We start from the raw sequence: 57,671 nt of genomic DNA, 5'->3' as shown, positions 1-57,671 counted from the left end.
GCATCTTGTTGCCCATATCCGCCAGCGTCGGCGCCAATGCGTAGAGCGCAATACCGATGATGAAGAAGCAGTAATAGGTGTTCTTGCGGCCGATTCTGTCCGAAAGCGACGCCCAGAAGAAACGTCCGCCGATGTTGAAGAGGGACAGCAAGCCGGTGAAGCCTGCGGCGATCGCCGCGATAGACGCCTTCTGACCGGCATCGAGCTGTGCGAAGCCGACGTCCGGCAGACCGATCAGCGAACCAGCGAAGATCTCCTGCAGCATCGGCGAAGCCATGCCGAGAACGCCGATGCCTGCCGAGACGTTCAGGCACAGCACCGCCCAGATAAGCCAGAACTGCTTCGTCTTGTGGGCATCGCGCAGGTGAACGTGCTTGTGGGTGATCATCGTGCTCTTGGCGACGGGCGGCGTCCAGCCTTCAGGACGCCAGCCGGCCGGCGGGATGCGGTAACCGAAGGCTCCGCCCATCATGAAGACGAAGTAGATGACGGCCATGACGATGAAGGTCTGCCAGACGCCGACGGACGTATCCGTCTTGAAGTGGGTCATGAGCAGGTTTGCAAGAGGAGCGCCGATCATGGCGCCGCCGCCGAAGCCCATGATCGCCATGCCGGTCGCCATGCCGCGCCGGTCCGGAAACCATTTGATCAGCGTCGAAACCGGCGAAATATAGCCGAGGCCGAGCCCGATGCCGCCGATGACGCCGGCGCCGACCCACATGATCCAGAGCTGATGCGTGATCACGCCAAGTGCGGCGATGATGATGCCACCGCACCAGCAGCAGGCGGAAACGACACCGGCCTTGCGTGGACCGACACGCTCCAGCCAGCCGCCCCAGATGGCGGCGGAGGAGCCGAGCAAAACGAAGAACAGCGTGTAGATGAAGACGAGATCGGAGACGAGCCAGTCGCAGTTCGTCGTGAAGAGCCTCGAGAACAAGGTGAGGTCCGGACAGGACGTCGCGGCCGTGATTCCGAGCGACTTCGACAGCGGCAACCAGAAGACGCTGAAGCCGTAGGCCATGCCGATACAGAGATGGATGGCGAGTGCAGCCGGCGGGACAAGCCAGCGATTGAAGCCGGGTTTCGCAATGATGCGCTCCCGGTCGAGAATTCCCGCTCCTCCGATACCGGCAAGCGTTTCTGTTGTTGCGGACATATAATTTCTCCTCCGTTCCGTCCGATTGGACGGGCAAGTCATCGATGCGCGCAACTGGTGCCGGTGGCGGCCGCCGGTCCCCCTCTTCGGCCAGGGCCATTCGATAGGCCGTGGCGCATTTCTGGATTCCTTACCGGTGCGCGAGCCACTTGCGTTTGCGCAAGAAACGGTAAGCAACCGCCGTGCCAAAAAGTAAGCTATTGAATTTTAAATGCTTAAGGATGCGTACAGCGCCAGTTCCGGACATTTTGTCCAGAGGGCCGGACAAAATGTCTCAACGCCCTGTCAGGCTGCTTCCGGCAACCAGATGGAGAAGATCGTGCCCTTTCCCACCCGGCTTTCGACGGAAATCCTGCCGCCTTGCCGCGTCACCAACGTCTGGCTGATCGAGAGACCGAGGCCGGTTCCTTCCTGGCGCTTGGTGGTGAAGAAAGGATCGAATATGCGCTGGATCAGCTCAGGCGGAATACCAACGCCCGTATCACCGACCTCGATGACAATCCCTGGCTTGCCTTCGAGGTCGCGATCGCAATCGCGCAATGTCAGCATGCCGCCCTCGGGCATGGCGTGTAGGGCGTTGACGATGAGATTGACCAGCACCTGCTGCAACTCGGTCCGATTCATCAGCACAAGGCGTGTGGCGGCATGGACCGTAACGAGCTTGATCTTTGCGTTGTTCAGCAGGTGCTGGACCAGCGGAACACAATCGGAGATCACGTCTTTTGCGAGATGGCGTTCGATATAGCCGGCATATTCCTCTGGTCGGGCGAACTGAAGCAGCTTGGTGACGATCTGGCTGATGCGATGGATCTGCTCGTCGATAAGCCGGAATTCGGTCTTTGCAAGTGCCGCCTGTTCGCCGAGAACACTGCGGACGACTTCCAGATTGCCTTGCATGACCGCGATCGGATTGTTGATCTCATGGGCAACCCCAGCCGTGATTTCGCCGATTGCCGCAAGTTTTTCGGACATGATCAGTTGGCGCGTCGTTGCTTCGAGTTGGCGATTTGCCGTTTCGAGATCGCGGGTTCTCTCTTCCACACGCTTGTTGAGCTCCTCGTTCCAGCTCCTGAGTTCCCGGTCACGCTGCTGCAATTGTTCAAGGAGGCCATCGAGATGCATCGCCACGCGACCGATTTCGTCCCGCGTATCTGTCAGGCCGGTTCGGGCACCGAGATCGCCGGTTTCGACTTTCGCGATCGTTCCGGTCATGCGTTCGAGCGGCCTGAAGATTGCCTGGGCCCATCTGAGGAAGATCGGCACGCTCGCCGCCGCAACGGCAAGAAACGCAAAAGCCACGGCCAACAGCGTCTGATATTTCGCCCGGGAAAATGGCGCCTCCAGAAAGCCGACATAGAGCATGCCGACACGTTTGCCGAAGCTGTCCGTAATCGGCTCGTAGGCGGACACGTACCAGTCGTTGACGACAAAGGCGCTGTCCCGCCATATCCGCCCCTCACCCAGAACGGCTTCACGCACGGCGCTTGAGACACGCGTACCGAGCGCCCGCCGGTTTTCGAACAGCCGGACATTGGTGCTGATGCGCACGTCATCGAGGAAAAGCGTCGCCGTCCCCTGGCTGCCTTCCGGCAGGCTCGCCTCGCGATAGACGAGATCATTGATGGTATCGATGAAGACGAGATTCTGGTTGAGCAATATGCCCCCTGCGAGGACCGCCTTGCGACCGTCGGGCAGGATCACCGGGCTTGCGGAATGAACGACCATACCCCGGCTCTCCTCCGTCCGGTCAGTAGGCACGGCATTGGGCGTCGAAACGAGTTCGATCCTCGCACGTTGCGCGAGTTCCGGTGATAGTTCTCCGAGCTCCGCATTGGAAAATATATCGATCTCGGTCAGGGCAGTACCATTGAAGGCACTTCTTATAACCGGCCAATCCGTACGGGCTCCATCACCCGGACCATCGGTCGCGGACGCAATGATATTGCCGTGATCATCGAGCAGATACAGGAAATCGAGCCCAAGCTTCGATCGGCGCACCGCCAACAAATCGCGGATGCCGGAGCCATCCATCGCGTCGCGGAAGGCAGCGGAAAGCGCCAGGGCTTGGATATGCTCTCCGGTATTTTCCAGGATGCGGGAAAGATACTGATGCGCGATCGTCAGGTCGCCGCTGACCTTGGACACCAGCAGCGCATCGAACTTGCTGTTCCAGCGCACCATGGTGGCGCCGAGCAGCAGCGGCAGGACGACCAGCGTCGGCAGGAGCGCGATAGCCAGCAGCCGAAACCGAATCGACCGGGAGGGCGGCTCACGCTGCGAACGCTGGGGCTCAGACATTCCAGAAGGCGCACTTGCGGTCGATCGTCTTGCGGGAGATGCCGAGGCGACGGGCCGCTTCATCGCGATTGCCCCCGGCCTCCTCGAGAATAGCGAGAATATGCCGCCGCTCCACCTCCTCGAGAGTACCCGCAGCCGAGCCGAGCGAACTGCGCTGATCACGCAAATCATCCGGGAACCTGCCCAGTATCAGGGAGCGTTCGATCAGATTGCGCAGCTCGCGCACGTTGCCCGGCCAGGAATAGCGCGCAAGAGCGGCGCGGATCGTGCTGTCGATCGGCACCGGCGGCATGCCGAGCTGTTGCGACAGTTTATTCATGAAAAGAGATGCCAATTCCTGGACGTCGTCACCGCGCTCCTTCAAAGGCGGCAGATAGAGCTGCATGACGTTGATGCGGTAGAAGAGATCGGCGCGAAAGCGCCCCCTTTCGACGTCCTTGCGAAGGTCGGCGTTGGTGGCGAAGATGAAGCGGAGATCGATGGAGACTTCGCGCTCCGCGCCGAGCGGGCGAACGCGCCGGTCTTCGATGACGCGCAGGAGCTTGCTCTGGGTTGCAAGCGGCATCTCGCCGATTTCGTCAAGAAACAGGGTGCCGCCGCGGGCGTGCATGAAGAGACCTTCCCGCCCATTTTCAGCACTGGTGAAGGCGCCTTTGACATGGCCGAACAGTTCGCTCTCGATCATATCCGGAGGAATTGCGGCGCAATTGACCGGCACGAAAGGCTTTCCCGCCCTGTCCGACAGCGAATGCAGCGAACGGGCCGCAACCTCCTTGCCTGTCCCGGACTCGCCCATCAAAAGCACTGAAGTGGGCAATGGCGCCACACGGGCGATCGTTTCCCTCACCTGCCGGATCGCCGCCGACTCGCCGAGCAGCTTTTCCCTGAGCAGGATATGGTCGGACGTGGATCGAAGCTCGTAGCGCAGGACGAAGTTTTCCCGCTGAAGGCGGATCCGATCGAGGCAGCGCGACACAGCATTGAGGATCTGGTTCGAACGGAACGGCTTCAGGACGAAATCAACCGCACCGGCCCTGAGCGCCTGGATTGCGGTTTCGAGATCGGCATAGGCCGTGATCAGGATCGTATCGGCGAAGAAGCCGATCGCTCTCTGTTCGGCAAGCCAATCGACCCCGTTCTTGCCGGGCATGATGTTGTCGAGAATGACCACGTCGAAATGCTGGGAATCGAGCTTGCGCGAAGCCTCATCGGTGCTATCAGCTTCTTCGATGCGCTTGCAGCGCGGCCCAAGCGTGCGGACCAGGAAATTCCGCATCCCGGGTTCGTCGTCTACCACAAGGATCGATGCCTGTGCCAGCCAGGGGCCGAATTCGGCGTCGCGTCCTGTCTCTGCCGGTTTGCGCGTCGCTTCGGCTTGCACCATCTTTTTTCGCGGCCCTTTGTCTCAATCGCGGCTCAATCAATAACAGAGGCGGCGGCGAAAGCAAAAATAGTCAGCCGGCCGCCTTGAGTGGCTCCGGTCTCTTGATCTTGGCGGAAGCTTCGATGACGAGCGGATCCAGGCCTTCGCCACCGCTGTCGAGATGGGCGAAAAGCTGCCGGCGCATCCTGGGCTCCCAGAACTTGTTGATGTGGGTTGCCACGCCCTGCGCCGCTTCGCTTTGCGGCTGGGTCTTGAAGAAGGTGGCGATCTGGTTGGCCATGTAGATCAGTTTGCGTTGCGTCTGCTCATGCGACATCGGTGATCTTTCCCGGATGAATGCGGTCTGGATGCGTGAAGATTTCGAAATCCTCGTCCCTCACCAATGCGATCAGCGTCATGCCTGCCTCCTCGGCCGTGCGAATGGCAAGCGCGGTCGGCGCGGAGATGGCTATAAGGACGGGACTGCCGAGGATTGCCGCCTTCTGCACCATTTCCACCGAGAGGCGGCTGGTGACGGCGACGGCACCCTCGCGGCCATGGAGACCGGACCGGACAACCGCGCCGCACAGCTTGTCGAGCGCATTGTGCCGGCCGACGTCCTCGCGTACAGCGACAATGCCGTGATCAGGTCCATTGCCGGGAATATAAAACCCGGCACCGTGAACGGCGCGGGTTTCGCGATGGAGCGGCTGCGATCCGTTCAGCAGTGAAACGGCGCGAACGACATCTTCATGCGAGAGTGTCAGCTTCACTCGCGAGACGTCCGGCACCTTGCGTACGGCCTGTTCGATGGATTCGATACCGCAAAGGCCGCAGCCGACGGGCCCGGCCATATGCCGCCGGCGAAGGCGCAATGCCTCGGCCGCGTCATCGACAAGGGTGACCTGGATGTCGATACCCTGCTCGTCTTCAATGATTTCGACCGCAACTATTTCGTCGGCGTCCGAGATGATGCCTTCGGTCAAGCTGAAGCCAAATGCAAAATCCTTGAGATCGGCCGGCGTCCCCATCATCACCGCATGCGCTGAACCGCCATAGGAAAAGGCGATCGGCACCTCCTCGGGTACGATGCGTTCGCCGGGGACGACGACACCGCCCTTTCTGGCGATGCGTTTGACAGCGATGCGCGTCGGCCGTTCCGGCATTATTCCGCCGCCTCGAGCTTGCTGGCGATCCGGCGGGATTGCCGCGCCTGCTCGTCATATTCGATCTGCCATTCCGTCGGTCCGTTGGAAGGTGACACCTGAACCGCCGTCACCTTGTATTCCGGGCAATTGGTCGCCCAGTCAGAGAAGTCGGTGGTGATGACGTTTGCCTGCGTGTTCGGATGATGGAACGTCGTGTAGACGACGCCGGGCGCGACGCGATCGGTGATCAGTGCTCTCAACGTCGTGTCGCCGGAGCGGCTGGCGAGCTTGATCCAGTCGCCGTCGCGGATGCCACGCTGTTCGGCGTCATGCGGGTGAATCTCCAGCCGGTCTTCCGCGTGCCAGACGACGTTATCGGTACGCCGCGTCTGCGCGCCGACATTGTACTGGCTGAGGATACGGCCGGTCGTCAGAAGCAGTGGGAAGCGCGGCCCTGTGCGTTCGTCGGTCGCCACATATTCGGTGCGGATGAACTTGCCTTTGCCGCGGACGAAGCCGTTGACGTGCATGATCGGCGAGCCTTCCGGGAACTTCTCGTTGCAGGGCCACTGCACCGAACCCATCTTCTCCAGATAATCATAGGACACCAGCGCGAAACTTGGAGTCGTTGCGGCGATTTCGTCCATGATTTCGGATGGATGCTGATAGTTCCAGTTCATGCCCATGGCCTGGGCGAGCTTCTGGGTGATCTCCCAGTCGGCGTAACCGTTGCGCGGGGTCATGACCTTGCGGACGCGATTGATGCGCCGCTCGGCATTGGTGAAGGTGCCGTCCTTTTCAAGGAAGGTCGAACCCGGCAGGAAGACATGCGCATAGTTGGCGGTCTCGTTCAGGAAGAGATCCTGGACGACCACGCATTCCATCGCCGCAAGGCCGGCTGCGACATGCTTCGTGTCCGGATCTGACTGCAGGATGTCCTCTCCCTGAATGTAGAGGCCCTTGAACGTGCCCTCGACGGCGGCATCCAGCATATTCGGGATACGCAGACCAGGTTCCTCGTTGAGCTTAACACCCCAAAGCTTCTCGAAGATGTCGCGGGTCGCGTCATCCGAGATGTGCCGATATCCCGGCAGCTCGTGCGGGAAGGAACCCATGTCGCAGGAGCCCTGCACATTGTTCTGGCCGCGCAGCGGATTTACGCCGACGCCGGGGCGGCCGATATTTCCGGTCACCATGGCGAGATTGGCGATGGCCATGACGGTGGTCGAGCCCTGGCTGTGCTCAGTGACCCCGAGGCCGTAGTAGATGGCGCCATTGCCACCAGTGGCATAGAGCCGGGCGGCGCCACGCACCAGATCGGCCGGAACGCCGGTAAATTTCTCCGTTTCCTCCGGGCTATGCTGCGGTTCGGAGACGAAGGCCGCCCAGTCCTCAAATTCCGACCAGTCGCAGCGCTCACGGATGAAGGCCTCGTCGAACAAGCCCTCAGTGACGATCACGTGCGCCAGAGCCGTCAGTATGGCCACATTCGTGCCGGGCTTCAGCGGCAGATGGTAGGAGGCTTCGACATGCGGCGTGCGCACGAGGTCGATCCGGCGCGGATCGATGACGATCAGCTTGGCGCCCTGGCGCAACCGCTTCTTCAGTCGCGAACCGAAGACAGGATGCCCGTCCGTGGGGTTGGCGCCGATCACGATGACGACGTCGGAGTGCTCGACGCTGTCAAAATCCTGGGTGCCGGCCGAGGTCCCGAAGGCCTGGCCGAGGCCATAGCCGGTCGGCGAATGGCAGACGCGGGCGCAGGTATCGACATTGTTGTTGCCGAAGCCGGCGCGCACCAGCTTTTGGACCAGGAAGGTTTCTTCGTTGGTGCAGCGCGACGAGGTGATGCCACCGACAGAGTCACGACCATACTGGTATTGAATGCGCCGGAACTCGGAAGCGACATGTGCGTAAGCTTCTTCCCAGGTCACTTCACGCCAGGGGTCGGTGACCTTTTCGCGGATCATGGGGTTGAGGATACGATCCTTGTGCGTCGAATAGCCGTAGGCGAAACGACCCTTGACGCAGGAATGGCCGCGGTTTGCCTGCCCGTCCTTGTAGGGCACCATCCGCACCAGTTCCTCGCCGCGCATTTCCGCCTTGAAGGAACAGCCGACGCCGCAATAGGCGCAGGTCGTCACGACAGAATGTTCCGGCTGGCCGATCTGGATTACCGATTTTTCCGTCAGCGTCGCCGTCGGGCAGGCCTGCACGCAGGCGCCGCAGGAGACGCATTCGCTATCGATGAAATCTTCGTGCATGCCCGACGAGACACGCGAGTCGAAGCCGCGTCCCTCGATCGTCAGCGCGAAGGTTCCCTGCACTTCCTCGCAGGCACGAACGCAGCGCGAGCAGACGATGCACTTCGAAGGGTCATAGGTGAAATAGGGGTTCGACTCGTCCTTCGGCATCCATTTAAGATTGATGTCGCCGTTGTTGCGAGCCTTGACGTGGTTGTCGCCATCATAGCCGTAACGCACGTCACGCAATCCGACCGCGCCGGCCATGTCCTGCAATTCGCAATCGCCATTGGCCGCGCAAGTGAGGCAGTCGAGGGGATGGTCGGAAATATAGAGCTCCATCACGCCGCGCCGGATATCTTTCAGCCGGTTCGTCTGGGTATGGACGACCAAGCCTGGCGCCACCGGCGTCGTGCAGGAGGCCGGCGTGCCGTTGCGACCGTCGATCTCGACGAGACAGAGCCGGCAGGAGCCGAAGGCGTCCATCATATCGGTGGCGCAGAGCTTCGGCACCTCGATGCCGGCCTCCATCGAGGCGCGCATGATCGATGTGCCCTCGGGCACAGTGACCTGCCGGCCGTCGATGGTGAGGGTCACCATGGTTTCGGATCTGGCGGCGGGCGTTCCGTAATCGATTTCTGGGACGAGAGGCATGGTCTTACTCCGCCGCTTCGATAAGGGGTGTCGGGACAAAATCTTCGGGGAAGTGCGTCATGGCGCTGACGACGGGATAGGGCGTGAAGCCGCCGAGCGCACAGAGCGAACCGAACTTCATCGTGTTGCAAAGATCGGCAAGCAGCGCCCGGTTCTTCTCCGGCTCGATGCCCTGCGCGATCTTGTCGGCCGTTTCCACGCCGCGGATCGAACCGATGCGGCAGGGCGTGCATTTGCCGCAGCTTTCGATCCCGCAGAATTCCATGGCAAAGCGCGCCTGCTTCAGCATGTCGACGGTGTCGTCGAAGACCACGATACCGGCATGGCCGATGAGGCCGTCCTTGGCGGCAAAGGATTCATAGTCGAAAGGCGTGTCGAACAGGGCGCGCGGGAAATAGGCTCCGAGCGGCCCGCCGACCTGCACTGCTCTCACCGGCCGGCCCGTTGCCGTGCCGCCGGCGATCCCGTCGACGATCTCGCCCAGGGAAAGTCCGAAAGCCGTTTCGAACAGGCCGCCATGCCTGACGTTGCCGGCGATCTGGAGGGGGATCGTGCCACGCGACCGACCCATGCCGAAATCGCGATAGAACGCGGCGCCTCTCTCCAGGATGACCGGCACTGAGGCAAGCGAAATGACATTGTTGATGACCGTCGGACAGTCGAAGAGCCCCTTGTGCGCGGGCAGCGGCGGCTTGGCGCGCACGATGCCGCGCTTGCCCTCCAGGCTGTTGAGCAGAGCCGTCTCCTCACCGCAGACATAGGCGCCGGCGCCCATACGCACCTCGATGTCGAACGCCTTGCCGGAGCCGAGCACCGATGGACCGAGAATGCCTGCATCGCGCGCGATCTCGATCGCCTCGGTCATGACGCGGATCGCATGCGGATATTCTGAACGCGTATAGATGAAGCCCTTGATCGCGCCGGTCGCAAGCCCCGCGATCGCCATGCCTTCGATGAGCACGAAGGGATCGCCTTCCATGATCATCCGGTCGGCAAAGGTGCCGCTATCGCCTTCATCGGCGTTGCAGACGATGTATTTTCGCGGGCCGACCGCATCGGCCACGGTCTTCCATTTGATGCCAGTCGGAAAGCCCGCCCCGCCGCGGCCGCGCAGACCCGAATCAGTCACTTCCTTGACGATATCGGCGCCAGCCATGGCTACGGCCTTCTGAAGACCGGCAAGGCCCTGATGCGCGCGATAATCATCGAGCGACAGAGGATCGGTGATACCGCAGCGGGCAAACGTCAGGCGGGTCTGCCGCTTGAGAAAATCGATCTCTTCGGTCGCGCCAAGACAGAGGGGATGCGGCGCACCTTCGAGAAGACCTGCATCGAAAAGACCGGCGACATCGCCCGGCTTTACCGGACCATAGGCGATACGCCCCTCAGCCGTTTCGACTTCGACCAGCGGCTCCAGCCAGAACATGCCGCGTGAGCCGTTGCGCACGACCTTCGCGTCGAGACCGCGCGCCGCGATCTCCTGCGAGATCGCCTTGGCGACCCGTTCAGCCCCGAGTGCAAGAGCCGCGGCGTCGCGCGGAACGAATATCGTCACCGTCATCGACGCACCTCCGCAACTAGCTCGGCCGCGATAGTATCGTCCACGCGGCCATAGACCTCGCCGTCCAGCATGGCGGTCGGCGCACAGGCGCAGAGCCCCAGACAGTAGACCGGCTCCAGCGTCACGCTGCCGTCAAGCGACGTCTGGTGAAAATCGATGCCAAGAAGCTGTTTGACGCGCTCAGCAAGCTGGTCGCCACCCATGGATTGACAGGCTTCCGCACGACAGAGCTTCAGGACATGGCGCCCGGCCGGATGGTCGCGATAGTCGTGATAGAAGGTCACGACGCCGTGAACCTCGGCTCGCGAAAGATTGAGCTCGCTTGCGATCACCGGCAGTGCCTCCTGCGGCACGTAGCCGAACTCGTCCTGGATCTGGTGCAGGATCGGCAGCAATGGTCCTTCGAGAGATTTCAGATTACCTATAATGGCGCGGGCGCGCTCGGCGATATCGCCTTGGGCGATATGAACATTCATCAGCAGCCCTCCCATAGGCCTGCAATGTTATGCATTGACTAGCCTCAACAGGCTCTCCCCCGGAACCGGTTGCAGACACACACATTTCGATCCCGTAACTGTCTCAGCGACGGGCCTTCGGATCAATAACGTTGTTCCGTGGATTGATAGGAAATTTCTATCAGATTTTCCTCGTCCTTTGCGAGCAATCTCGCCTCATGCAACAATGCCGACACGAGCGGTGTGAATGGCTCCCGGTGGGTCGCAACCAGTCCCACCAAATGGTGGGCTTCCGGCTCGACGATCGGAATCATGCGGATTTCAGCGGGAAATCCGAAGGACTTGGCGATATTTTGCGGCATGATACTGGCCCAGCGCCCCGTTCGAACATGCGAGAATAGGACGATCATCGAGTTTGACTCGAGTGTCGGTTTCGCTGTCGCGCCTGCTTCCTCCAGGTGCCGGTTGATAATGCGGCGGTTCTGCATGTCCGCCGTCAATAGACAAAGCCGAAGATTGCCCACTTCGTTCCAGGTAACCTGCTCGCGGTCGGAGAGCGGGCTGCCGGCTGCTGTAATCAGGGTATAGCGTTCGGCATAGAGGGGAACGGCAGTGACCCGCCCGAGAGGCTCGTTTTCCAGATAGGTGATGCCCGCATCGATCTCCAGATTTTCGAGCATGCTCAGCACCTGCAGCGAATTCCGCGACACGATGGAGAAGGTCACGTCCGGATGCCGCTCCTGGAAGGGCGTAGTGATCCTCGGCAGCATGGCAAGAGCGGTCGGAATGGCAGCCAGGCGCATATGGCCGGAAAGCCCCTTGCGGGCAGTGCGCATCTCCTCGCGCATCGTGCGGGCATCGCCGACGATTCGCCGCGCCCATTCAAGAACCCGCTGCCCTTCTGGCGTCAGGCCCTGGTAGCGTGAGCCGCGCTGGACGAGCATGACCCCTAACTGGTCTTCGAGCTGACGGATCGCCGCAGAAAGCGTCGGCTGCGATATGCCGCATTCCTCCGCAGCCCGTCCGAAATGCTTCTCATTGGCAAGCGCTATGAAGAATTCCAGCTTGTCGATCATCCATTTCCCTGCCCTTCTGTCCTCGGTTGCGGCTATCGGCGCGTTTGCGACCTTGTGCGTCTTATTAATGCATGTCGCGCAAAAGTGTGCAGCGGTTTTGCGGCGACGACATGCATGAAAACAACAAGCTAAAGCCTGTCGCGTGAGCCTACCTTCACGCGACAGGCTTTAGACGCACGGCGCTGCAGCCCTGCCTAAGCATTCCCACTTTCGTGGCGTTTGGCAAATTCATGATCCGTGAGGGAATATCAGCCTTCGCCTGGCTGAAACATGCCGAAGAGCGACGCCACGAGGGCCGTCACGTGGGCATTGGCGATGCTGTAATAGACGAGGCGGCCATTCCGTCGCGTGCTGACCAACCGCTCCATCCTGAGGCGGGCAAGCTGCTGCGATACCATGGCTTGCTGGATGTTCAGGATCGTCTCCATCTCACCCACGGTCTTTTCCCCATCTGCCAGAATGCAGAGTATGAGAAGGCGGGTCTGGTGGGACAGTACTTTCAAAAGGGCTCCGGCGCGGCGCGCCTCGGCGGTGATTTTCTGCAACTCTTCACCGGTCATTCCCGGTTTCAGTCTGGGCAAAGACATTCCGTAGTCTCTGTCGGAAAGAAAAATAAGGGAATTTGGTTAATAGCATATTTATAACCCAAAACTGGGGTAAATTATTGAATACCAAAAAAAGTCCAAACAAATCAGCAGATAAGCTGTCCGCCGTTAATTTCGATAGTCTGTCCTGTAATATAACCGGACAGTAGAGGCGAGGCGAGGAAAAGATAAGCCGGCGCGCAATCCTCCGGTGTTCCGAGCCGCTGCAGCGGAATACTCTTCCGGGTCTGCTCCAGCTTTTCTTTGGAAGAATAACGCTCGTGGAAATTCGTGGATATGGTTCCGGGAGAAACGCAATTGACGCGAATGCCATCAGGAGCGAGTTCGCGCGCCAGTGCTTTCGAATAGGTTGCGACGAAAGCCTTCGAGGCGGAGTAGATGGCCGACCCAGGACTGCCTCCGGTCAACGCCGAGATCGAAACCGTGTTGACGATCGCAGCTGAGCCCGAGGCTCGCAGAAGCGGAAGCAGAGCGCGTGTCAGCTTGACCACCGAAGTCTGATTGAGCCGAACGATGGTTTCATATTGCGCGTCCGTGAGTTCGTCCGCCGGAAAACGGCCCACCATCGTGCCCGCATTATTGACGAGGACATCCACGCGGTCGAAAAGATCTGCGGCCGCGGTGGCGAAAGCCGTGACCCCATCTTCCGCCACGAAATTACCTGACAACAGAAATGCGCGTCGTTCGCTTTCGGCCATTAGCAGGAAGTCCGGCAGCTCGCGCTCTCGCTCTCGTCCCGTGTGGACGATCACCCGTGCGCCGCAATCGAGAAATTGCCGTGCAACTTCAAGGCCGATACCACTGCCTGCCCCGGTCACGACAACATTGCGATTGTCGAAAAGCTTGGGATGGAACACCAGGTCCTCCTCTTCGTAACGCGTCGCAAAGACCGCGCCGCCTCGCTTTAACATATGACGCCGGAATGCAAAAGAAAGCGGTCTTGCGTGACCTGTTTTGACGGAAATCCGCGCTTGGCCTGATTGATCGCGACGAGCTTCCGCGCCGGGGGGCTCCTGAAGGGAAACAAAAATGGCCGCCATGGGGGGTACATGGCGGCCACGTTCTGAAACGGAACCTTCCCGACGTTTTATCGACTGCATAACCGGTATGATGCGATCGCGGGAATTTGTGGCCGTCCAGCGAGGAACTCCGGAGCAAAGATCGCCGACACGACCAAAGACGGCGATTGGGTTCGAGTAAGCCTCATGCAAATCGAGGCTTTAGCTATTCTTATGTAATGACTATTGCCGCGGGTAACAGGCGGCGTGCTGAAGATGGTCCGCGGGTTTCTTATCCGAGACTATCGGTTGACAGTATTTTCTCACTCGTCGGCGCCAAGAAAGGCAGACAGTGAAACCTGGAGCGCCGAGGCGATCCTTCTCAGTTTCGCGGGATCGCTATCACGTCCCTCTTCGATGTCTGATATTTCGGAGTTGGTCAGGCCACATGTGACCGCCAGGTCTTCGATGCTGTAGCCGACGGACTCCCGTAATGCTCTGACCTTAACTCCTACCGCGTCCATGTTAACCGCGGTGGAACCGGAATGGTCCAATTTATTGAGTGAAATGGACATGGAAGACTCCTTCTCTGCATGTTTCAGCAAAATGTCGTTTTAATTTTCTCCAGAGTTGGTGGTTTCGCATCGGTTAAGATGCCGGTAACCTTCTATTGCTGCGCTGCGGCAAGGACAAGTTAATTTTGCTGCAACCGCACAACACCTAAGTTGGTACTGCGATCACAGAGTTCAAGGTATCCGGCGCTTCGCCGGATGACACGCTTGCACACGATTCGGGGAGGGGCGATTCAAGACCTTTCTTTGCCCGCCGACACTATTATCGAGATTGGAAGCCAGGACAACACACTCAAGGCTGTACTATCAATCGTCGAGCCTAGTTGGAACCGCTCTCTGTGGCATCCAATATTGCATCCAGTTGCCGCGCGAGCTCGCCGCCCTCGTCGGCATCCTTGGCCATCCTGGCGAAGACATCCGCCATGCCGCGAAAAATCCGGGCCGCAGGGTCATCGTCTCCCAGGAAATCACCGATCTCATGCATTTCGGCCACCCATCGGTAGGCCTTTGGGTACATATCCGGTACAGATTTCGTAAGTTTGCGTTCAAGCTCCGGAAGACTTTCCGATAGCTCCATCCTCAGGCCTTCGGCTGCACCCGAACGGGAAGCGGCAAGCAGCATTGCGGTGCCGAGGCCGATAAACCCTTTGTTGATGCCCGCATAGCACATCTTCAGGGCCGAGGCCGCGCCCAGCGGACCATCACAGTGGCGAACATGCAGCCCGTAATCTGCGAGGAGTTTCGTTCGATCCGCGGTGTCACCGCTCACATAGATGGTTGGACCAATCTTGCCTGGCAGAGGTGGGCCGCCAATGATAGCGCCATCCAGCACTTCCATGCCGCTGCCCTGAAACCGCGCGGCCACCTGCTGCATCGTCTTGGGCGCGATCGCATTGCAATCCATAAATGGCGGAGCCGCCGGCAGATATGATGACGCGCCTGCGATCAGTTCGGCGACCGTAATAGCCTCGGCCGGGGGTACAATCGACATGATCAGTTCGGACTTCACGAGATCCTGTCGACCGACCGGCACCATGCCCGCAGCCTTCGCCCTCGCGATCGTCCGCTCGCTTCTGCCTTCGAGATAGGTGAGAACCGTGCCGCCGTGATCGATCAGCCGTTTGGCAATGGCGCTTCCCATTGCCCCTGCTCCAATGATTGTAAAGCTGGGCATGTCTACCTCGAGAGTTGCTACGCGCAATCAATCTAGAGCTATTCCCAATCTCGGGAAGCCGTCAATCAGGATATACGGCAATCGCCGCGGTCAGCGCCGCATGCGGAGGGCCTATTGATGCTCCTCCCGCCCTGCTGTCAGCATTATCGCCCGCGACGTGTGGAGCGGCGATGCCGATGTCCGGTAAAGACGCCCGGTTCATGATTCTGTCTGCCGTTATCAGCTCGCGGCATGGCTCTAACGGGCCATATGAGTGGGAGACCAAGCGCTTCAGGAACGCACCAATAGCGGACATTCCTCCGGGTTAACTGAGTTTCCCAAAACACCGTGCACGAGCAAACTCAAATTCATGATTGTGAAACTCCTCTTTTTTTACTAAGCGTGCGCCGGAACGAGTTGGAGGTCTAACAATGAATCTGTCTACACGCTTGTTGGCGATGAGCCTTGGGCTTTCCACGATCCTGATGGCCGGGGCTGCCCCGGCGGAGGATGCCAAGATCGTGACTATCACTGACGATCGCGGCGTCGCCGTCCAGGTCCCGGCCCAACCGAAGCGGATCGCTTCGATCTCCTATTTCGCCGATGACGTCGCTTTGGCGCTGGGGGTAAAACCTGTCGCCTCAACCTATATGACCGCCGGGCGTCAGCCCGACTTCCTCCTCGGATTGACCTCGCAGATGAAGCAGATTGGTCAGCGCGCCAAGCCCAACCTGGAGCTTCTGTCCGAAGCAAAGCCTGACCTTATCATCGCTATTCGCCGCTATACGATCGGAAATGCTGCGCAGCTTCAAAACATCGCGCCGTATGTCGCCTATAACATGGAGCTCCTCGACGAGAGCGACCGCGAGATCGCCGAGATTTCAAAGCTTCTTGGAAAGCCTGAACGCGGAATGCAATTGAACGCCGATTTCCGCAAGCATCTGGCCGACTACGCAGCCCAGGCACCCAAGGATATACATCCCCGCTTCGCAATCATGTGGGGTGGTGCAACACCGTTCGCATTCCATACGGAAAACACCGCAGCCTCGATCGTGACCGCGCTTGGAGGCGACAATATCGCCGGTGCAAAGAAACCTGGCGGTCCCTTCGGCATGGATCTCAGCCTCGAGACCATGCTGGAGAAGGACCCGGAAGTACTTTTTATCTACGATTCCGGTCCGGATCGTCCGCATGAGAGCAATCCCATCTGGTCGCAGTTGACGGCTGTGAAGAACAAGCGGGTCTTCTACGTTGGCGATCAGTGGGTGGAAACGAACGGCCCGATCGCACGCGAGATCGTGCTACGGCAAGCTGCCCACTACCTCTATCCCGACAAATTCCCGACGGTCGACGTCCGCACGGAAGCGGCCAAGATCATTCCCGCTGAAGTTCAGAAGTAATTTGCGGATAAATGCGATGAGTCCTCGGCAAACGTCCTTGGCCATAGGGCTCATCCTCACCTTGTCGGTGATGGCCTTGGTCGTTGGCCTCCTTATCGGTGCAAGGCCATTGTCGATCGAGACCGCAGTCAGGGTTCTGTTTTCTCCCGACGACAAGATCGAGTCCATCCTCGTCTGGACATTGCGATTACCCCGCAGTCTTACGGCGGCGGCAGCCGGAGCCGGGCTTGCCGTTTCCGGTTACGTCCTTCAGACCCTGACCCGCAATCCGCTCGCCGATCCCGGCATCACCGGGGTCACTGCCGGTGCCGTCACGCCAATCGTCTGCTGTTTCGTTTTCCTGCCTTGGCTCTCGTCGCTCTACTATCCCTTTATTGGGCTCGCGGGTGGACTGGCCGCCGCCTCGGTGACGTTCTGGGTATCACGTGGAGGACAGGGCCAGCCGCTTCAACTGGCGCTCGGCGGCGTAAGTGTTTCCCTCTTCCTGAGCGCAGTCACCACTTATGCGCTGCTTTTGACAGGGCCGCAGTCCGCGTCGCTTCTGTTTTGGCTGGCTGGCGGCTTTCAGGGCCGCACGTGGTCGCATCTGGCCTATATGTTGCCCTGGGTGGCGATAGGCATATTGTCCGCGGTGGCTCTTAGACGGGTTATCAGCATGCTGATGCTGAGCGACCATGCGGCCGCAGGAATGGGACTGCGGCTTGCGCTGTGGAAGCCGCTCCTGCTCGTTCTGGCCGTAATTCCAGTGGCAGGCGTCGCCCCCGTAGCAGGGCCGGTCGCCTTTGTCGGCTTGGCGTCGCCCCACATTGCCCGCCTGCTCAAGCCAAAAGGCACCGGGTGGGAAATAGGATTATGCGCGGCGATCGGGGCATGGATCGTGATCACAGCGGACGTTATTGCGCGCAGCGCAGCAATCCCCCGTGAGCTGCCCGTCGGCATCATCACCGCCATGCTGGGCGGGCCGATCTTCATCTATCTCGTCCAGAAAGGTCGACTGGACCTCGGAGGTCAGTCCGCATGATGTCGACTGCTTTGAGACGCACCGCAGAGGAGCGCGGATGGCTCGTTCCCGCTATCCTTGCCCTAACGTTTCTTTCTCTCGCCACCGCGACGTTTCTCGGGGTCGCAGACATACCCCTGTGGGATGTCGCAGCGGTTCTGACGGGTGACGGCTCGACCGAGGCGCGCTCCGTCATCCTTGACATCCGGCTGCCCCGTATCATTACCGGCATTCTCGCCGGTATTCATTTTGCGCTGGCAGGCTATACGCTCCAGACGATCACCAGAAATCCGCTGGCCGATCCATCGCTGATGGGGGTCTCCCAAGGCGCCACGCTGTCGGTTACCCTCTTCTTGCTGTTCACAGTCTACATCTTCCATCCTGGTGGCAATACGCTCGCCCAACTGCCCATAGCTTGGCTGCCTGCCGCGGGAATGGTCGGCGGCATGCTGGCCGGAGGGGTGATCTATATCCTGGCATTCCGGCTTGGACTCAGTGCGCTGAGGATAACACTGTGTGGCGTTGCAATCGGCGCGGTTCTACACGCCGCCGCCATCGGACTGATCGCCGGCTGGGGATCGGAGCGCATAGAGATCATCCTCGAATGGTTGTCCGGCAGCCTTTACGCCCGGACGTGGGACCATGCTTTGTTTCTCCTCCCGTTCACGATCACCGGTCTCGCCCTTCTTCCAGTCATCTACCGTCCGCTTGAACTCCTTCAGTTCGACGCGACCGTCGCGCAATCGTTCGGCCTCTCCTATCGCCGTCAGTTCTCGATCGCGCTGCTGGTGTCCTGCGCGCTGGCGGCAAGCGCGGTTGGAGCCGTCGGGCCGATCGTCTTCGTCGGCCTGATTGTTCCGCATCTGGCGCGCTTCATCGCCGGCCGAAACTTCAGGCTGTCACTTGCCTTGACGATCATGCTCGGGGCGATCGTCGTCATGTTGTGCGATCTCGTCGGCCGCATCCTTGGTCAGGCGGAGGAAATACCGATCGGCGTGGTTACTGCCGTCTGCGGCGTACCGCTCCTGCTCGCCTTGCTGCGCAGAACCACGTGAGACCAAAATGATACTCTCCTGTTTCCATCTCTCGGTCACCTACGGCACGCGCAAGGCTCTCATAGATTTCAGTCTTTCACTTGAGAAAGGCGAAATCCGAGCGCTGATCGGCCCGAACGGCTCGGGCAAGAGCACGGCGCTCCATGCGCTGGCGGGATTAATCAAGCCTGCGTCAGGCGGTGCGACAATTGCTGGAGTTCCGGTCGGATCGATGTCACGCAGGTCGCTCGCCAAAAAACTCGCCTTCCTTCCGCAGCAGCCGACGGCCCCCGACGAGATGACTGTGGCCCAATTGGTGAGGCAGGGCCGCTTTCCACATGTCGGGCTGTTTCGCTCCTACGGACCGGATGACGAAAGGGCGATCGAATGGGCGCTGGAGAGCACAGGACTTGCTAAATTGGCAGATCGGCCGCTTCAAGAATTGTCCGGCGGCGAACGCCAGCGGGCCTGGATATCCGCGGCTCTTGCACAGGAGGCCGGCATTCTCCTCCTGGACGAACCGACATCCTTCCTCGACATCGGCTACCAGGTCGAGATCCTCGACTTGGTGCACCGGCTGAGCCGCGAAAGAGGTGTGACGATCGTCATGGCGATCCATGACATAAACCAGGCGATCGCTGTCAGCGATCGTATCTCACTGCTCGAAAAAGGGCTGCTGCGCTTCGACGGCCAGCCAGAGCGGCTTGCCGACAGCGGCCTGGTGCAGGAAATCTTCCGCATCAAAGGCCGTTTCGTGCGAGTCAGCCCCGAAAGCCCACCACATCTCGACGTCGAGCTGACGAAGGTGCCGCGGACTAGCTCTTGATCAGCCTGAAGACGATCTTCGTCTGCGTATAATAGTCAAGGGCGTCGGCGAAGTTCGGCGTCCATCCGTCGGCAACGAACGGAATGAAGCCGTTATATTCAAGCTTGCGGCCGGAGACCTTGAAACCGGCATCCTGAAAAGCACGCCCGTAGTCCGAGATCGACCTGTCCTGCACAACCGTGTTCGTCCGCTTCGCGACGAGCTCGCGCCATTTTGGCCAGAGCGGATTGTCCGTGTGGCAACCGGTTACTGCGTAGTAGACGCCGCCAGGCCTCAATGCCCGCCAGATGTCGGCTGCATGGGCCGCAATATCGGGAACGAGATAGATCACCTCGTGACTGATGGCGAGATCGAACTGCTCGTCCCAACCGCTGAGGCTGCCACCAACTTCGTGCTGAATCGGAAGATTGCCTTTCAGGGCCTCCGCCTTGGCGACTGACGTTTCGGCAATATCGATCCCTAAAGCCTTCCGGAAGGGACGCATTGCATAGAGGTGCCGCAGCAGCCCGCCCTGGTTGCAGCCGAAATCCAGAACGCTTTTGCCCGTAAGGTCTCGCTCGACGATAAGATCGATGAGGTGACGCCAGATCGGAGCATGCCCGTCCGCCATCTTGTCCTCGGCATCGGGATCTATGTACCAGGTGCTGATCTTGCTCTGCTCGCGGTCTGCCATTTTGCTTCCTGTTCCTGCGGATCAAAATCAGAGGTCATAGGGCGATCAGAAGCATTTGGCTAGCAGCCGTCGACACATCCTGCTGGTTCTCGCCTATCGGGCAAGTCCAGCGTGAGGGTTCATAGCTGACCGAGAAATCCGTGAACTAGGCGGAACAACTGTCGTGATCACAGGCAGTCGGCGGGCCAATTTGCCGGCTGCGGGACGAAGTTGTCGCGATTCCGCGAACTGAAGTCAGAAATACGACGCTCCACCGCTTCATTTTACGCACGTTGGAGAGCATCGTCACCGGGTCCAGCGAGCTACAGGATTTCCGCACCACCCTCCATTCTGAACGGCGAAGATAGCAATGAGTGCCGATCTCAACCGGCTCGTGTCCGAGGAGAGCTGCGAGCGCACCAGAACGTGTTTCCCCGCTTGTGAGCAGCGGCGCCGCCAGCCCGGTCAAGACATCCGGAATCGCTTTGCACTCTTTTCACAAAAGCCGCGGGTCTTCTTGGAACAGAGGGGCGTCAGAGATGTTTGGTGCAAATCTCGGATAGTGAAGCCATTGGACCCGTATGCCGCGCCGACCTCAAAGCGGAAAGGGAAGTGTTACCGGAGATAGCACAGATCTCCTGGCGATGAGCAGTCTTCCGCAATGGGTCGTTCGTTCCCTGGCCGCGAATGGCGTTCTGCGGTTGAGCGAGGCCTCCGCGATGAGTGATGCGCAACTGCTGAAACTCAGAGGCGTAGGTCAGCAATCAATCAAACTCATACGGTCCGCTGTCAGAAAGGCCAAACGCCGCCGCAAAATGCAGCTTGAGCGCTGATTCACTGGCCGACGTCCTCGGGCTCGATCCCACAGCTGCACGGCGCTAAAGCCTGTCGCGTGAAGGTAGGCTCACGCGACAGGCTTTAGCTTATTGTTTTCATGCATGTCATTGCCGCAAAACCGCTGCACACTTTTGCGCGACATGCATCAGGCATCGAGCAGCTGATGCAAGTGGTCCAGATAGCGCTTCACCAACCTTCCGATGCGCTCTTTCTCGGATCCTGTAACAGTTGCTCTGGCGCCTGACCATAGGCCTATCTGGAACCCTAGATAGCAAGCTTCAAACACCGTGAGCACGTCCTTGCGCAAATCACAATCGGCCTCACGCGCGACGATTTCGGCCAGGCGATCGCGTTCGGGCGTGGAAAGATCAAACTCCACGCACGCACCGGCGACATCCCAGGCCACATCCTGGCAACCGACCAGATCATGTGCGGCATTGTGGTCGCGCGCATCGGTCTTCACCAGGCGTCCGTCTCCGGTTATCAGCCATTCCCATGTCTGAAGTCGATTGTCCGTATCGATGCGGCGCAGCCGGCGGCTTATGTTTTTCGGGCGGCCGATCAAGCGCCCGAGTCTTTCGGCGGCGTCCGCCCCGAGCGCTTCTCCAACGTTATGTATGGCCATGCGGCAAAGGTCCTGAACCGAGGCGCCGCCATTCGGAGCAGGAAGATGGCGGGCGCGAAAGCCGAGATATTGGCCGAGATGATCCACCACTTGCTGCGAAGGCAGGCCCGCGGCATTGGCGGGCATGCCTTCAAGCCATTTCTCGATGCTGAAGCCATAACAAGTGCCTGCAATTTTCGGCGTGAATCCCGCCTCGCTCAGCAATGAACCCCTTCGAGCCTTCTCCATACCCGTCCTTCCAAGGCCCGCGAATTTGACGAGCCAGGTTTCGCCGTCCGCCTGCACCAGAAATTTCCGCTTCTCCATCTGCATATGGCTTGGCGGCCACGATTCGAGATCCTTATAACGGACGGCGCGCCAGCCACCGCCCGACACGTCCCGCCAGGAATGCCCGGAGGCACCGACGAGATCATCCACCCATGTTTGCAGCCGATGCGCCGGCTCCGGTGACTTGAGGATGAGATCAACGACATCGACGACGTGCCGTGGGCGTTCCGCCCAGCGTGTACGATGAGACGCGCTCGCATGCGGACCTAAATCTCCCCGGTGGCTCGGAAAGAAATGAAGCCGGGACGCGGCCACGCCATTTTCCTGCAACCAGTCGGCAACACTTCCAAATGAGCTGCCGGATAGTCCGGGCCCCTCATCCACGATCGCGAAGTCGGCTTCGGTGTCTGCAAGGATACGCTTCGAAAGTGCGGCACTGACTTGGACATGGCGCTCGAATGGATGTCCTGTCGGGCGAAGCGAATAGGCCGGCCCGGATCCAAGTGCGGCGGAAACCAGAGCCGCCAGCGTGATACCGATGCTTCGAATACCGATCACAACCGTCTTTGGCGTCAACGTCGATCTTGAAGCTGCTTCCAGGTAGCTCTCCGGATAGAGCGCATAGAGGGCATAGCCCTCCGCCCGCCGCATCCGCACTGGTTCAGGACTGTGGAGACGCTCCAGCAGGCCTCCCCAGGGCGCCGGAAGCGATGGTCCTCCAGAAAACCCGCTTCGCCACGACTGCATGATTGCTCGAGCCTGGAAGAGCAGGAGCGTCGCGCCGGCTTGCTGGATTTCGGACACATCATCGGCAGCCTTGATTTCGAACTCCTGATCGGCCAATCCCTGAACGAGTTCTCCCGTCGTGAGAAAGGCCTGCACCAGCAGCTCATGGCGGCGCCGCCCCGGCGGCGATCGTGCCCAGCCATCGATTTTCTCTCCGATCTCGGCACGTGCCGAAGCGGGAAATCCAACATGTTCCACGTCGCCATAGACCAGCATGGCCGTTTCTCCGCCTCCAGCCTATCGAACGCTTGCAGGGCTCCAGCGATCCATGCGTCAGAAAAAAGAGTTTTCATGGAACACTTTGCGCTCCCGCCTGTTCGGCAAATAGCTTTGTAGATGCTGGAGGCGAGGATGCGCTCTAAGGCTATACGCGTCGGCTTGGTCGGAGTCGGCAACTGTGCATCGTCCCTGGTTCAGGGACTGACCTACTATCGCGACGTCGACGGCAATGAACCCGTCCCGGGTCTCATGCACGTTGAACTCGGCGGATATCACGTGCGCGACGTGGAAATATCAGCCGCATTCGATGTTGCAAGCTCTAAGGTAGGGCGCGATGTCGCGGACGCAATCTATGCCAAACCGAACAACACGAAGCGCTTCGCGGACGTCATGCCGATCGGCGTCGAAGTGCATCGCGGCAGAACGTTTGATGGAATTGGTAAATATCTCCGGAGCGAAATCGAAGAATCGGCCGAACCCGCCGCCGATGTCATGGACATCCTGAAGCGCACCAGGACGGATGTGCTCGTATCTTACCTCCCGGTTGGCTCCGAGGAAGCGACGAAATGGTATGCCGAACAGGCGCTGGCCGCTGGCTGCGCATTCATCAATTGCATTCCGGTGTTCATCGCTTCCAAACCGGAATGGCAAAAGAGGTTCGCCGAACGTGGCCTGCCGATCATCGGAGATGACATCAAGAGCCAGGTCGGTGCGACAATCATCCACCGGATGCTGGTGAATCTCTTTCGTGACCGTGGGGTCCAGATTGAACGAACTTACCAGCTGAATTTCGGCGGAAACACGGATTTCTTGAACATGCTGGAACGCGAACGACTGGAATCGAAGAAGATTTCGAAGACGCAATCCGTTACCAGCCAGCTGGATATTCCGCTTCCCGCCGGCGACGTTCATGTCGGCCCAAGTGATCATGTGCCTTGGCTGACCGACAGGAAATGGGCTTATATCAGGCTCGAGGGCACCACCTTCGGCGGCGTACCGCTCAATGCAGAACTCAAGCTCGAAGTGTGGGACTCTCCCAATTCTGCGGGCGTGGTGATCGATGCGATACGGTGCGCCAGATTGGCGCTGGATCGCGGCATCGGCGGGGTTCTTACAGGACCGTCGAGCTATTTCATGAAGTCTCCGCCCCAACAGTTCAACGATCATGAAGCGCGGCGGCGCACGCAAGATTTCATCAACGGCCACGAGGATGTTCTGCGCGGGGCGGCAGAATGACGGCAACGTTCTTTCTCGTACGTCATGCAGCCCACGACAATGTCGGCGCCTTCCTTGCAGGTCGAGCCGAAGGCATTTCGCTGGGATCCGCTGGTCAAGCTCAAGCCCGGCGCCTTGCGCAGCGGATGAAGCGTGAGGAACTCGCCGAAATTCATACCAGTCCCCGCGAGCGCACACGAGAGACAGCTGCTGCCATCGCCTCGGCCTGCAGCCTTGGACCGCCGCAGCTTGCGGAAGCGCTCGACGAGGTAAATTTCGGCGATTGGTCCGGGAAAACATTTGAAGCTCTCGATGCCGATCCGCTGTGGCACAGGTGGAACACCGTTCGAACCTTCGCACGGACGCCGGCCGGTGAAACGATGCTCGACGTACAGAGCCGGATCGTCGGCCTGATCGAAGCTTTGTCGATGCGCAATAGCGGCAGGAAACTTGTCCTGGTTTCGCATGCTGACGTCATCAAGGCGGCCGTCTGTCACGTGCTGGGGCTGCCCGCCGACGCCTGGCCAAGGTTCGATGTCGCACCTGCTTCCGTTACCACGGTGGTCGTTGGTCATTGGGGTGCCAAGGTGGTGACGCTCAACGAAATCGTCTCATAGAACGCCCAACGTTGGGGAAGGAACATGATCGAAGCAACCATGATCTGGAATGAACCGAACAACAAATCGCATTGGGATCCGGAAATCGATCCCGACTGGAGTCGCTTCGCGCGCATGGCTGTTCTCGCCGCCGATGCGATCGCCGCGAGAAATCCGGAGCTCGTCAAAGTGCTTGGTGGAATCTCCCCGATCGATTCGGGCTTCATGACCCTCATGAAGGAATATGGCGTGCTCGATCATGTCGATGCCGTGGCCGTTCATGGCTTTCCGCTCGATTGGAACCTGTGGCAGATCCATGAATGGCCCGACAAGGTAGACGAGATACGCGCAGTCACCGACCTGCCGGTCTGGATCAGCGAGGTCGGGGTTTCGACCTTCGGTGCGGAGGAAGTTCAATTGTGGGGTCTGAAGCGCACCGCCGAGTTGTTGAAAGGCAAGGTGGAGCGGTGCCAATGGTATAGTCTCTATGATCTTCCGCGATCATGGGAAGCAACCACCCGTCATCGCGAAGCTGAAGGCTCTTCCTACTATCGGCATTTCTACATGGGTATTTTGCGGGAGGACGGCAGCCCGAAACCGGCGCTTGAGGAATTTGCCAAGCACACGCCGGAATTCGGGATCGTCCAATGGTTCCATTTCGAAGATCCAAGGCTCGATGACGCGGTCGCCTGGATGAAACGGCTGGGCGTGAAATCCCTGCGCACCGGCCTGTCCTGGGCGGACAGGTTCCGTCCCAATGCGCTCGACTGGTTCGATCGGCAGATGCGTGCTCTCGAGGACTTTGACGTGACCGCAACATTCTGCTTCACGCCGGAACACAGGGGCATTGCGCCTCACCATACCAGCCCGCCGCTTGTCCCGGAGGAGTTCGCCGAGTTCTGCGATGAAATGGTCGCACGTTACGCACCGCGACAGGAAAGTCGCTACATGTCGCGCACTGTGCATTCAGCCGCTCGGCTTCTCAAGCTTAATTCACTCGCGACCTTCGGCACCAGATGAGGTCAGCCGATCCAGGATGCCGCCCAGCTTTCCGCGAGAATAGGCCAGGCCCTGGTAGCAAGCGAGAGCTGCGCGGGCCCAGGTCAGATAGAGCGCAGGAAGCCGCAACAGGCGCGCGGCCCAGAAGACCCGATGACTCCAAAGACTGATGCCGTAGCGCATAAGGTAAATCGCCGTGCGCCGGGCCGGCAGTCTCTGATTGCCGACCTGAACCCGCTTTCGAGTTCGTACGCCCAGACGGGGCCAGCTAAGGCGGAATGAAAGACCTTCGCGGCGTTGGCGAAACCCGGCCGCCTGAGTGGCAATCACGAAATCGGCATCCACCGGGGATAGCGCGATGCGCTTCGTGTCCATTGCCGCACGAATGAGGTCCAAAAGCCTCGGCGAGCGTACGATAACCACATTCGTCCCCCTGCCATCTGAGGAATAGGGTTCCTTCCAAGCATCGCCAAAAGCAATATCGGCCGTTTCGGCAACCACGTCGTCACAGAAATTGCAGGCGGAGTTCTGAAAGAAGCCGGCACCCCAATCGCCGTCGGCCAGATGCCACCAGTCGCGACTGCAGATGCGTCCATCCCTGAGCGTCAATTGCGCCCGATACCAATTCGCCGGACGATCCGGGCTCTTCACACGATAATCGAGCCGCGTAACATCGCTTATATCCTCATGCATCTGCCAGGCGAAGCTTTCGGCTAGCCGGGCGCTCTTCATGTGACCGCAAAACAAGCCAAGAGTAAAAGCGATCCGGGTGTTCAATACCGCATCGTTCGCACAGGCCAGCCGGACAGCCTTGATGAAGCACGGAATGCCGACGATGGCATATCGACCGGGGACCCTTCGTATCGTATCGAGCACGCCCGAAATCTCGACCGGATAATATCGCGACTTTGCGCCGGCGCGGAGTGCCTCCAGGTTTCGCGATATTCCATAGCGGAACAGACGATCGTCGTCTCCGGAACGGTCGGTCGCCGTCACATGCGCCACACCATCGACCAGACCCCGCCGCAGGAGCTCTGCCGCAACCCAGGTAACCATCCCCCCGGAACTGCCTTCGGCCCGATAATTTTCTTCCTCGACATAGCCAACATAGGCAGCCTCGAACCGACCGATGTGGCCATCGCGTTTGGCGGCCGATGGAAACAGGACGCCAGCCAATTCATCCTCGTTCCTGGCGGCTGGGGAAAACGGACAAATGTACGGAAATTGCGCATGTCGACTGCGCAACCACTCCGTCGACGCGATGGGCTTCATCTGCCCATATCGGTCGAAATCCATTCGGACGCCGGATCGTCCTGCTTGTGCCGCACAGACGCCGCAGCCGATGCAGAGGCCGGAACGGAGGATATCCTGTGGCGTCACCTGTTCGGCGCCTTGCTGTCGATGGGAAAGCTTATTGAAGGACATGGCGGAGATAGTCGCCGGAGTTGCGGCGCAGTTCAGCGATGCGACGGGAGATAGCGGGATCCAGTGGCTCACTCAGCACAGCGTCATACCGCCGCTCAGTGCTTGCCTCATGCATGACATGCCGTATGGCTCCGACCGTCATTGCCAGGTCAGTCACCTTGTTGCCTCGATAGTCGGACAGGGCGCAGGCGAAGGGCTTGCCGTTTACCAATGAAAAGACACATCCATGAAAGAAGTTCGTCACCACGGCTTTTGCTCCCGCAATGAAGCCGGCAAAATCCTCAGGCCCGGCATCGATCCACTGCTTGTCAGCCCAGTCATTCCGATAGCCGATGCTGACAAGGGTGTATTGCCTTCGGTGGGACCATCGCCTGACAATATGCTGGAACCAGTCAGGAAAACTATGCCCATAGACGGCAACATATGGCGGCGCCTCTTCCTCTCGTACAGCGGGCCGGATCACCTGCGGGAATTGTAGGCAGGGATCCAAAACGAGCTCGGGGCTGAAACCCAACGCATCTTGAATCAGCCGCTTCGAATTAAGGTCACGAACCGATATGTTCGAAAAACGGTTCAGCTTTTCGGACCAGTAGCCCTTCAAACCTTCGGAGGAAGCCAAATTGCCGAAGGTCGCCGCATAAGAAACGATGCGCCTGGATCGCAGGCCTTCCCCATAAAACAGCGAGTATCCTCCGTACCAGGGATGCTTGAGGTTCCACACTTCGTCGCTGCCGACGATAACCAGGCGAAACTCCTCCACATCAACCGGATTCTCCAGTAGGAATGGCGATGAAAGGGGGAGCGCTGCAAATGCGTCGAAGAACTTGCGCATCTTTCTTTTGTAACGGGGATAGTCTTCTTTCGGTGTTATGACAGGAAGCAGCGGCTGCAGCGCGCATCGCCATTCTGCGCGGTCGACGCGCCCTCCTCTGTGTTCAAGAAGAACGGCATCGACGGTCATGTCAGCAAGTCCCTCGACCAGACAGCGTGCCTGCCAATACGAACCGTAGTTTATGCAACGGTGAAACGTCAGGATGCCGACTCGATCACGCTCTTGATTTTGCGTCGTCGCATTAGTTTGAGATCTTCTGACCTTTGCGGACATTCCGATCTCCTCCCACCCATCCTCTTGGCAAATGCGACGGCAATAATTGCGCGCCGCCCAAGGCCATTACGGTGCTATTACGGACGGCGCGCTTTCCTTTCTCGAACCATATGTTCCCGATAATGTTCCCGAGCGCTTTTGCCACCTGCGTTGGAGCCGACTTTTTCATCGACGTTCGGAACATAGTTTCCGCACGTCGGTTCGGGATGTGAGACGGGGGCCAACATCCTCCCGAGACTTGCCGCCCCGACCCAAGCTCCCGTCTCAACCGGCAGACATGCCGAATTGGTTCAGCTTGTCTCTGGACGAGCAATTGCAGCGGTGTCCGGCTGAGCCGGCGGCACGCCAGGTCCTCGCGGATTCCCTTCGATGCTTTTACGCCATCGTTACGGCCAGAACGGCAGCACAATCTCCCGACTTGATGAGCCCCGGAAAATGGCGAGCGGCGAGGATGCCATCCATCTTCGCCACAATGTTCATGGGCGACGCACCGGTGCGGGATACGGGATAAATACGCGCGATCACTGTGCCCTGTTCGACGCGATCGCCGAGATCAGCGAGAAATTCGACAAGCCCGCCATCCTCTGCGAAGCAGAAGCAGTCTCCATCCGGCATATCGAGCCATTCGGTCGGCAGGCTTTCCACGTCACCGCTGAGGATACTCGCATAGGTCAACATGTTGATAACGCCGCGCTTGGCAATGCCGGCGCTTTTCGCCGTCGCCGTGCCGCCACCGCCGAGCTCGGTGGTGATGAAGATCTTTCCCATCTCCTCGGCGGCCGTGTCGTACATGCCGACCGCATCGATTTCGAGCATCTTCATCGAATAGGGCGCACCGAAAGCCCTGACGAGTTCGAACGCCTTGGCCTCCTGGACCTTGTCCGGCAGGATATGTGCCGCGCAGAAGGGCAGGAAGTCGAGCGTCTTGCCGCCGGAATGGAAATCGAGAACGATATCGGCCAACGGCAACAGGGTTCGTTGAAAGTAGTCCGCAATCTTCTGCGTCACCGTTCCGTCCGGCTTTCCCGGAAAACTGCGGTTCATGTTGCCTTTGTCGATCGGCGAGGTTCGCGTGCCGCTAAGAAAAGCCGGATAGTTCATCGCCGGCACGATGATGATTCTACCCTTTACCTCTTCCGCTTTCAGCGTCAGAGCGAGGTCAAAAAGCGCTATCGGCCCCTCATATTCGTCGCCGTGATTGCCGCCGGTCAAAAGCGCCGTCGGGCCATCGCCGTTGCGGATGACGGTGATCGGGATCATCACCGAACCCCAGGCGGAATCATCGCGGCTATATGGCAATCGCAGAAAACCATGCTGAATGCCGTCGGCATTAAAATCCACCGTCGCGCTGATCGGCGACGATCGCAAATCCGTCTCGGTCATTACCATCTCAATCCTTGACCATCAGCTTGCGCGGCACGTTGGCCATGCATTCGACGCCGGTTTCGGTGATGAGGATGCTCTCGGTCGTCTCGAAACCCATATCCTCGAGCCAGAGGCCGGTCATGAAATGGAAGGTCATCCCCGGCTTCAGCTCCGTCTTGTCGCCAGGACGCAGGCTCATGGTGCGTTCGCCCCAATCCGGCGGATAGGAGAGGCCAATCGGATAGCCGGTGCGGTTATCCTTGACGATGCCGTATTTCTTCAGGACCGCGAAGAAGGCATTGGCAATATCCTCGCAGCGGTTGCCGGGCTTTGCGACCGCAAGGCCCGCCTCCATGCCTTCCAGCGTGGCCTTCTCTGCATCGAGGAACGCCTGCGTCGGTTTGCCGAGGAATACCGTGCGCGACAGCGGAACGTGATAGCGGTTGTAGCAGCCGGCGATCTCGAAGAAAGTGCCCTCGCCCTTTTTCATTGGCCGGTCGTCCCAGGTCAGGTGCGGCGCGGATGCCTCGACGCCCGACGGCAGCAGCGGCACGATTGCCGGATAGTCACCACCGATGCCGTCGACGCCCCGCGTGCCGGCATCGTAGATCTCGGCGACCAGATCGCACTTGCGCATACCCACTTCGATCTTGTCGAAGATGCGCGCGTGCATGGCTTCGACGATGCGGGCGGCGTTGCGCATGTATTTGATTTCCGTTTCGCTCTTGATGGCGCGCTGCCAGTTGACAAGTGCCGTTGCGTCGACGAAGCGCGCATTCGGCAGATGCTTCTGCAGAGAGGCGAAGGCTGCAGCGGAGAACCAGTAATTGTCCATCTCGACGCCGATCGTCAGCTTACTGAGGCCGCGGTCCGACAGGATGCCGGAGAGATAGTCCATCGGGTGGCGCTCGGTCGATTGTACGTAATGGTCGGGATAGCCGATGATGTTGTCATGCCTCAGGTAGGCGGTCAGCTTGGCACCGTTGGCGTCCTGGCCCCGGCCGAACCAGATCGGCTCACCGGACGGCGGCACGATTACGGCCTGGTGCACGTAGAAGGACCAGCCGTCATAGCCCGTCAACCAGGCCATATTTGACGGATCACTGACGATCAGCAGCTCGATGCCTTTGGCCTCCATGGCATGCCGTGTCTTTTCCAACCGAGCGGCATATTCGCCTGGCGAGAATTTGAGATTGGGCTGGGTCATGTCTCTTCCCTTCTTTTTCGGCGTCGTGCCATCAGCTTTCGAATATTGTTCCGGCGTTTGCCGCGCGCGCCCTGTCAAGGGCGAGCGTGGCTATGGCGGTGTCCTGGATGCCGGTGCCCGTCAGGTCCGCAATGGTGATCTGCTCATTGCTGGTTCGCCCCGGCTTTCGGCCGGCGACGATCTCTCCCAACTCGGAGAATTGCGCGTCGGCTGCTACGAGCCCTGCGGCGATCGCATGGTGTAATTCGCCGAGGCGGCGCGTCTGTTTCAAGCTGTCTGCGACGTAGAGACTGGCTCTGGCGATCGCTGGCGGATCGATTTCGTTCTTGTGCTCCGCATCCGAACCCATGGCCGTCAGATGTTGCCCCGGTTCCAGCCACTCGGATTTGAGAATGGGCGTTCCGGAGGGCGTGGTGGTCACGATGACATCTGCGCCGGTAACCGCGTTTCGAGGATCTGAAATCGCGGTGACGACAAAGCCGAGCCGCTTGGTCAGGTCAGTAGCCACACTTTGCGCTTTCGCAGCATCGCGCGTCCATATCCGCGCTTCGCGGATCGGCCGCACCAATGCCAGAGCCTCAAGCTGCAGCCGCGCCTGCATGCCCGCGCCGAGGATCGCGGCAACGGCGGAATTCTGCCGCGACAGATGTTTTGCCGCGACGGCGCCGGCGGCGGCCGTGCGTACATCGGTCAGATAACCGTTGTCGAGCAGCAGCGCCTGCACCAGCCCGGTACGGCTCGATAGCAGCACCATCATGCCGTTCGTGCTCGCCAGGCCGATCTTCGGATTGTCGAAGAAGCCGGGGCTGATCTTGATCGCAAAACCTTCAATGCCGGGCACATAGGCCGTCTTCACGTCGACTTCGCCGCGATGTTCCGGGATGTCGAGCCGCAGGATCGGTGGCATGGCAACCGCCCGGGTCGCCAAGGCCAGGAACGCGCCCTCGACGCAGTCGACAGCGTCCCGGTCAAGCCTGACGATTTTCCTTAGTTCCGCTTCCGTCAGTATGATCATCCGGCTCATGCCCCGTTCTCCCTGAAAAGCGCCGTCTCGCCGTTGATCACCCGCCGGTGTTGCTCCATGTCGACATTCCGCCCGGAGAGGATCGCCACGATAGGGCCGCCGGCTTCGATCTTTCCTGCCAGGAGCGCCGCTATACCGACCGCTCCTGCCCCCTCGACGATTTCGCGCTCGGCGGCATAGGCATGGCGCATGCCTGCGGCGATCTCCTCCTCGGTCAGCAGGATGACGTCGTCGAGCAGCGCGCGGCACATGGCGAAGGTCACCTGGTTGTCCAAGCCGATGCCGCCACCGAGCGAGTCAGCAAGGCTCGGCAGTTCCTCTACCTGCACCGGCTGGCCGGCATCGAGGCTCGCCTTCATCGCGGCGCCGCGCTCCATCGTCAGACCGATCACCCTGGTCTTCGGATTCACGCCTTTGACGGCAGCGGCAACACCTGCCGCAAGGCCGCCGCCCGAAAGCGGCACCAGCACCGTAGCCGCATCCGGCAGCTCCTCGATTATTTCGAGGCCAAGGCTGCCCTGCCCCGCCACGACGGCTGGATGGTCGAAGGGCGGCACCATTACCAGCCCCTCTTCGCGCACCAGCCGCTCGACCTCTTCCTGCGCCTCGTCCTGGGATCGTCCGACGATGCGGACATTGGCGCCGAGGCGCCGGATTTCCGCAAGCTTGTTTTCTGGCACAAGCCGCGACATGCAGATCGTGGCGATGGCGCCTTCGGCGATTGCCGCATAGGCAAGCGCGCGGCCATGATTACCGGTCGAAGCAGCGACGACCCCGCGGGCACGCTGCTCCTGGGAAAGCGACAGGACCGCATTGCTTGCGCCGCGCAGCTTGAAACTGCCCGTTGTCTGATGATGTTCGAGCTTTAGATGAACCGGCCACCCACCGATTTCGCTGAGCGAGGTCGATTGTACCATTGGGGTCCGCCGCACACGGCCGGCGATCCGGCGAGCTGCGGCGTGAATATCAACGAGCGAAACGGGCAGTGAAGTCATGATGGCCTCAGCTTTCCGGATAAGGCTTCGTCATCAGGCTGCCGAGCTCGGGCCGGGAAGCGCCGTCGCCGCAAAGCCGAAGGCAAGCCCAGGCAGTAGCGAGATTGCTGCTGACCACTGGCTTGCCGATCTCGACCTCGATACGGGCCGCCACCTGTGCAGCGCGCACGGCGGTGCAGGAGATGAACAGCGCATCGGATTGCGGCGCCGTCGCCTGGTGCGCGAAGGAGACGATCTCGTCCGGCGCGATCCGCGCCATCTCCCGGTCGTCGGTCAGACCGAGGCAGGTGAAGCGGTCGATCTCGAAGCCGAGACCGGCAAAATAATCCGCCATCGGCCGGCTGGTTTCGATCGTATAGGGCGTCAGGATCGAGATCCGCTTCGCGCCGACAGCCTTCAGTCCTTTCACTGCCACCGCCGTTGGCGTCGCCACAGGGACGCCTGGCTTTGCAGCGCGGATCGCTTCCTCGATGCTTCGATCACCGATGACGACCGAGGCTGACGTGCAGGAATACATGATCGCATCCAACGGCTCGTCCGGCAGGATCAGCGCCGCACCCGCTGTCAAGGAGGGCTGCATCTTCAGCAGATTTTCGGGCGTCGTCGGGTTGGCGTAGTGAATGCGGCTGACATAGACGCCGATCCGCTCACTGGCGACCATGCGCTGGAAGTCGACCTCGGTCGTATGGTCGGTTGCGAGGATGACGAGTCCGATGCGCTTTTCGAGCGGCCGGTCGTCCAGCCGCGGCAAGCGGCCTGCAAGGGTAATCTCAACTGTCATGATCAATCATCCATCCGGGCGTAGCGTTCCTCGAGCCAGCGCAGCCCAAGAACTGAAATCAGGCTGATAACCAGGAAGAAGACGCCGACCAGCGTCATTGGCTCGATATAACGGTAGTTGCTGTTGGCGATGCTCTTGGCCTGGTTCATGAGTTCGAGCACCGTGATCGCCGAAAGCAGCGGCGTCTCCTTGAACATGGCGATGAAATAATTGGCGAGTGCCGGGATCATAGGCGGGATCGCCTGTGGCAGAATCACGTGGATCCATGCCTGGCGCGTCGTCAGGTTCGCTGCCTTCGCCGCCTCCCATTGGCCGCGCGGTACGTTCTCGATGCCGGCGCGATAGACCTCGGCGGTATAGGTCGCATAGTGGAGGCCGATGCCGATCACACCGGCGACGAGCGGGGTCAGGCGAATGCCGATATCCGGCAGCACGTAGAAGATAAAGTAGAGCTGCACCAGAAGCGGCGTGCCACGGATGAATTCGGAGACGAAGCCGACGCTGCGCGAGACTGCGGCGATCGGGGAACGACGTGCAACGGCCAAAATCAACCCGAGGACCATGGCAACGGCCGCGCCGAGAACGGTGGCAAGAATGGTGATCTTGAACCCTTCGAGCAGGGTCGGCATGATCTGCCAGACGAAATCCCAATCCCATTCCATATGATCAGGTCCTTATGCCGTCGAGGCCGCGTGTCATCCGCCGCTCGAGCCAGCGCATCGCCGTGGAAATCGCGAGCGCCATGATGAAGTAGAGGACGAGGATCGTCGCAAAGGGCACGAGCGTGTTGCCCGTCTGTGCCCGTACCACCTGCGCCTGAAACGTCAGGTCCGTCAGCGAGATCAGCGACACGACCGCAGTGCCCTTCAGGAGCTCGATCGCATTGTTGCAGAAGGTAGGAAGCATCAGCGGCAGCGCCTGCGGCAGAATGATGTAGCGCATACGCTGGAAACGCGTGAGATTGAGCGCGACGCAGGCTTCGGTCTGTTCGCGCCCGACCGCCTTGACGGCGCCGCGCACGACCTCGGCGGCATAGGCGCCGACGTTCAACCCGAGCGCCAGCACGCCCGCCTGCAGCGGTGTCAGCGTCAATCCTGCAAAGGGTAACACGAAATAGACCCAGAAGAGCTGGACGAAAATCGACGTTCCCCGGAAGAATTCGATATAGGCCGTCGCCAGGGCGCGGATGATGAAGAACCGCGAGAGGCGCCCCAGGCCGGCGATGAAGGCCATCACCAGCGCTAGCGCCGAGCCCATGACCGTCAGTTCGAGCGTCACCAGGGCGCCCTCAAGGATCAGTGTCAGATAGCCGGACCAGACCGACATCGGCAATTCGCTTCTCTAGTGCAATTCCAGGAAAACGTGCGAAGCGATTTTCCATTCGGAATTGCGTGAAACAAAAGGTCAGAAGCGGTTCTGCGATTCCATGAAGATCCAGGACCGCTCTTTAGACCATTCGAAGAGACCGGCCACGCAGAGGGCATGGCCGGTTGCTTTATCCGCCGCTATTTCGCAGCTGCGCAGAGCTTGTCGCGGCTGGTCGACATTGCGGCCTTTGCCGAGAAGCCGTAAGGCTCGATGATTTTGGCAAATTCGCCCGACTCCTTAAGCTTCTTCAGCTCGACGTCGAAAGCATCGCGCAGCGCGACGTCCTGCTTGCGGAAGGCCGCGCCATCGCAATAGACCGGGGCATTGACGACCGGAGCGACGGTTTCGAGGTTCGGGTCGTTGGCCTTGGTCATCAGGTCGTGGATGGAGAGAACCGGCAGTGAATAGACGTCGATTCGGCCGTCCTGCAGCATTTTGATGCCGCTCTGGCCGTCTGGGACGACGATGACGCGGTCGCGCGGCACGCCCGCTTCAAGCGCGAGCTTCTCTTCCGTGCCGCCACCCGGAGCGCCGATCTTGGCGTCCGGATTGTTGGCGATGTCCTTGTAGCTCGTCAGCTTCAGCGGGTTCCCCTTCTTGACGGCGAAAGCTTCGGCGTCGCAGAGGATCGGCTCTGAGTAGGCAACCGCTGCGCAACGCTCCGGCTTCATGAAGAGGCCCGCGGTGATGGCATCGTGGCGGCGGGCCTGCAGGCCGGGGATCATTGCTCCATATTCCGAGATCGAGGCGACCACTTCCTTGACGCCGAGCCGTTCGAAGATCACCCGTGCGACGTCGGGTGCCGCGCCCGAGACCTTGCCGTCGGCGCCGACGGCGGTGAATGGTGGCTCGTTGGCGATCGCAATGCGGACGAAGCCCTGTTCCTTCAGCTGCTCAAGCTTGTCGTCATCGGCAGCTACGGGGCTGGCGAAAGCCGTCATGACGAGCACCGACAGACTGGCGGCCGTCAACAGATATCTTGATTTCATCGTTCCCATCTCCTCTGGTTTTCTTTTGAGCATTCTCTTGCGGGCAAATGTCAGCCGCCGGACGGTCAGACGCGGTGCCCCGCCGCAATGATCTTGCGCAGGAAGGTTTGCGTCCGCTCCTGCTTCGGATTGCGAAAAATATCTTCCGGCCTGCCTTCCTCGACGATCTTGCCGCGATCGAAGAACAGGACACGGTCGGCAAAATCATGGGCGAAACCCATTTCATGGGTGACGAGAAGCATCGTCATGTCGGTCTCGGACGCGAGACGTCTCATGACGTTCAGCACCTCCTCGACCAGCTCCGGATCGAGGGCTGAGGTCACCTCGTCAAACAGCATGATCTTCGGCGAAAGCGCCAGTGCCCGGGCGATGGCGACGCGCTGCTTCTGGCCGCCGGAGAGCTGCGCCGGCACGCTCTTGGCCTTGTCGGCCATGCCGACCATGTCGAGAAGCTGCATGGCGCGCTTCTCCGCATCCGGACGCTTGATGCCCTTCGTCAGCATCGGCGCCAACGTCACATTGTCGAGCACGCATTTGTGCGGAAACAGATTGAAGTGCTGGAAGACCATGCCGATCTTCTCACGCATGTGATGCAGGTGGCGTTCATCGGCGGGCACCAGCTTGTCGCCGTTCGGCATATGATAAAGCTGTTCGCCATCGACCTCGATGTGACCGCCACTGATGCTTTCAAGTGTCATCAGGATGCGCAGGATCGTGGTCTTGCCCGAGCCTGACGGCCCGATCAGCGCCAGTTTCTCGCCCGGCATGACATTCATCGACAAGCCGTCGAGCACGGTCAGCGGACCGTATTTCTTGACGATGCTGTCGATGCGAATGATAGGCGAAGGCATTCATGTCTCTCCCTGTTGAGACAAGCAATGTCCTAACGATGACGGCCCATTTAAATCATGTCAATTCGCAAAATAATATCATGACAATTATTCTGCGCATGCCCAATCGAAGGGCAGGAGCATCAAATTGCAAGCAGCAGCGCTTCCGGATCTCCCTGCGCCAGGGAAGCAACAATTCCAAGGCCGGTGCGCAATTCGCTCTCCGTCGTCGAGCCGAGGGAGATGCGCACCGCCGGTGTCCAGCCCTGGTCGGCGGTGCGGAACGAGGTGCCCGGTGCGATCGCGACGCCCCTCAGCCTCGCCTGCGATACAAAAGAATCCTCGGTATGGGCGCCCGATAGCGGCAGCCAGACGTGCAGGCTTTGCGGATGGGTCCGGTAGGAAAGGCCGGTCAGCATTTCCGCCGCGATGGCGTGACGGCTAAGAAGCGCACGGCGCTGCCAGTCGACGAGTTCCAGCGCCGTACCGTCGCTCACCCAGCGCGTTGCGATCTCGGCCATTGCCGGCGTTGCCATCCAGTTCGAAACGAGATGTCGGTTGGCGACGGCGGCAACGTAACGGTCCGGCGCGTAGAGATATCCTATTCTGAGGCCCGGGACGGTGATTTTGGTGAAGCTCGTGACATAGAGCGTTCGCTCCGGCGCAAATGCTGCAATCGGCGGCGCGCGGTCCTCCACCATCGGCCCGAGAATGTCGTTTTCGATGATCGCGACATCATGCTTTGCAGCCACCGCTGCCAATGCCTTCCGGCGTTCGGCACTCATCAGTGCCGCCATTGGATTGATCACTGAGGGCTGCAGGAAAACCGCCCTGATCGGCCCCTTTCGGCAGGCCTCATCCAGCGCAGCGGGGATCATTCCCTCCTCGTCGATCGCCAGACCTTCCAGATGCAGGCCGAGATAGGTGGCGAGTGGCACTAGCGTATGATGGCTGACCGCTTCGGTGGCAATCGTTGTACCGGGCGGCGCGACGCTCATCAGCGCCACCGTCATGCCTGACGTCGCACCGTTCGTCAGACTGATGTTCAGCGGTGAAACCTCCAGACCGCAACGCGCCAGCCATTCCGTGGCCACAGCGCGATGGCGCGGGAACACCATGTTCGGCCGGAACGACAATGCCGAGCTCGATGGCAGGTTCTCGGAAAGCCAGGCGAAAGCCTGCCGCATCCTTTCGAGATGGATCTGTTCGCAGACCGGTTTCAGGATCGACAGGTCGATCACCTCTCCTAACCGTTCCGGCAGATAGGGCGGCTCCGGTTCGCGCGGCCGCTTCTGGACAAAACTGCCGCGTCCGATCTCCCCCGAAATCAATCCGCGACGGATGAGTTCGTCATAGGCCCGGCTGACCGTCTGCACTGAGAGATGCAGGTCGTCCGCCATCTTGCGATGTGGCGGCAGCTGGGTGCCATCGGCAAGTTTGCCGTCCGTGATGGCGATCGCGATCTGCTCGGCAAGCGAGAGATAGGCTGGTCGGCGGAGTTGTGAGGGATCAGGGCGCCACTTTGTCATGATTTTTACAGTGCTGAAAATCAGTTCAATTGACAATGCCAAAATGCGCTTCCATTGTCTTTTCCTTACGTTTGAAATGATTTCCTTCAAAGAAAGTCTCATGAAGCTCGACGCCATCGACCTGCGCATTCTCGATGCCATCCAGCGTGACGGCCGCATCACCAAGCTCGCGCTGGCCGAACAAGCCGGATTGTCACCCACTCCCTGCTGGATGCGGTTGCGGAAGCTGGAAAAGGCGGGGATCATCACCGGCTACCATGCCCGCATCGCGCCGCGCCGCATCGCGCCAATTGCCAGCGTCATGATGGAAGTGACGCTGGCAAACCATCGCCAGGCGGATTTCGAGCGCTTCGAGCGCGCCATCATTGCCATTCCAGAGATCGTCGCCTGCTGGTCCGTCGGCGGCGGTGTCGATTACATTCTCAAGATCATGGCGCCCGACATCGACGCCTATCAGCGGCTGGTCGATGGGCTTCTTGACCGCGAACTCGGCATTGACCGCTATTTCACCTATATCGTTACCAAGACGGTGAAGGAGGAAACGGTCCTTCCGGTCTCTTGCTTCCTGTCCGCCAATGACGAGACGACGTCCTGACGTATAACGTTCGAGAGACGGAATCGCTTTCCCAGAGGATTACGCGCAGGCGATGGAGCGTCTCCAACGGGGCTGCGAAGCGCACTGGACAATCTCTCCGCCAATCCCTCCCTCTTTAGACCATCTCTCTCTTTTTGCCCGCACCAACAGACAATCTCTCATTCGTCCCGTGGAAGACTAGCTCCATCCGCAACGAGGAGATCGGCCATGACTGCCATTTTCGCCCGCCCCAGCTATCACGAGGCGCTGTCGCAATTGAGCGACCGCCATCTCCTGCGTGACCTTGCCTATGTCGGTGGACGCTGGATCGCGGGAAACGCCAGCAAGAGTTTCGAGGTCACAGACCCGGCCTCTTCGGCAACGCTTGCCTGGGTCGCGAGCCTTGGCGCCGAAGAAACCGCTGTCGCAATTGACGCCGCCAGTGAAGCGTTCGCATCCTGGCGCGCAATGCTGCCGCAGGCACGCGCCGCGATCCTGCACAAATGGCACGAGCTGATGCTCGCCTCCAGACAGGATCTGGCACTACTCATGACGCTCGAGCAGGGCAAACCGCTCGCGGAATCCTATGGCGAAATAGATTACGCCGCCTCTTTCATCGAGTGGTATGCCGAGGAAGGCAAACGGCTGAATGCGGAGAGCGTCACAAGCCATCTGCCGAATGCCGAGATGATTGTCCGACGCGAGGCTCTCGGAGTCATCGGTATCGTCACGCCCTGGAATTTCCCCTCTGCCATGGTCACGCGCAAGGTTGCCGCAGCACTTGCTGCCGGCTGCACGGTCGTCGCCCACCCCTCCTCCGAAACGCCGCTTTCCGCTCTCGCCCTTGCCGAGCTTGGAGAACGGGCCGGCATCCCGGCCGGCGTCTTCAATGTCGTTACCGGCAGTGCTGCGACGATTGTCGGCCGCCTGTGCGCCGACCCCCGTGTTCGCGCGATGAGCTTTACCGGCTCAACCGAGATCGGCCGTCTGATCGCGGCCCAGTGCGCCCCGACAATGAAACGGTTGGTGATGGAGCTCGGCGGCCATGCGCCGCTGATCGTCTTCGACGATGCCGATATCGACAAGGCGGTGGGGATCGCCGTCAACGCCAAGTTCGCAACCTCCGGCCAGGATTGCCTTGCCGCCAACCGCATCTACGTGCAAAGGCCGATCGCCGATGCCTTTGCAAAAGCGTTCGCCGACCGTATCGCGGCCCTGAAAGTGGGCGCTGGACTGGAGGACGACGCTGACATCGGCCCGCTGATGCATGAACGTGCCGTTCAAAAGATCGAGGAGCAGGTCGCCAATGCCGTGAGCCTCGGGGCGCGGCTGGTCACGGGTGGCAGGCGTCATAAGGCGGGCAGGCTGTTTTACGAACCGACGCTTTTGACGGATGTGCCGTCGAACGCGCTGATCATGCGCGAGGAGACCTTTGGACCGGTGGCGGCCGTCACCGCGTTCGATACGGAGGAAGAGGTGATCGCTCGCGCCAACGACACCGAATATGGCCTTGTCGCCTATGTCGTCACTGAAAACGGCGCGCGTCAGATGCGCCTCGGTCGCGCTCTCGAATACGGCATGGTGGCCGTCAACCGCGTGAAGATCACCGGCGGCCCGATCCCGTTCGGCGGCTGGAAGCAATCCGGTCTGGGCCGCGAGGGATCTCGCCACGGGCTCGAGGCTTTCACGGAGCTGAAATATCTCTGCATCGACACGGCCGCCTGAGCCGTCCCCCCATTTCCAAATAAGACATGAGGATCACCAACATGCTCGACAGAAGCAACGAACTCACCGCCTGGGATCGCGATCACTTCTTTCATCCCTCGACCCATATGGGCATGCACGCGCGCGGCGAGACGCCAACCCGCGTGGTCGCCGGCGGTGAGGGCGTCTACATCACCGACACGAACGGCAGAAGGAGCCTGGACGCCTTTGCAGGGCTCTATTGCGTCAATGTCGGCTACGGCCGCCAGAAAATTGCCGATGCGATCGCCGAACAGGCGAAAAATCTCGCCTATTACCACGCCTATGTCGGCCACGGCACGGAAGCCTCGATCCGGCTTTCCAAGATGATCGTCGACCGGGCGCCCGCCGGCATGTCCAGGGTCTATTTCGGCCTCTCCGGCTCGGATGCCAACGAGACCAACATCAAGCTCATCTGGTACTACAACAACATCCTCGGACGACCGGAGAAGAAGAAGATCATCTCGCGCTGGCGTGGCTATCACGGCTCGGGCGTCATGACCGGCAGCCTTACCGGCCTCGAACTCTTCCACAAGGCCTTCGACCTGCCGCGTGCGCCGATCCTGCACACCGAAGCCCCCTATTACTTCCGCCGTCCGGACCGCTCGATGAGCGAGGAACAGTTCTCGCAATATTGCGCCGACAAGCTCGAGGAGATGATCCTCGCCGAAGGCCCAGAAACAGTCGCAGCCTTCATCGGCGAACCGATCCTCGGTACCGGCGGCATCGTCCCGCCGCCGGCGGGTTACTGGCAGAAGATCCAGGCCGTGCTCGACAAATACGACATTCTGCTCGTCGCCGACGAGGTCGTCACCGGCTTCGGCCGCCTCGGCACTATGTTTGGCTCGGATCACTACGGGATGAAGCCGGACCTGATCACCATCGCCAAGGGCCTGACGTCCGCCTATGCCCCCCTTTCCGGCACGATTGTGTCGGACAAGATCTGGCAAGCGCTGGTGCAGGGTTCGGACCAGATGGGCGCCATCGGTCACGGCTGGACCTATTCCTCCCATCCGATCTGCGCCGCCGCGGGCATCGCCAATCTGGAGCTGATCGACGAGCTCGGCATTGTCGAAAACGCCGGCTCGACCGGCGCCTATTTCCGCTCCGAACTCGCAAAAGCGGTCGGTGGCCACCGAAATGTCGGCGAGGTTCGCGGTGACGGCCTGATGGCGGCGGTGGAATTCGTCGAGGACAGGGACGACCGCAGGTTCTTCGATCCGGCAAAAAAGATCGGCCCGCAGGTCGCGAGCGCCCTTCTGGAACGCGGCGTCATCGGCCGTGCCATGCCGCAGGGTGACATCCTCGGCTTCGCCCCGCCGCTCTGCCTGACGCGCGAGGAGGCCGACATCGTCGTCAAGGCCACGAGCGAGGCGATCGATACCGTTTTCAAGGCGCTATGAAGGAGAACGGTATGATGATCCCGGAAAAGATGGCTGCGGTATTGCTGACCGGCCACGGCGGATTGGATAAGCTTGTCTATAGGAGGGACGTTCCCGTCCCGACGCCTGCGGCGGGCGAGGTGCTGATCCGCATCACCGCCTGCGGCATGAACAATACCGACGTCTGGGTCCGCCAGGGCGCCTACGGCACCGAAGACGATCCGTCAGCCGTTTCCACCTGGCGGCGCCAGGGCAACACGCTCAGCTTCCCGCGCATTCAAGGGACCGATGCCGTCGGCCATATCGTTGCCGTCGGCGACGGCATCGACGAGGCGCGGATCGGCGAACGCGTCATGGTCGATTTCTCGATCTATAACCGTGATGACGACAGTCTCGCCGACATCGATTACATGGGCCACGGCCGCGATGGCGGCTATGCCGAATACATGACGCTGCCTGCCGAGAACGCCCACGTCGTCGCAACCGATCTGACCGATATCGAGCTTGCCACTTTCTGCTGCGCCTACCTAACCGGCGAACGAATGCTGGAGCGGGCAAGGCTTTCGGCGGGCGAACGCGTGCTCGTTACCGGCGCCTCGGGCGGCGTCGGCTCGGCGATCATTCAGCTCGCCCGCGCCCGTGGCGCCATCCCTGTCGCGGTCGCAGGGCCCGGCAAGGAAGCCGCGATGCTCGATATCGGCGCTGCGGCGGTGGTGACGCGCGGCAAGGGGGATCTTGTCGAAGCCGTTTACGCGGCTGCCGGAGGCCAGCCGATCGACGTGGTCGCGGATCTCGTCGGCGGCTCGCTCTTCAACGATCTTCTGAAAATCCTTCGACCTGAGGGCCGCTACACCACGGCGGGCGCCATCGCAGGGCCGGTCGTGCAGCTCGACCTCAGGACCATGTACCTGAAACAGCTGGAACTGCATGGCTCGAGCCAGGGCAGCCGCGCCGATTTCCGTCGCCTGGTTGGATACATCGAAGACGGCAAGGTCCGTCCGCTCGTTGGCGGCACCTATCCGCTCTCGGATTTTCATCGCGCCCAGACGGATTTCATGGCCAAGAACTTTGTCGGCAAACTTGTTGTGGTTCCCGACGGCGCCCAGGCGCAATGACCGGTTGCGGGGCCGCACATGAACTGCGGCCCCGCTAACGTGAGTCATGCCGGAAGCTGGAATATCCAGTTTGCGATGAGCACGATCGCCAATCCGCCGAGAAGGGCGAGATATGGGAGGTTGCCCGCTTTCTTCACGCCGAGATCCTGGCCGGCAAGGCCAAGGTCCTCCATCGCACCGGCCGGGAACTTGCCGCCGTCGCGCACATAGTGGCGATAGGCGAAGACCGGCAGGATCAGCGCGGCAAAGATGAAGCCGACCCAGAGCGCGTTGGCGTAACCCCAGACCTTGGCGCCGGCGCCGAGGAACAGCGCATTGACGAAGGCGAGAACGGTGTTGAGGCCGATCAGCCACGTCGGCGCCTTCCAGGGCCGTTCGATATGGCCGGAATCGATGCGGTGGATCCAGCCGGAGTTCAGGTTCAGGAAGTTGAAGATGATGTAGCCGACGTTCGAGACGGCGAGCACGAAGAAGTAGCCGCCGGTATCCGATGCGATTGCCAGCAGGAAGAGGTTGAAGGCAAAGTCCGTCCACATCGCACGCGTCGGCGCGCCGTTCTCGTTGACGTGGTCCAGATACTTCGGCAGCCAGCCGTCCTTCGAACCCTGATAGAGCGTGCGTGAAGAGCCCGCCATTGCCGTCATGATGGCCAGGAAGAGCGCCATGATCATGAGGATGACGAGCAACTGCGTGACGACGCGGCCGGCGCCGATCAGGCCGCCGAGTGCTTCTGCAACGCCCGTTCCGTCGACGATGCCGGGTGCCAGCATGCCGGCATGGCCTAGCACGCCCTGGAAGGCAAAGGGCACGAGGAAGAAGAACAGGCAGCAGGCAAGGCCGGAATAGAAGATCGCCTTGAACGTATCCGTCTTCGGGTTCTTGAGCTCGCGGGTATAGCAGACCGCCGTTTCGAAGCCGTAGGTCGACCAGGCGGCGATATAGAGGCCACCGAGGAAGAGCGTCCAACCGCCATTCCCCCACGTGCCGTCAGCGCCGGAATAGGCGGCCGTCGGCGGCACGAGGCCGGTGACGTTGGCGGCGACGATCTGGCCGCTCACGATCGGATAGATGCCGATGATGAGCAGCGGCACCAGAACGATGATCGCCAGCCACTTCTGGACGCTTGCGGTTTCCGAAATGCCGCGATGCTGGATTGCGAAGATGATCAGCATCAGGATGCCGCCGATGAAGAAGGTGGCATTGATGTTGGCAGTGGCAAGGAAGGGAATGCCGAAGCTCGCAAGCGACCAGGTGCGAATCGCCGGCGTCAGCGCCGCGACGCCATCGGCGCTGATGAGCGCCTTGACCGCGTCGTCCGGTGTCGTGCCGGCATGGGCTGCGATATATTCGGCCACACGGGGGCTATCGGCCGTAACGGAGGCGGCATGCGCGCTGATCCAATCGAGGACCGCCTGCGAATCCGCCGCCGGGATCGGGAAAAATGCATTGAGAATATAGCCGGCCGCAATGGCGCAACCGAGCGAAAGCACCGGCGACCAGGCAAACCAGTTGCACCAGACGGAAAGCGGCGCGATGAACTTCGAATAGCGCAACCAGGCCGTTGCGCCATAGACGGACGCGCCGCCGGATTTGTTGCCGAACATGCCGGCAATCTCCGCATAGGTGAAGGATTGCAGGAAGCCCATGATCATGGAGATGATCCAGACGGCAAAGGCGAGCTTGCCCGTGGTGCCCGCAATGCCGCCGATGGAAAAGAGAACGAGCGGCGGCACGCCCGCAGCCACCCAGAATGCGCCCTTCCAGTCCAGGGCGCGTATAAGCTTACCTTCGGTGCCGGCTGAAATCCCGGCCTCGACTACGTCTGTCATCGGTGAAATTCCCCATAGTATTGTCGGGACGTATCTTTCGTACGTCTCCCTGAACGTGCCTCCCTCGGCATTTCTCGAGCCCGCCCGGCGCTTTTCCTGATCCGCGTTCCCTTGCGGAATGCCAAGTCTGAGCCTTTATGCATAGTGAAGATATTTTCTTTTTAGTCAATATGCGCTTTACTTTCTCCGGGCATTTTATAACCTGCGTTCTCCAGCCAGAGCGCATGCCAATCCCATGAGGGCATAATGCGAGATCTTCACCCGATCACGGCAGGCATTCGGCCCGCATCTACAAGCCTTGTCCGCTATCCCGGGATCCCAGCCCTGCCGCAGGGAACGGAGCGCTATCGCGCCAGAGGCGGCGGCTCGCTTGTGGTGGGCGTCGCGCCGGGCGACCATGTGACGGCGATCGACAGCGAGGGCGGACAGGTCTGCGAGATCACCTTCCTCGACGAGACCGGGCGCTTCCTTGCCGCCGGCCTCAGCACGGCCTTCACCAATTCCGCCGAAGGGCTGAAGGCAATTCTGAGCGGTGAAGAGGAAAGCGCCGTGCGCACACGCAGCGCTCTCGAAAGGCGTGGAGCCGACCTTGCGACGGCCGGGGCGCTACGCATCTTCGGCGACGGATCGACACCCGGCAGCCGGGCAGAATTTACGATCAGCATCGCAGGTCTTCTGATCGTCGCGGCTCCCGCGGCCGCGATGTCGCCGGAAGCGCAGGATACGGCAACGCCGATCGAAGTGCGCATCAGGCGAAGCGTTTTGATCCGCGATTACGCCTCCGCTCTCCCCGAGCCGATGGCGGATCCGATCGAGGATATTCGCATCAAGGCTGCGACCGCTTCGGCCTATTTCGTGCGCGCCGGCGAATTCATCCAGATCATCGACGTCTATGGACGCCAATGCACCGATTTTCAGGCCTTTGCCGCCCGCAAGATCGACAAGGGTCTCGATCTGGCGCTTGATTCGACGGTGACGCGCACGCTGCTCGGTCGCAGCTATCCGGCGCCCGGCCTGCCATCGAAGGCCTTCGACCGTGACTTCGAGCCGCTGGTGGAGATCGTGCAGGATACGGTCGGCCGCCACGACGCCTTTGCGACCGCCTGCAATTCACGCTACTACGACGATATGGGCTATCCGGGGCATGTGAACTGCACCGACAATTTCAATGCGGCGCTGGCGCCCTACGGAATTCCCGGCCGCAAGGGCTGGGAGGCGCTCAACTATTTCTACAATACGAATATCGACCACAACAACCAGCTCTACCTCGACGAGCCGTGGTCACGGCCGGGCGATTACGTGCTGATGCGGGCCCTGAGCGACCTTGTCTGCGTCTCCTCGTCCTGCCCCGACGATATTGACGCGGCAAATGGCTGGGATCCGACGGATATCCACGTCCGCACCTTTTCCGGAAAAGAGAAATTCACACGAGCGGTAGCCTATCGCATGACCCCTGACTCGGACGCCGAAATGACCCGCGAAACCGCATTCCATCCCCGCCTCTCTGCCATGACGCGGGATTACAGCGAATACCGGGGCTACTGGCTGGCGAACCGTTTCGCCGCCGAAGGCCCTATCGAGGAATATTGGGCCTGCCGCGAACGTGCTGCCGTTATCGATCTCTCACCGCTGCGCAAGTTCGAGGTAACCGGACCGGATGCCGAGGAACTGCTGCAATATTGCCTGACGCGCGACGTGCGCAAGCTTTCGACCGGCCAGGTCGTCTACTCCGCCATGTGTTACGAACACGGCGGCATGATCGATGACGGTACGCTCTTCCGTCTCGGCGACAAGAATTTCCGCTGGATCGGCGGCGATGACTATAGCGGCATCTGGCTGCGCGAACAGGCGGAGAAGAAGGGCTTCAAGGCCTGGGTCCGTTCCTCGACAGACCAGATGCACAATATCGCGCTGCAAGGTCCTGACAGCCGCGACATCCTGAAGGAGATCATCTGGACGGCGCCGCGCCAGCCGACGATCGGAGAGCTCGAATGGTTCCGCTTAACCGTCGGCCGCATCGGCGGTTTCGAAGGCGCGCCGGTTGTCGTATCGCGCACCGGTTACACCGGCGAACTCGGCTATGAGATCTTCTGCCATCCGAAGGATGCGCTGACCGTCTTCGACGCCGTCTGGCAAGCCGGCCAACCCTATGGGCTGAAGCCGATGGGGCTCGAGGCTCTGGACATGTTGCGCATCGAAGCCGGCTTGATTTTCGCGCATCACGAATTCGACGATCAGACGGACCCGTTCGAGGCCGGCATCGGCTTCACGGTGCCGCTCAAATCCAAGGCCGACGACTTCATCGGCCGCGAGGCGCTGATCCGGCGCAAGGAGCACCCGCGCCACCGGATGGTCGGCCTTGACGTGCAGGCAAACGAGGCGGTCGGCCATGGCGACTGCATCCATATCGGCCGAGCCCAGGTCGGCGTCATCACCAGCGCCACCCGATCGCCGATCCTCGGCAAAACGATTGCACTCGCCCGCATCGATGTCACCCATGCCGATGTCGGCACAGCGGTGGAGATCGGCAAGCTCGACGGCCACCAGAAGCGCCTGCCAGCCGTCATCGTGCCGCTCTCGCATTACGATCCGCAGAAGACGAGGCCGCGTTCCTGATGCATGTCGCGCAAAAGTGTGCAGTGGTTTTGCGGCAACGAAAACAACAGCCACAACTGTGGGTCCACCACTTTCCGGCCATGGCGGCATGTCTCCTTAAATCGGAGCCGATTTAAGGATAGAAACATGCAGCAATTCAAGGTGCTACAGCGACCTTTGTGCGTCTGATAAGACGCACGGCGCTGTAGGCCGTCGGCGCTCGACAGTTCGGCCACTATCGAAACATTCCATTCCCGGTTTCCGCTAAAAAGGAGGGTAGAAGTGCACCAGCAAGAACGGGAATACTATGCTCGGCACGACGAACATGGCAACGGAACTGGCGCTGCTTCTGGCTCTTTCGACGCTTTGGGGCGCGTCCTACACCTTCATCAAGATCGGCGTCGAAACCATCTCGCCGGTCACGCTGATCGCCGCCAGAACCTTTATTGGCGGGGCTATTCTTGTCGCCGTTCTCCGACTGCGCGGGCTGAAGCTACCAAGCCATCCACAGACTTGGAAGCGCTTCCTGTTTCAGGCCCGCCTCAATAGCGTCGTGCCCTTCACTCTGATCGCGTGGGCCGAACAGACGACAGACGCGGGTCTTGCGACTATCCTAAATTCCACCTCACCAATCTTCGCTTTCCTGCTGACGGCATTGATCACGCGTCATGAAGCTGTCACGAGGCGTAAGCTGTTTGGCGTGGCGGCGGGACTGATTGGAACATCCCTGATCGTCGGCGTCGAAGCCCTCGGTGGCTTTGGACATGAACTAGGAGCGCAACTCGCCATTGTCGCCGCCACGATCTGCTATGCCGGGGCCGCGATCTTCGGCAAGAACTTCAAGGGGCTCGATCCGATGGTGCCCGCCGCTGGCTCGCTAATCTGCGGCGCGGTGATCCTCATTCCGGCCAGTATCATTGTAGAGCGCCCATGGACCTTGGTCCCAAGCGCCGATTCCGTGCTCGCGCTCCTTGCTCTCTCGGTCTTCTCAACGGCGCTGGCTTTCGTAATCTATTTCCGGCTCGTGCAAACGCTTGGTTCCGTCGGCACGACGGCGCAAGCCTATCTTCGGGTGCCGATCGGCGTTGCGATCGGCGTCCTGTTTCTCGGAGAAGCGCCGTCCTCGACCGCGTGGATCGGCTTGGCTTGCGTGGTGGCCGGCGTCATCGCCATGACGCTGCCTGCTCGAAAGCATGGATGAGCAGGCATGTCATGGCTTGCACATATGGTCCGGACGATCTTCTGCATCCGGCCGGATCGGTGGCTTCAGCGCCGCGCTCTCGGGGAAACGGATGGATGACCAGCTTCGTGATCTGGGGATCAGCCGTGAGGGCCTGAAAGTCTCTTGCCGTACATCGATGGCCTCGACGCACTCCGCAAGGGCTTATCTCATGCCCCTAGGCGATTCCGATTGCTTCCAGTTGCCAAATGTCGGCAAGCCCAGAATTGGATGCCCCAGTCCATGCCCGTGCCCGAGACCGGCGAAGGCCGGCTTCAGCCTGGCTCCAGTCGCCAGTGAGACGACTAGAGCCGGACGCAAAGGTGATGGCGATTCGACCGGGCGAAATCGCGTCGGATTGTTGTCATTCGTCATGCGGCTCAATCGTTGGCCGAAGGACCGGCCAAGGCTGCAAAGATCGGCATACTCCAGTTGAGAAAGAACCCAAGGATGCGTTTAAAGACTGTTGGCGTTTGGTGTATCGCGGGCCTTTTGGCCGGTTGCGCTGGGACGCCGGATCCAGCGAAGGTTGCTGCCTTACAACATGAAGGGTCGGCCCAGATTTTCGCAAACAAGAAGGAGAAAGGCGCCCTCCTTCTTGTGCGGATGGTGGATTCGCCGATGTTCGGCGACGTAAATTGTAGCGGCTACATCACGCTGCGCAGGATCAATGCGGGAAAGCCAGACGAGTCGGAGCCGCCTCAGTCTGTCGGTTCCGCAGTTGCGTATCGTCTGCAGAACCCAAACAAACTGGTCCTCGGTCAGTTGTTCTCTGCGACCGCTCAAAAATATGCAAGATGGTTCGTGCCTGTTGCCCCTGGTCGCTACGTCATCACGTACGCGACATGCGGCTATGATAATGTCACCATCGAAGCAGGAGGTGACCATGATGGGGTTTTCGGTAGAGCGCTCAGCTATGTCCGCCCATTCGGGGGTGAGAGTACGATCACGATCGGGCCGGGACAGATTGTTGACGCGGGGTACATCCGGCTGGACGGCACGCGCAGCGACCCACGCGCAGTAGGATCGGAAGCGACGCCTGCCGAGCGTGACCTCATGAGGAGCGTCATGCCGGATGTCTATCCTTCGATTACTTTCACGAAATTCGGCTCGTGAGCGGTGCAGTCAGTTCGGCAGGCATTGCGCGGTCGCCCTTGGCGGCCTGTGACGGCCGAAGGATTGGGAGAAAGATCTTTGTCCTTGCCGGGGGGAGCGCTTCCCTTTCCCTGACAAGCCAAGCAAAGATGCCGACGATCGCCGGCGTCGACGGATTGCCTCAGTCGTTGTGGCGCTGCCGTGTAGAACTTGTCCTATAATGCGTCCCTGCAAGCGTGGGAAAATAATGCACCATCAAATGCCGGGACCAAACACGTTTTGCCGAATTACCAAGCCTGAGATCCGCGCGAAGCTGATCCAGTTGATGAAGGCTGCGTCGCGTGCCGGCGGAGCAGCGTGATGGGAGGAAAGGAAGGTCCATTTGTCGGCGAGAGGACGAAGGATCTCTGTCCTCTCAACTGCTTGGTTCCGCAAAATGCCCGCAACAGCGCTCAGCCAACGAGCGTGAAATAGCCCCATACGATAACGAAGGCTGCGATCACCCCAATGATTGTCAAAGCTTTCCGCAGGCCGGGTCGCGGCTTCCTTGGGGGTGTCGGTTTGCGGAATTTGATGACGTTGTCGCTCATCTGGTGACCTTGATTTCTGGGAACCGTCTGTTTCCAACCATACATAGCAGCTAATTCTGGACGGTTTAACAGCCTGACGAGTCCTTGATTGCTGAGAGCTAATCCATTACCGCAAGGCGTGCGAAAGCAACGCCATCCGGTTATAGCGCGGGTTGTCCGCCTGGTCTCCACTCGTTGGACTAGCATATCGCCTATCGCTCCTTCCACGGATTGACGATCTGTAGACCGATGCCCTCGAAATCCGACACGTTCTGAGTTGCCAGTGATGCGCCGCGTGAAATCGCAATGGCTGCGATTTGGGCGTCGAACTGGCTGATGGGCCGACCAGCCTTTCGGCGATCGACCGCAATCGCGGCGTAAACGTCGGCGGCGTCGCGATCGAATGGCAATACCCGTCCGCCAAAATCCTCGCTGAAAATCGGCAAGATCGCCTCCTCCAGATCACGCCGTCGGCGCCCCTCGGGCAGAAGGCGCAATCCGTAAAGGATTTCCGCCTCGGTGACCGCGGTCGTGAAAACCGATGAAGGGTGCTGTGCCGCAAGCCACTCGATCACCGCAGGGTTCGGTGCTGGTGTCAGCAGTTCCGAGATAACGTTGGTGTCGAGAATGATCACGCGCCGAAATCCGGTGCCTCGCGGATCGGCTCTCGGACCGGGAGGTCAAGCTCAACGCCGCCGGTCGGCTGCAATCGAGCACGAATTGCTTCGGCGAGATTACGTGCCGGCAGGTCAGTCGTCGCAAGCGCGGCACGCAAGATATCACGTGCCTCATCCTCCATGGATCGGCCGTGCGTCGCTGCCCGCACGCGAAGCCGCTGCTTCAATCTCTCATCGAGATTGCGAATGGTCATGCTGGCCATATGTTTCCTCAATCCATCATTGATTGCATATATATCATTGATGGCAAACTCTCAAGCATTTGTGCAGGGTATTCTTGTGCGTTCATCAGCACGCCTAAGCCCTAACATACCAAAATCATTCGCTCTTGCGCTGGGCATTGGTGATCGCGCGCGCCGCTTCCTCCGAGGAATTGGCAAGCTGGCGCATTTCGGCTGCCAGAACGGCGAAGCCCGACCCCGCGGTCCCTGCCCTCGCCGCCTCAATGCCGGCATTGACGGCAAGCAGCTTCAGATAGCGCAGCGACTGCAGGATCTCGTTGGTCTTTGACGCGGTGACGCGCATGTCGGCGGTCTGCTCGTCGATGCGCTGGTAGAGCGACTCGATGTTGATGATGCTGCCCTCGAGATAGAGCAGTTCGCCACTATTGTCCCAGACGCCGCCGCCCGTCTCCGTCACCCAGATCAGGTGGCCGTCGCTGTGGCGGATGCGGTACTCCATCGTCCAGTCCGTCCGCTTTTCCAGCGCCATGCCGACCACCTGGTCCATGAGCGGGACGTCCTCCTCGTACATGATGGAGGTGAAGGTTCGCGTCCGGTTACCGATGATCTCATCGGCGGGGTAGCCGAAGATGCGTTCGACGCCGTTGGTCATTTCCAGCATCGTGTAGTTTTCATCCGCGCGGCAACGATAGAGAAAGCCGCTCATGCGACCGAGAATGCTTGTTAGAAAATCCATGAAGGCCAAGCTCGAAGAGAGAGTTGCAGATAGGGTGCATGCTTCGTCTCATTTCAAACACGCCGGCAAGGGGCCGCGACGAACGACCCCTTCCGGTTACGCGAGGATTTGGTAAGCCGTCAGTTGCGAAGATATTCCTCCATCGAATCGTCGAGGGCATCGATCCAGGGGGTATGGTGCTTCGGCGACATTGTGCCTGTTATCAGCGAGCGATAGGCGTGGTCGCGGAAACCCATGATGTTTTTCGCCTTGTGGTGCTCCCATTCCATGAAGGTGCGGTTGACGCCTTCGATGTCGAAGCTCGGATAATCCGTTTCGGCGAGCAGTTCCTTCACATAATCGCCCTGGTACCAGATCATCTGCTCGGCATCCTCGAACGTCTCTTCACGGGCGCGCCACATATCGAAATTCGCCTTCAGTTCCTCTTCCGGCGGCAGCGTGATGCGGCCCATCATGACATCGCGCGCCCACCAGGCCTGCACGTCGAACATGTTGAAGGTGTAGAACTGGTCCTGCATGCCGATATAGAAAAGCTGCGGGTTCTTGTCGAAGATCACCCCTTTGTAGAGGCTGTCTGCCCAGAGGCGATTGGCGGTCTTCAGCCTGAGGTCATCAGGCAGGAAGGGGAAATGGTGCTGGTATCCGGTGCACAGGATCAGCGCATCGACATCCTTTTTCGAGCCGTCGAGGAAGTGTGCCGTCTTGTTTTCCAGCCTAACCAGAAGCGGGCGCTCTTCGAAATTCTCCGGCCAATTGAAGCCCATCGGCTTGGAGCGGTAGCTTGTCGTCACCGATTTGGCGCCGTATTTCCAGCATTGCGAACCGATATCCTCGGCCGAATAGCTGCGGCCGACGATGAGGATGTCCTTGCCCTTGAACTCTAGCGCGTCACGGAAGTCGTGGGCATGCAGCACGCGGCCGTTGAAGGTTCTGACACCCTCGAAATAGGGCACGTTCGGCGTCGAAAAATGACCAGTTGCGACGACGACATAGTCGAATTCCTCGTCGTACATGCGGTCCTCGACGCGGTTATGCGCCGTCACCGTGAACTTTTTCGTCGCCTCGTCGAAGCGGACCATGCGCACCGGCGTATTGAAGCGGACCCAATGTCGGACATTCGCCTTCTCGACGCGGCCCTTGATGTAATCCCAGAGTACGGCGCGCGGCGGATAAGAGGCGATCGGCTTGCCGAAATGCTCCTCGAAGGAATAATCGGCAAATTCCAGGCATTCCTTCGGGCCGTTCGACCAAAGATAGCGATACATGCTGCCGTGGACCGGCTCGCCATATTCGTCGAGACCGGTGCGCCAGGTATAGTTCCAAAGCCCGCCCCAGTCGGACTGCTTTTCAAAGCAGACGATCTCCGGGATCTCCGCACCCTTCTGGGCGGCGGACTGGAAGGCGCGCAGCTGTGCCAGCCCCGAGGGACCGGCGCCGATGACGGCAACTCTTGTCATGAAACATTCCCCTCTTCCTGTATTGCATTCTTCGGCGCGTCTCCCGCGCGTCAGTCCGGGAAGATGCCGGGGCTGGTCGGTGCTCCGTCATCATATTTTGAAAGCCAGTTGATGGTGTCCTCGCGGTAGCGGGTGAGCCCTTTGTAGTCGACGAGCTCCGGCGGCAGGGTCCTCAGCACCCGCGGCATGCGCCGCGCCCATTTCGGCACGGTCACCAGTTCGCTCATGTTCATCAGGTAGCAGCGGATGACGAAGAGGATGCCGTTCGAGCGCGGCAGGCGCCAGAGGCTCTGCAGCTCGACGCGCAGATGCACTTTCTCGCCGACATTTTCCGGCGTCACGGTCGCCCGGTCCGGCCCCCATTTCGGATAGTTCTCCGGGCTGGTGTCGAGACGCGGATTGATTGTCATCGTCCAGTTGAAGCGGCGCGTCGGCTTGCCCTGCTGCAGGTTTAAAAGGAACTTCAGCGCGCGGTCGAAGATGCCGATCTGGTGAGCGAGCGGCACCGGTCCATGCCATTCCATGAAGTTCATGCCGATGTCAAAATCGAGTGACCAGTCGGCCTGGGTCGTCACCATGCCGGCATCCATCCAGAGATTGCCGTCGCGCTGGTCGACGATGCAGAAATCGCCCTGCGCCTGGCGGGTGATGTATTCGAGGGGCTCGTAGGGCAGCGTCGAGGCATCTCCGAAAGTGAAAGTATCGTCGATGCCGAGCGGCCGGTTGATCCAGCGCCACTGATCGCCATTCCTGATCAGAGTGAAATGCTCGGGGTAGCCGGCGGCCTGCTCCTCCATCAGCAGTTCCAGTGTATCCCATTGCGCCGTCATCATATGCGGCAGCGCCTGGTAACGCAGCGGGTCCTCTTTCAGCACCAGCGCCCGATCGTGCATCTCGGCGACATAGTGTTCGTCGACATCGATCAGGCTTTCGAAAACCGTACCCTCGCGACCCTTTACATGCGGTTCCATGTTGACCGAATACATGTATTCGTCGCGATCGAAGGGAAACGGGAAGCGCCGGATATTCTCCGGACTGTTGCGATAGGTGAAATCGTCGCGGAAGGTTTCCTGCTTGAAGGCGATGGCCATGTCCGTTCTCCTTATTCCGCTCTAGAGCGGGATGCCGAAAAGTGTGTGCGGTTTTCGGCCGAAATCCCGCTCTAACTATTTGATTTAGATCAGGATGATTTCAGGCCGATTTGGCCTGAAATCATCCTGATCTAAGGCCTAGAGGTCGAGGCGCAGCGTCTTCCCCTCGAAGCGGGAGACACAGATCATCACCTTGCGGCCGCCCGCCTTTTCCTCGTCGGTCAGATAGACGTCGTTGTGCAGAAGCTTGCCCTCGCAGGCAGCGACCGCCGTCTCGCACTGTCCGCAGGCACCGCCCCGACAGAGGAAGGGCGCGTCGACGCCCGCCGCCTCGATCGCCTCCAGCATGCTGTCGTGATGGCCGACATGTACGGACTTGCCGGACCGGACCAGATCGATGGTGAAAGGCTTGCCGGGCAAGGGCGCCAGGAACCGCTCGGAATGCAGGTTCTGTTCCGGCCAACCTGCTTCAAGCCCCGCCCTCAGCACACCGTCGATCATGCCGGACGGGCCGCAGACATAGAGATGCGTTCCGAGCGGCTGACTGTCGAGCAGCCGCGCAAGCGGCATTGTCGCACCCTCGGCGTCGCAATAGATCTTCACCCGATGCGGGCCGTAGCGGGCGACCAGCTCTTTGCAATAGGCGCCGCGATCGCGGGTGCGAATGGCATAATGCAGCTCGAAATTCGCGCCCTCGCGCGCAAACTGCTCCATCATGGCCATGAAGGGCGTAATGCCGATGCCACCGGCGATCAGCAGGTGCTTGCGACCGCGCCAATCCGGCTGGAAGAGGTTGACGGGATAGGAGATCTTCATCAGGTCGCCTTCCCGCACCCTCTCATGCATGAAGGCTGAGCCGCCACGCGAATCCTCGACGCGCAGGACGCTGATTTCGTAAGCCGAGCAATCATGCGGCGGCGACATCAGCGAGTAGGCGTTGCGGCGGACGTGGCCGTCGTCGTTCATCGAGATGATGACATGGGCGCCCCCGGAGAAATAGGGCATCGGCAGGCCGTCGAGGCGCTCGAAGCGGAAGCGCTTGACGCGCTCGGCGATCGCGGTGACCCGTGCCACGCGGACGGGAATTTCGGTCCCGCCGCTCATAGGAACAATCCCTCCGGATCAGGAACGCTTCCCGGTTCTTCGGCATCGATGTTGACCCCTTGGAACGCTCCGAGCCGGCGCGAATAGTGGTCGCGCACCAGCAGCGAGAGCCCGCAATGGCTGCAGGCGAAGGGGCTGTGAGTGACATCCTCGGTGATGCCCTTGCAATGGACGCATTGTACGCGCCGCGCCAGCGAGCCGCGATGTTCGGTGATGATCGAGGCATGGTCCATGCCGTAGTCGAGGGCCACCATCATCGCCTGGCCGATGAAGCCTTCAGTGCCGGCGATGTAGAGCTGCGTGCCCATCCGCGCGGTCGCGAGCGAACCCCGCAGCCGGAAGAGCAGGGTCGCGATCGTCGGCGCGACGAAGAACATGTCGGCGCCAAGTCGGTTGAGCGCCTCATCATGCCCGGTGCCCTGCGAGCCGCGGGCAACATAGAGGATCTCGCTGCGGGCAAGCGCCGTTTCATCAAGCGCGGCCGCCTGGTCGAGGAGTGCATTTGCCCCCTCCCCTTCGAGCGCGAAGATATGCCGCCGGGCACGCGGCCGAATGAGAAGCCCCCTGTAGACCGGCCGGCTCTTGATGCCTTCGACGAGCATGGGCGAGCCTCCTTAACCGATCGCCGTCCTCTTCTTCTTTTCCGGATCGTCGAAGGGCAGCGTATGGGCAATCGCGCTCGCCTTGAGGGTCTTGCCGCGCACTTCGAGCCGCGTGCCCGGAACAGCCTTGTCGACGTCCAGGCGGGCGATCGCCATGGATTTTTTCGTCAGCGTCGAATAGCAGGGGCAGGTGATGACGCCGACCTTTTTGCCGTCGGCGAAGACCTCGTCTCCGAGATCGGCCGGACCGTCGGCATCGATCAGCATGCCGAAGATCTTGAAGCGCTCCTTGCCTTTCAGGCGCGCATGCTCTTCCGCGCCGCGGAAGCCGGTCTTGCCGGGGCTGACGGTGAAATCGAGGCCGAGCTCCCAGAGGCTGTCGCCGGGGGGCTGGTCGGCAAAGGGATACATCTGCGAATTGTCGTAGGGGTAGAAGAGCAGGTAGCTTTCGACGCGCAGCATGTCGAGAACGCTGAAGCAGCAGGGGATGATGCCCATCTCCTTGCCTTCCGCGACAATGCGGTCCCAGACCATGACGGCGTCCTGTCCGCGGACGAAGATTTCGTAGCCGCGTTCGCCCGTATAACCGGTGCGCGAGATCATCACGGGTGCGCCGAACAGCGTCGTCTGCATGTGATGGAAATATTTGAGGTCGCGGATTCCGGGCACATATTTCGCGAGATAGTCGACCGCGATCGGGCCCTGCAGCGACAGATCATGCAGGTCGTCGTCGAAGAGAACGGCGCAATTGCGGCCTGCTGCCTGCTTGACGACCTCTTCATGGCCGGAACCGGAGCCATGCACGAGCATCCAGGAATTGGGTCCGGTGCGATAGACAATGCAATCGTCGGTGAAATAGCCCTTGTCGTTCAGCATGCAGGCGTAAACCGAGCGGCCCGGATAGATCTTGGCCATATCGCGGGTGGTGATATAGTCGAGCACGGCAACGGCATGCGGACCGACGAGATGGACTTTCTTGAGGCCCGAGACATCCATGATGCCGGCCCTCGTGCGGATCGCGACATGCTCCTCCGACATGTCCTTCTCGTAGGTCCAGGCGGTTCCCATGCCGCTCCAGTCCTCGAGCTTCGATCCAAGAGCGCGATGCCGATCCGCCAAGGCGGAGAAACGCCAAGATAGAGTCATTTTCGGTTCCCTCTTATTTCCTGTACGGAATATTTATTTCCTGACTATATTCGTCTTTTGCGCCGTGGCAAGCTGATCCTGACGATTTTTGTCGGTCCCGCTCCGGCGGCATTTCGTCAAAACGTCGGCGGCGTCCTGCCGGCCTTGCGATGGGCGGCGATGGCGGTGTTGGCCATCAGCATGGCGATCGTCATCG

50 protein-coding genes (1 of these 50 running past the window's edge) are annotated in these 57,671 nt (G+C 60.2%); 14 read left to right on the top strand and 36 right to left on the bottom strand.

Translation table 11 applies throughout. The annotated features are described in order from the left end of the window. From AAE029_RS27800 to AAE029_RS27740, 13 genes are all read right to left on the bottom strand, one after another. Positions 1 to 1,159 carry the 5' portion of an OFA family MFS transporter gene (locus tag AAE029_RS27800; RefSeq protein ID WP_371076145.1) on the bottom strand. It extends 497 nt beyond the left edge of the window, so only the first 1,159 of its 1,656 coding nucleotides appear in the window; its start codon is at positions 1,157 to 1,159; its stop codon lies off the left edge, out of view. Positions 1,160 to 1,444: 285 nt separating this feature from the next. Next, positions 1,445 to 3,457 carry a cache domain-containing protein gene (locus AAE029_RS27795; protein ID WP_371076144.1) on the bottom strand — a complete coding sequence of 671 codons (2,013 nt, stop codon included), beginning with the start codon at positions 3,455 to 3,457 and terminating at the stop codon, positions 1,445 to 1,447. Beyond that, positions 3,450 to 4,841, bottom strand: coding sequence for a sigma-54-dependent transcriptional regulator (locus AAE029_RS27790; protein WP_371076143.1), 1,392 nt, complete (start codon positions 4,839 to 4,841; stop codon positions 3,450 to 3,452). The genes AAE029_RS27795 and AAE029_RS27790 overlap by 8 nt, the downstream gene beginning before the upstream one ends. Positions 4,842 to 4,911: 70 nt before the next feature. Next, positions 4,912 to 5,157, bottom strand: a complete 246-nt coding sequence (locus AAE029_RS27785; RefSeq protein WP_371076142.1) for a formate dehydrogenase subunit delta — start codon at positions 5,155 to 5,157, stop codon at positions 4,912 to 4,914. Continuing rightward, positions 5,147 to 5,986, bottom strand: a complete 840-nt coding sequence (gene fdhD, locus AAE029_RS27780) for a formate dehydrogenase accessory sulfurtransferase FdhD (protein ID WP_371076141.1) — start codon at positions 5,984 to 5,986, stop codon at positions 5,147 to 5,149. Before fdhD ends, AAE029_RS27785 begins: the two co-directional genes overlap by 11 nt. Continuing rightward, positions 5,986 to 8,865, bottom strand: a complete 2,880-nt coding sequence (gene fdhF / locus AAE029_RS27775; RefSeq protein ID WP_371076140.1) for a formate dehydrogenase subunit alpha — start codon at positions 8,863 to 8,865, stop codon at positions 5,986 to 5,988. Before fdhF ends, fdhD begins: the two co-directional genes overlap by 1 nt. Before the next feature lie 4 nt (positions 8,866 to 8,869). Beyond that, positions 8,870 to 10,426, bottom strand: a complete 1,557-nt coding sequence (locus AAE029_RS27770; protein ID WP_371076139.1) for a formate dehydrogenase beta subunit — start codon at positions 10,424 to 10,426, stop codon at positions 8,870 to 8,872. Continuing rightward, complete coding sequence (locus AAE029_RS27765; protein ID WP_371076138.1) at positions 10,423 to 10,902, bottom strand: formate dehydrogenase subunit gamma; 480 nt, start codon at positions 10,900 to 10,902, stop codon at positions 10,423 to 10,425. Before AAE029_RS27765 ends, AAE029_RS27770 begins: the two co-directional genes overlap by 4 nt. A 122-nt stretch (positions 10,903 to 11,024) precedes the next feature. Beyond that, positions 11,025 to 11,957: a LysR family transcriptional regulator gene (locus tag AAE029_RS27760; protein WP_371076137.1), complete on the bottom strand. Its 933-nt coding sequence runs from the start codon at positions 11,955 to 11,957 to the stop codon at positions 11,025 to 11,027. 248 nt (positions 11,958 to 12,205) lie between these two features. After that, a complete protein-coding gene (locus AAE029_RS27755; RefSeq protein ID WP_371076136.1) occupies positions 12,206 to 12,544 on the bottom strand; it encodes an ArsR/SmtB family transcription factor in 339 nt (112 codons plus the stop codon). Between the two features lie 104 nt (positions 12,545 to 12,648). After that, complete coding sequence (locus AAE029_RS27750; protein WP_371076135.1) at positions 12,649 to 13,419, bottom strand: SDR family NAD(P)-dependent oxidoreductase; 771 nt, start codon at positions 13,417 to 13,419, stop codon at positions 12,649 to 12,651. Positions 13,420 to 13,883: 464 nt separating this feature from the next. Next, positions 13,884 to 14,135, bottom strand: coding sequence for a helix-turn-helix domain-containing protein (locus tag AAE029_RS27745; RefSeq protein ID WP_371076134.1), 252 nt, complete (start codon positions 14,133 to 14,135; stop codon positions 13,884 to 13,886). Positions 14,136 to 14,451: 316 nt separating this feature from the next. After that, on the bottom strand, positions 14,452 to 15,306 hold the full coding sequence (locus tag AAE029_RS27740) for a DUF1932 domain-containing protein (protein WP_371076133.1): 855 nt from the start codon (positions 15,304 to 15,306) through the stop codon (positions 14,452 to 14,454). A gap of 410 nt (positions 15,307 to 15,716) precedes the next feature. Here AAE029_RS27740 and AAE029_RS27735 point away from each other — a divergent pair, with 410 nt between their 5' ends. From AAE029_RS27735 to AAE029_RS27720, 4 genes are read left to right on the top strand one after another with little or no spacing between them, the layout of a single operon-like run. Further along, complete coding sequence (locus AAE029_RS27735) at positions 15,717 to 16,685, top strand: ABC transporter substrate-binding protein (protein WP_371076132.1); 969 nt, start codon at positions 15,717 to 15,719, stop codon at positions 16,683 to 16,685. A gap of 16 nt (positions 16,686 to 16,701) precedes the next feature. Continuing rightward, entirely contained in the window at positions 16,702 to 17,706 is a 1,005-nt protein-coding gene (locus AAE029_RS27730) for a FecCD family ABC transporter permease (RefSeq protein ID WP_371076131.1), read from the top strand. After that, entirely contained in the window at positions 17,706 to 18,740 is a 1,035-nt protein-coding gene (locus AAE029_RS27725) for a FecCD family ABC transporter permease (protein WP_371076230.1), read from the top strand. The genes AAE029_RS27730 and AAE029_RS27725 overlap by 1 nt, the downstream gene beginning before the upstream one ends. A gap of 7 nt (positions 18,741 to 18,747) precedes the next feature. Then, a complete protein-coding gene (locus tag AAE029_RS27720) occupies positions 18,748 to 19,545 on the top strand; it encodes an ABC transporter ATP-binding protein (protein WP_371076130.1) in 798 nt (265 codons plus the stop codon). Here AAE029_RS27720 and AAE029_RS27715 read toward each other — a convergent pair. Then, entirely contained in the window at positions 19,535 to 20,218 is a 684-nt protein-coding gene (locus AAE029_RS27715; protein ID WP_371076129.1) for a class I SAM-dependent methyltransferase, read from the bottom strand. The two genes, AAE029_RS27720 and AAE029_RS27715, sit on opposite strands and share 11 nt — an antisense overlap. A 961-nt stretch (positions 20,219 to 21,179) precedes the next feature. Continuing rightward, the gene (locus tag AAE029_RS27710; RefSeq protein ID WP_371076128.1) at positions 21,180 to 22,928 is read right to left on the bottom strand and encodes a hypothetical protein; all 1,749 of its coding nucleotides are present in this window, start codon (positions 22,926 to 22,928) and stop codon (positions 21,180 to 21,182) included. Between the two features lie 135 nt (positions 22,929 to 23,063). Here AAE029_RS27710 and AAE029_RS27705 point away from each other — a divergent pair, with 135 nt between their 5' ends. Genes AAE029_RS27705 through AAE029_RS27695 form a run of 3 tightly spaced genes read left to right on the top strand, consistent with a single transcriptional unit; the run spans position 23,064 to position 25,762 of the window. Then, on the top strand, positions 23,064 to 24,167 hold the full coding sequence (locus tag AAE029_RS27705; protein ID WP_371076127.1) for an inositol-3-phosphate synthase: 1,104 nt from the start codon (positions 23,064 to 23,066) through the stop codon (positions 24,165 to 24,167). Beyond that, positions 24,164 to 24,763: a histidine phosphatase family protein gene (locus AAE029_RS27700; RefSeq protein WP_371076126.1), complete on the top strand. Its 600-nt coding sequence runs from the start codon at positions 24,164 to 24,166 to the stop codon at positions 24,761 to 24,763. Before AAE029_RS27705 ends, AAE029_RS27700 begins: the two co-directional genes overlap by 4 nt. A 24-nt stretch (positions 24,764 to 24,787) precedes the next feature. Next, entirely contained in the window at positions 24,788 to 25,762 is a 975-nt protein-coding gene (locus AAE029_RS27695) for a beta-xylosidase (RefSeq protein WP_371076125.1), read from the top strand. Here AAE029_RS27695 and AAE029_RS27690 read toward each other — a convergent pair. The 12 genes from AAE029_RS27690 to AAE029_RS27635 form a co-directional block, all read right to left on the bottom strand. After that, positions 25,736 to 27,166, bottom strand: coding sequence for a Coenzyme F420 hydrogenase/dehydrogenase, beta subunit C-terminal domain (locus AAE029_RS27690; RefSeq protein WP_371076124.1), 1,431 nt, complete (start codon positions 27,164 to 27,166; stop codon positions 25,736 to 25,738). The genes AAE029_RS27695 and AAE029_RS27690 overlap by 27 nt on opposite strands. Next, entirely contained in the window at positions 27,153 to 28,271 is a 1,119-nt protein-coding gene (locus AAE029_RS27685) for a polysaccharide pyruvyl transferase family protein (protein ID WP_371076123.1), read from the bottom strand. The genes AAE029_RS27690 and AAE029_RS27685 overlap by 14 nt, the downstream gene beginning before the upstream one ends. A 375-nt stretch (positions 28,272 to 28,646) precedes the next feature. Continuing rightward, positions 28,647 to 29,654, bottom strand: coding sequence for a N(2)-acetyl-L-2,4-diaminobutanoate deacetylase DoeB (gene doeB, locus AAE029_RS27680; protein WP_371076122.1), 1,008 nt, complete (start codon positions 29,652 to 29,654; stop codon positions 28,647 to 28,649). A 7-nt stretch (positions 29,655 to 29,661) separates the two neighbouring features. Continuing rightward, a complete protein-coding gene (gene doeA / locus AAE029_RS27675) occupies positions 29,662 to 30,843 on the bottom strand; it encodes an ectoine hydrolase DoeA (RefSeq protein ID WP_371076121.1) in 1,182 nt (393 codons plus the stop codon). A 31-nt stretch (positions 30,844 to 30,874) separates the two neighbouring features. Next, the gene (eutC, locus tag AAE029_RS27670) at positions 30,875 to 31,867 is read right to left on the bottom strand and encodes an ectoine utilization protein EutC (protein ID WP_371076120.1); all 993 of its coding nucleotides are present in this window, start codon (positions 31,865 to 31,867) and stop codon (positions 30,875 to 30,877) included. Further along, complete coding sequence (gene eutB, locus AAE029_RS27665) at positions 31,864 to 32,865, bottom strand: hydroxyectoine utilization dehydratase EutB (RefSeq protein WP_371076229.1); 1,002 nt, start codon at positions 32,863 to 32,865, stop codon at positions 31,864 to 31,866. The genes eutC and eutB overlap by 4 nt, the downstream gene beginning before the upstream one ends. Positions 32,866 to 32,869: 4 nt before the next feature. Beyond that, positions 32,870 to 33,643 (bottom strand): ectoine utilization protein EutA, encoded by a 774-nt coding sequence (gene eutA / locus AAE029_RS27660; RefSeq protein WP_371076119.1) that lies wholly within the window; start codon positions 33,641 to 33,643, stop codon positions 32,870 to 32,872. Between the two features lie 2 nt (positions 33,644 to 33,645). Then, positions 33,646 to 34,305, bottom strand: a complete 660-nt coding sequence (gene ehuD, locus AAE029_RS27655; RefSeq protein WP_371076118.1) for an ectoine/hydroxyectoine ABC transporter permease subunit EhuD — start codon at positions 34,303 to 34,305, stop codon at positions 33,646 to 33,648. Positions 34,306 to 34,309: 4 nt separating this feature from the next. After that, complete coding sequence (gene ehuC, locus AAE029_RS27650) at positions 34,310 to 34,969, bottom strand: ectoine/hydroxyectoine ABC transporter permease subunit EhuC (RefSeq protein ID WP_371076117.1); 660 nt, start codon at positions 34,967 to 34,969, stop codon at positions 34,310 to 34,312. A 179-nt stretch (positions 34,970 to 35,148) separates the two neighbouring features. Then, positions 35,149 to 36,000, bottom strand: a complete 852-nt coding sequence (gene ehuB / locus AAE029_RS27645; RefSeq protein ID WP_371076116.1) for an ectoine/hydroxyectoine ABC transporter substrate-binding protein EhuB — start codon at positions 35,998 to 36,000, stop codon at positions 35,149 to 35,151. 65 nt (positions 36,001 to 36,065) lie between these two features. Continuing rightward, positions 36,066 to 36,851 carry an ectoine/hydroxyectoine ABC transporter ATP-binding protein EhuA gene (gene ehuA, locus AAE029_RS27640; RefSeq protein WP_371076115.1) on the bottom strand — a complete coding sequence of 262 codons (786 nt, stop codon included), beginning with the start codon at positions 36,849 to 36,851 and terminating at the stop codon, positions 36,066 to 36,068. Between the two features lie 122 nt (positions 36,852 to 36,973). Beyond that, complete coding sequence (locus AAE029_RS27635; protein WP_371076114.1) at positions 36,974 to 38,359, bottom strand: PLP-dependent aminotransferase family protein; 1,386 nt, start codon at positions 38,357 to 38,359, stop codon at positions 36,974 to 36,976. Between the two features lie 100 nt (positions 38,360 to 38,459). On the opposite strand from AAE029_RS27635, the gene AAE029_RS27630 reads away from it, so the two are divergent. From AAE029_RS27630 to AAE029_RS27615, 4 genes are all read left to right on the top strand, one after another. Beyond that, a complete protein-coding gene (locus AAE029_RS27630; protein WP_371076113.1) occupies positions 38,460 to 38,954 on the top strand; it encodes an Lrp/AsnC family transcriptional regulator in 495 nt (164 codons plus the stop codon). A 207-nt stretch (positions 38,955 to 39,161) separates the two neighbouring features. Then, positions 39,162 to 40,658 (top strand): NAD-dependent succinate-semialdehyde dehydrogenase, encoded by a 1,497-nt coding sequence (locus AAE029_RS27625; protein WP_371076112.1) that lies wholly within the window; start codon positions 39,162 to 39,164, stop codon positions 40,656 to 40,658. 41 nt (positions 40,659 to 40,699) lie between these two features. Further along, positions 40,700 to 42,079 (top strand): aspartate aminotransferase family protein, encoded by a 1,380-nt coding sequence (locus AAE029_RS27620; RefSeq protein ID WP_371076111.1) that lies wholly within the window; start codon positions 40,700 to 40,702, stop codon positions 42,077 to 42,079. An 11-nt stretch (positions 42,080 to 42,090) separates the two neighbouring features. Next, the gene (locus tag AAE029_RS27615) at positions 42,091 to 43,173 is read left to right on the top strand and encodes an alcohol dehydrogenase family protein (protein ID WP_371076110.1); all 1,083 of its coding nucleotides are present in this window, start codon (positions 42,091 to 42,093) and stop codon (positions 43,171 to 43,173) included. Between the two features lie 44 nt (positions 43,174 to 43,217). Here the strand turns inward: AAE029_RS27615 and AAE029_RS27610 are convergent, their stop codons facing one another. Then, on the bottom strand, positions 43,218 to 45,002 hold the full coding sequence (locus AAE029_RS27610) for an APC family permease (RefSeq protein ID WP_371076109.1): 1,785 nt from the start codon (positions 45,000 to 45,002) through the stop codon (positions 43,218 to 43,220). 246 nt (positions 45,003 to 45,248) lie between these two features. On the opposite strand from AAE029_RS27610, the gene AAE029_RS27605 reads away from it, so the two are divergent. From AAE029_RS27605 to AAE029_RS27595, 3 genes are all read left to right on the top strand, one after another. After that, positions 45,249 to 47,618 (top strand): DUF1989 domain-containing protein, encoded by a 2,370-nt coding sequence (locus tag AAE029_RS27605; protein ID WP_371076108.1) that lies wholly within the window; start codon positions 45,249 to 45,251, stop codon positions 47,616 to 47,618. Positions 47,619 to 47,904: 286 nt separating this feature from the next. Beyond that, the gene (locus tag AAE029_RS27600) at positions 47,905 to 48,798 is read left to right on the top strand and encodes a DMT family transporter (protein ID WP_371076107.1); all 894 of its coding nucleotides are present in this window, start codon (positions 47,905 to 47,907) and stop codon (positions 48,796 to 48,798) included. Positions 48,799 to 49,203: 405 nt separating this feature from the next. Further along, positions 49,204 to 49,932: a hypothetical protein gene (locus AAE029_RS27595; protein WP_371076106.1), complete on the top strand. Its 729-nt coding sequence runs from the start codon at positions 49,204 to 49,206 to the stop codon at positions 49,930 to 49,932. 760 nt (positions 49,933 to 50,692) lie between these two features. Here AAE029_RS27595 and AAE029_RS27590 read toward each other — a convergent pair. The 8 genes from AAE029_RS27590 to AAE029_RS27555 all read right to left on the bottom strand — a co-directional run bounded on the left by AAE029_RS27590 (position 50,693) and on the right by AAE029_RS27555 (position 57,475). Further along, positions 50,693 to 51,115 carry a type II toxin-antitoxin system VapC family toxin gene (locus AAE029_RS27590; protein ID WP_371076105.1) on the bottom strand — a complete coding sequence of 141 codons (423 nt, stop codon included), beginning with the start codon at positions 51,113 to 51,115 and terminating at the stop codon, positions 50,693 to 50,695. Continuing rightward, positions 51,112 to 51,360 carry a plasmid stabilization protein gene (locus AAE029_RS27585; protein ID WP_371076104.1) on the bottom strand — a complete coding sequence of 83 codons (249 nt, stop codon included), beginning with the start codon at positions 51,358 to 51,360 and terminating at the stop codon, positions 51,112 to 51,114. The genes AAE029_RS27590 and AAE029_RS27585 overlap by 4 nt, the downstream gene beginning before the upstream one ends. Before the next feature lie 115 nt (positions 51,361 to 51,475). Continuing rightward, positions 51,476 to 52,075, bottom strand: coding sequence for a PAS domain-containing protein (locus tag AAE029_RS27580; protein WP_371076103.1), 600 nt, complete (start codon positions 52,073 to 52,075; stop codon positions 51,476 to 51,478). A gap of 119 nt (positions 52,076 to 52,194) precedes the next feature. After that, positions 52,195 to 53,532, bottom strand: coding sequence for an NAD(P)-binding domain-containing protein (locus AAE029_RS27575; RefSeq protein WP_371076102.1), 1,338 nt, complete (start codon positions 53,530 to 53,532; stop codon positions 52,195 to 52,197). Between the two features lie 50 nt (positions 53,533 to 53,582). Beyond that, positions 53,583 to 54,623: a DUF3445 domain-containing protein gene (locus tag AAE029_RS27570; RefSeq protein ID WP_371076101.1), complete on the bottom strand. Its 1,041-nt coding sequence runs from the start codon at positions 54,621 to 54,623 to the stop codon at positions 53,583 to 53,585. 138 nt (positions 54,624 to 54,761) lie between these two features. Next, entirely contained in the window at positions 54,762 to 55,727 is a 966-nt protein-coding gene (locus tag AAE029_RS27565; RefSeq protein ID WP_371076100.1) for a 2Fe-2S iron-sulfur cluster-binding protein, read from the bottom strand. After that, positions 55,724 to 56,329, bottom strand: coding sequence for a dimethylamine monooxygenase subunit DmmA family protein (locus AAE029_RS27560; RefSeq protein WP_371076099.1), 606 nt, complete (start codon positions 56,327 to 56,329; stop codon positions 55,724 to 55,726). Before AAE029_RS27560 ends, AAE029_RS27565 begins: the two co-directional genes overlap by 4 nt. A 12-nt stretch (positions 56,330 to 56,341) precedes the next feature. Further along, positions 56,342 to 57,475: an aminomethyltransferase family protein gene (locus tag AAE029_RS27555; RefSeq protein ID WP_371076098.1), complete on the bottom strand. Its 1,134-nt coding sequence runs from the start codon at positions 57,473 to 57,475 to the stop codon at positions 56,342 to 56,344. Between the last annotated feature and the right edge of the window lie 196 nt (positions 57,476 to 57,671).

This window comes from Sinorhizobium sp. CB7 (assembly GCF_041357635.1).
GTDB lineage: Bacteria > Pseudomonadota > Alphaproteobacteria > Rhizobiales > Rhizobiaceae > Rhizobium.
Note: the sequence above shows the minus strand (reverse complement) of the source record. Positions and strands in the feature narration are given on the sequence as shown.

Coding starts and splice junctions, on each gene's coding strand:
- AAE029_RS27795 (WP_371076144.1), bottom strand. CDS start 3,457: ATGTCTGAGCCCCAGCGTTCGCAGCGTGAGCCGCCCTCCCGGTCGATT.
- AAE029_RS27790 (WP_371076143.1), bottom strand. CDS start 4,841: ATGGTGCAAGCCGAAGCGACGCGCAAACCGGCAGAGACAGGACGCGAC.
- AAE029_RS27785 (WP_371076142.1), bottom strand. CDS start 5,157: ATGTCGCATGAGCAGACGCAACGCAAACTGATCTACATGGCCAACCAG.
- fdhD (WP_371076141.1), bottom strand. CDS start 5,986: ATGCCGGAACGGCCGACGCGCATCGCTGTCAAACGCATCGCCAGAAAG.
- fdhF (WP_371076140.1), bottom strand. CDS start 8,865: ATGCCTCTCGTCCCAGAAATCGATTACGGAACGCCCGCCGCCAGATCC.
- AAE029_RS27770 (WP_371076139.1), bottom strand. CDS start 10,426: ATGACGGTGACGATATTCGTTCCGCGCGACGCCGCGGCTCTTGCACTC.
- AAE029_RS27765 (WP_371076138.1), bottom strand. CDS start 10,902: ATGAATGTTCATATCGCCCAAGGCGATATCGCCGAGCGCGCCCGCGCC.
- AAE029_RS27760 (WP_371076137.1), bottom strand. CDS start 11,957: ATGATCGACAAGCTGGAATTCTTCATAGCGCTTGCCAATGAGAAGCAT.
- AAE029_RS27755 (WP_371076136.1), bottom strand. CDS start 12,544: ATGTCTTTGCCCAGACTGAAACCGGGAATGACCGGTGAAGAGTTGCAG.
- AAE029_RS27745 (WP_371076134.1), bottom strand. CDS start 14,135: ATGTCCATTTCACTCAATAAATTGGACCATTCCGGTTCCACCGCGGTT.
- AAE029_RS27740 (WP_371076133.1), bottom strand. CDS start 15,306: ATGCCCAGCTTTACAATCATTGGAGCAGGGGCAATGGGAAGCGCCATT.
- AAE029_RS27735 (WP_371076132.1), top strand. CDS start 15,717: ATGAATCTGTCTACACGCTTGTTGGCGATGAGCCTTGGGCTTTCCACG.
- AAE029_RS27730 (WP_371076131.1), top strand. CDS start 16,702: ATGAGTCCTCGGCAAACGTCCTTGGCCATAGGGCTCATCCTCACCTTG.
- AAE029_RS27725 (WP_371076230.1), top strand. CDS start 17,706: ATGTCGACTGCTTTGAGACGCACCGCAGAGGAGCGCGGATGGCTCGTT.
- AAE029_RS27720 (WP_371076130.1), top strand. CDS start 18,748: ATGATACTCTCCTGTTTCCATCTCTCGGTCACCTACGGCACGCGCAAG.
- AAE029_RS27715 (WP_371076129.1), bottom strand. CDS start 20,218: ATGGCAGACCGCGAGCAGAGCAAGATCAGCACCTGGTACATAGATCCC.
- AAE029_RS27710 (WP_371076128.1), bottom strand. CDS start 22,928: ATGCTGGTCTATGGCGACGTGGAACATGTTGGATTTCCCGCTTCGGCA.
- AAE029_RS27705 (WP_371076127.1), top strand. CDS start 23,064: ATGCGCTCTAAGGCTATACGCGTCGGCTTGGTCGGAGTCGGCAACTGT.
- AAE029_RS27700 (WP_371076126.1), top strand. CDS start 24,164: ATGACGGCAACGTTCTTTCTCGTACGTCATGCAGCCCACGACAATGTC.
- AAE029_RS27695 (WP_371076125.1), top strand. CDS start 24,788: ATGATCGAAGCAACCATGATCTGGAATGAACCGAACAACAAATCGCAT.
- AAE029_RS27690 (WP_371076124.1), bottom strand. CDS start 27,166: ATGTCCTTCAATAAGCTTTCCCATCGACAGCAAGGCGCCGAACAGGTG.
- AAE029_RS27685 (WP_371076123.1), bottom strand. CDS start 28,271: ATGTCCGCAAAGGTCAGAAGATCTCAAACTAATGCGACGACGCAAAAT.
- doeB (WP_371076122.1), bottom strand. CDS start 29,654: ATGACCGAGACGGATTTGCGATCGTCGCCGATCAGCGCGACGGTGGAT.
- doeA (WP_371076121.1), bottom strand. CDS start 30,843: ATGACCCAGCCCAATCTCAAATTCTCGCCAGGCGAATATGCCGCTCGG.
- eutC (WP_371076120.1), bottom strand. CDS start 31,867: ATGAGCCGGATGATCATACTGACGGAAGCGGAACTAAGGAAAATCGTC.
- eutA (WP_371076119.1), bottom strand. CDS start 33,643: ATGACAGTTGAGATTACCCTTGCAGGCCGCTTGCCGCGGCTGGACGAC.
- ehuD (WP_371076118.1), bottom strand. CDS start 34,305: ATGGAATGGGATTGGGATTTCGTCTGGCAGATCATGCCGACCCTGCTC.
- ehuC (WP_371076117.1), bottom strand. CDS start 34,969: ATGTCGGTCTGGTCCGGCTATCTGACACTGATCCTTGAGGGCGCCCTG.
- ehuB (WP_371076116.1), bottom strand. CDS start 36,000: ATGAAATCAAGATATCTGTTGACGGCCGCCAGTCTGTCGGTGCTCGTC.
- ehuA (WP_371076115.1), bottom strand. CDS start 36,851: ATGCCTTCGCCTATCATTCGCATCGACAGCATCGTCAAGAAATACGGT.
- AAE029_RS27635 (WP_371076114.1), bottom strand. CDS start 38,359: ATGACAAAGTGGCGCCCTGATCCCTCACAACTCCGCCGACCAGCCTAT.
- AAE029_RS27630 (WP_371076113.1), top strand. CDS start 38,460: ATGAAGCTCGACGCCATCGACCTGCGCATTCTCGATGCCATCCAGCGT.
- AAE029_RS27625 (WP_371076112.1), top strand. CDS start 39,162: ATGACTGCCATTTTCGCCCGCCCCAGCTATCACGAGGCGCTGTCGCAA.
- AAE029_RS27620 (WP_371076111.1), top strand. CDS start 40,700: ATGCTCGACAGAAGCAACGAACTCACCGCCTGGGATCGCGATCACTTC.
- AAE029_RS27615 (WP_371076110.1), top strand. CDS start 42,091: ATGATGATCCCGGAAAAGATGGCTGCGGTATTGCTGACCGGCCACGGC.
- AAE029_RS27610 (WP_371076109.1), bottom strand. CDS start 45,002: ATGACAGACGTAGTCGAGGCCGGGATTTCAGCCGGCACCGAAGGTAAG.
- AAE029_RS27605 (WP_371076108.1), top strand. CDS start 45,249: ATGCGAGATCTTCACCCGATCACGGCAGGCATTCGGCCCGCATCTACA.
- AAE029_RS27600 (WP_371076107.1), top strand. CDS start 47,905: ATGCTCGGCACGACGAACATGGCAACGGAACTGGCGCTGCTTCTGGCT.
- AAE029_RS27585 (WP_371076104.1), bottom strand. CDS start 51,360: ATGGCCAGCATGACCATTCGCAATCTCGATGAGAGATTGAAGCAGCGG.
- AAE029_RS27580 (WP_371076103.1), bottom strand. CDS start 52,075: ATGGATTTTCTAACAAGCATTCTCGGTCGCATGAGCGGCTTTCTCTAT.
- AAE029_RS27575 (WP_371076102.1), bottom strand. CDS start 53,532: ATGACAAGAGTTGCCGTCATCGGCGCCGGTCCCTCGGGGCTGGCACAG.
- AAE029_RS27570 (WP_371076101.1), bottom strand. CDS start 54,623: ATGGCCATCGCCTTCAAGCAGGAAACCTTCCGCGACGATTTCACCTAT.
- AAE029_RS27565 (WP_371076100.1), bottom strand. CDS start 55,727: ATGAGCGGCGGGACCGAAATTCCCGTCCGCGTGGCACGGGTCACCGCG.
- AAE029_RS27560 (WP_371076099.1), bottom strand. CDS start 56,329: ATGCTCGTCGAAGGCATCAAGAGCCGGCCGGTCTACAGGGGGCTTCTC.
- AAE029_RS27555 (WP_371076098.1), bottom strand. CDS start 57,475: ATGACTCTATCTTGGCGTTTCTCCGCCTTGGCGGATCGGCATCGCGCT.